General features: G+C 60.8%; 57 protein-coding genes (2 of these 57 only partly in view). 33 read left to right on the top strand and 24 right to left on the bottom strand.

Annotation, left to right across the window (positions count from 1 at the left end):
* From rseP to lpxB, 8 genes are all read left to right on the top strand, one after another.
* A protein-coding gene (rseP, locus tag EE36_RS14270; protein WP_039911979.1) for an RIP metalloprotease RseP crosses the window boundary here: on the top strand, positions 1-412 show its final stretch. 941 nt of this gene lie to the left of the window's left edge; 412 of the gene's 1,353 nt are visible here — the last part of the coding sequence; its start codon lies off the left edge, out of view; its stop codon occupies positions 410-412.
* Positions 413-533: 121 nt separating this feature from the next.
* Positions 534-656 (top strand): hypothetical protein, encoded by a 123-nt coding sequence (locus EE36_RS17765; protein WP_005853414.1) that lies wholly within the window; start codon positions 534-536, stop codon positions 654-656.
* A gap of 250 nt (positions 657-906) precedes the next feature.
* Entirely contained in the window at positions 907-3,177 is a 2,271-nt protein-coding gene (bamA, locus tag EE36_RS14275) for an outer membrane protein assembly factor BamA (protein ID WP_039912291.1), read from the top strand.
* Positions 3,178-3,184: 7 nt separating this feature from the next.
* Positions 3,185-3,736 (top strand): OmpH family outer membrane protein, encoded by a 552-nt coding sequence (locus EE36_RS14280; protein ID WP_005853418.1) that lies wholly within the window; start codon positions 3,185-3,187, stop codon positions 3,734-3,736.
* 68 nt (positions 3,737-3,804) lie between these two features.
* On the top strand, positions 3,805-4,263 hold the full coding sequence (fabZ, locus tag EE36_RS14285) for a 3-hydroxyacyl-ACP dehydratase FabZ (RefSeq protein WP_005853421.1): 459 nt from the start codon (positions 3,805-3,807) through the stop codon (positions 4,261-4,263).
* Complete coding sequence (gene lpxA / locus EE36_RS14290) at positions 4,263-5,045, top strand: acyl-ACP--UDP-N-acetylglucosamine O-acyltransferase (protein WP_005853423.1); 783 nt, start codon at positions 4,263-4,265, stop codon at positions 5,043-5,045. The genes fabZ and lpxA overlap by 1 nt, the downstream gene beginning before the upstream one ends.
* Positions 5,045-5,836, top strand: coding sequence for an LpxI family protein (locus EE36_RS14295; protein WP_005853425.1), 792 nt, complete (start codon positions 5,045-5,047; stop codon positions 5,834-5,836). The genes lpxA and EE36_RS14295 overlap by 1 nt, the downstream gene beginning before the upstream one ends.
* Positions 5,833-6,990 carry a lipid-A-disaccharide synthase gene (lpxB, locus tag EE36_RS14300; protein WP_039911983.1) on the top strand — a complete coding sequence of 386 codons (1,158 nt, stop codon included), beginning with the start codon at positions 5,833-5,835 and terminating at the stop codon, positions 6,988-6,990. The genes EE36_RS14295 and lpxB overlap by 4 nt, the downstream gene beginning before the upstream one ends.
* Before the next feature lie 106 nt (positions 6,991-7,096).
* On the opposite strand, the gene mnmA is transcribed toward lpxB, so the two are convergent.
* Positions 7,097-8,239, bottom strand: coding sequence for a tRNA 2-thiouridine(34) synthase MnmA (gene mnmA, locus EE36_RS14305; protein WP_005853429.1), 1,143 nt, complete (start codon positions 8,237-8,239; stop codon positions 7,097-7,099).
* 166 nt (positions 8,240-8,405) lie between these two features.
* Here mnmA and EE36_RS14310 point away from each other — a divergent pair, with 166 nt between their 5' ends.
* The 5 genes from EE36_RS14310 (at position 8,406) to EE36_RS17770 (ending at position 14,021) form a co-directional block, all read left to right on the top strand.
* Positions 8,406-8,684: a DUF1153 domain-containing protein gene (locus tag EE36_RS14310; protein WP_005853430.1), complete on the top strand. Its 279-nt coding sequence runs from the start codon at positions 8,406-8,408 to the stop codon at positions 8,682-8,684.
* 97 nt (positions 8,685-8,781) lie between these two features.
* Positions 8,782-9,501: a response regulator transcription factor CtrA gene (ctrA, locus tag EE36_RS14315; RefSeq protein ID WP_005853432.1), complete on the top strand. Its 720-nt coding sequence runs from the start codon at positions 8,782-8,784 to the stop codon at positions 9,499-9,501.
* An 85-nt stretch (positions 9,502-9,586) separates the two neighbouring features.
* Entirely contained in the window at positions 9,587-11,707 is a 2,121-nt protein-coding gene (ligA, locus tag EE36_RS14320) for an NAD-dependent DNA ligase LigA (protein WP_005853435.1), read from the top strand.
* The gene (recG, locus tag EE36_RS14325; protein WP_005853437.1) at positions 11,704-13,794 is read left to right on the top strand and encodes an ATP-dependent DNA helicase RecG; all 2,091 of its coding nucleotides are present in this window, start codon (positions 11,704-11,706) and stop codon (positions 13,792-13,794) included. The genes ligA and recG overlap by 4 nt, the downstream gene beginning before the upstream one ends.
* Before the next feature lie 98 nt (positions 13,795-13,892).
* Positions 13,893-14,021, top strand: coding sequence for a hypothetical protein (locus EE36_RS17770; protein ID WP_005853439.1), 129 nt, complete (start codon positions 13,893-13,895; stop codon positions 14,019-14,021).
* 270 nt (positions 14,022-14,291) lie between these two features.
* Here EE36_RS17770 and EE36_RS14330 read toward each other — a convergent pair whose 3' ends face one another.
* Positions 14,292-14,747, bottom strand: a complete 456-nt coding sequence (locus tag EE36_RS14330; protein WP_005853441.1) for an iron-sulfur cluster scaffold-like protein — start codon at positions 14,745-14,747, stop codon at positions 14,292-14,294.
* Between the two features lie 75 nt (positions 14,748-14,822).
* On the opposite strand from EE36_RS14330, the gene hisI reads away from it, so the two are divergent.
* Positions 14,823-15,188, top strand: coding sequence for a phosphoribosyl-AMP cyclohydrolase (hisI, locus tag EE36_RS14335; RefSeq protein WP_180827671.1), 366 nt, complete (start codon positions 14,823-14,825; stop codon positions 15,186-15,188).
* 3 nt (positions 15,189-15,191) lie between these two features.
* Here the strand turns inward: hisI and gluQRS are convergent, their stop codons facing one another.
* From gluQRS to EE36_RS14350, 3 genes are all read right to left on the bottom strand, one after another.
* On the bottom strand, positions 15,192-16,028 hold the full coding sequence (gluQRS, locus tag EE36_RS14340) for a tRNA glutamyl-Q(34) synthetase GluQRS (RefSeq protein WP_005853445.1): 837 nt from the start codon (positions 16,026-16,028) through the stop codon (positions 15,192-15,194).
* Positions 16,025-17,377: a methylenetetrahydrofolate--tRNA-(uracil(54)-C(5))-methyltransferase (FADH(2)-oxidizing) TrmFO gene (gene trmFO / locus EE36_RS14345; RefSeq protein WP_005853447.1), complete on the bottom strand. Its 1,353-nt coding sequence runs from the start codon at positions 17,375-17,377 to the stop codon at positions 16,025-16,027. The genes gluQRS and trmFO overlap by 4 nt, the downstream gene beginning before the upstream one ends.
* Positions 17,378-17,675: 298 nt before the next feature.
* Positions 17,676-18,461, bottom strand: coding sequence for an enoyl-CoA hydratase (locus EE36_RS14350; RefSeq protein WP_039911987.1), 786 nt, complete (start codon positions 18,459-18,461; stop codon positions 17,676-17,678).
* A 57-nt stretch (positions 18,462-18,518) separates the two neighbouring features.
* Here EE36_RS14350 and EE36_RS14355 point away from each other — a divergent pair, with 57 nt between their 5' ends.
* Positions 18,519-18,938 carry a PaaI family thioesterase gene (locus EE36_RS14355; RefSeq protein WP_005853451.1) on the top strand — a complete coding sequence of 140 codons (420 nt, stop codon included), beginning with the start codon at positions 18,519-18,521 and terminating at the stop codon, positions 18,936-18,938.
* Between the two features lie 87 nt (positions 18,939-19,025).
* On the opposite strand, the gene EE36_RS14360 is transcribed toward EE36_RS14355, so the two are convergent.
* Positions 19,026-19,256, bottom strand: coding sequence for a DUF1127 domain-containing protein (locus tag EE36_RS14360; protein WP_005853453.1), 231 nt, complete (start codon positions 19,254-19,256; stop codon positions 19,026-19,028).
* Between the two features lie 98 nt (positions 19,257-19,354).
* Between EE36_RS14360 and EE36_RS14365 the strand changes: the two genes are divergently transcribed.
* The 4 genes from EE36_RS14365 to EE36_RS14380 all read left to right on the top strand — a co-directional run bounded on the left by EE36_RS14365 (position 19,355) and on the right by EE36_RS14380 (position 23,079).
* Positions 19,355-20,785, top strand: coding sequence for a PLP-dependent aminotransferase family protein (locus EE36_RS14365; RefSeq protein WP_005853455.1), 1,431 nt, complete (start codon positions 19,355-19,357; stop codon positions 20,783-20,785).
* Positions 20,786-20,947: 162 nt separating this feature from the next.
* Complete coding sequence (gene rplM, locus EE36_RS14370) at positions 20,948-21,409, top strand: 50S ribosomal protein L13 (RefSeq protein ID WP_005853457.1); 462 nt, start codon at positions 20,948-20,950, stop codon at positions 21,407-21,409.
* A gap of 2 nt (positions 21,410-21,411) precedes the next feature.
* Positions 21,412-21,912, top strand: a complete 501-nt coding sequence (gene rpsI, locus EE36_RS14375) for a 30S ribosomal protein S9 (RefSeq protein ID WP_005853459.1) — start codon at positions 21,412-21,414, stop codon at positions 21,910-21,912.
* Positions 21,913-22,089: 177 nt separating this feature from the next.
* Entirely contained in the window at positions 22,090-23,079 is a 990-nt protein-coding gene (locus tag EE36_RS14380) for an LLM class flavin-dependent oxidoreductase (RefSeq protein WP_005853461.1), read from the top strand.
* Here the strand turns inward: EE36_RS14380 and EE36_RS14385 are convergent.
* From EE36_RS14385 to guaA, 8 genes are all read right to left on the bottom strand, one after another.
* Positions 23,076-23,693: a TetR/AcrR family transcriptional regulator gene (locus EE36_RS14385; protein ID WP_005853462.1), complete on the bottom strand. Its 618-nt coding sequence runs from the start codon at positions 23,691-23,693 to the stop codon at positions 23,076-23,078. The two genes, EE36_RS14380 and EE36_RS14385, sit on opposite strands and share 4 nt — an antisense overlap.
* Complete coding sequence (ppk2, locus tag EE36_RS14390) at positions 23,686-24,555, bottom strand: polyphosphate kinase 2 (protein WP_005853464.1); 870 nt, start codon at positions 24,553-24,555, stop codon at positions 23,686-23,688. The genes EE36_RS14385 and ppk2 overlap by 8 nt, the downstream gene beginning before the upstream one ends.
* 52 nt (positions 24,556-24,607) lie before the next feature.
* Positions 24,608-25,570 carry an alpha/beta fold hydrolase gene (locus EE36_RS14395; RefSeq protein ID WP_005853466.1) on the bottom strand — a complete coding sequence of 321 codons (963 nt, stop codon included), beginning with the start codon at positions 25,568-25,570 and terminating at the stop codon, positions 24,608-24,610.
* Between the two features lies 1 nt (position 25,571).
* A complete protein-coding gene (gene metA, locus EE36_RS14400) occupies positions 25,572-26,504 on the bottom strand; it encodes a homoserine O-succinyltransferase (protein WP_005853468.1) in 933 nt (310 codons plus the stop codon).
* 83 nt (positions 26,505-26,587) lie between these two features.
* A complete protein-coding gene (locus EE36_RS14405) occupies positions 26,588-27,442 on the bottom strand; it encodes a hypothetical protein (protein WP_005853469.1) in 855 nt (284 codons plus the stop codon).
* A gap of 161 nt (positions 27,443-27,603) precedes the next feature.
* Positions 27,604-28,722 carry an OmpP1/FadL family transporter gene (locus tag EE36_RS14410; protein WP_039911993.1) on the bottom strand — a complete coding sequence of 373 codons (1,119 nt, stop codon included), beginning with the start codon at positions 28,720-28,722 and terminating at the stop codon, positions 27,604-27,606.
* A 143-nt stretch (positions 28,723-28,865) separates the two neighbouring features.
* A complete protein-coding gene (locus EE36_RS14415; RefSeq protein ID WP_039911995.1) occupies positions 28,866-29,729 on the bottom strand; it encodes a DMT family transporter in 864 nt (287 codons plus the stop codon).
* A gap of 73 nt (positions 29,730-29,802) precedes the next feature.
* On the bottom strand, positions 29,803-31,365 hold the full coding sequence (gene guaA / locus EE36_RS14420) for a glutamine-hydrolyzing GMP synthase (protein ID WP_005853474.1): 1,563 nt from the start codon (positions 31,363-31,365) through the stop codon (positions 29,803-29,805).
* 200 nt (positions 31,366-31,565) lie between these two features.
* Here guaA and EE36_RS14425 point away from each other — a divergent pair, with 200 nt between their 5' ends.
* On the top strand, positions 31,566-33,104 hold the full coding sequence (locus tag EE36_RS14425; protein ID WP_005853475.1) for a trimethylamine methyltransferase family protein: 1,539 nt from the start codon (positions 31,566-31,568) through the stop codon (positions 33,102-33,104).
* Here EE36_RS14425 and EE36_RS14430 read toward each other — a convergent pair.
* The gene (locus tag EE36_RS14430) at positions 33,097-33,396 is read right to left on the bottom strand and encodes a DUF6477 family protein (RefSeq protein ID WP_005853476.1); all 300 of its coding nucleotides are present in this window, start codon (positions 33,394-33,396) and stop codon (positions 33,097-33,099) included. The genes EE36_RS14425 and EE36_RS14430 overlap by 8 nt on opposite strands.
* Before the next feature lie 243 nt (positions 33,397-33,639).
* Between EE36_RS14430 and EE36_RS14435 the strand changes: the two genes are divergently transcribed.
* Positions 33,640-34,734: a DUF6456 domain-containing protein gene (locus EE36_RS14435; RefSeq protein ID WP_005853477.1), complete on the top strand. Its 1,095-nt coding sequence runs from the start codon at positions 33,640-33,642 to the stop codon at positions 34,732-34,734.
* A 114-nt stretch (positions 34,735-34,848) separates the two neighbouring features.
* A complete protein-coding gene (lipA, locus tag EE36_RS14440) occupies positions 34,849-35,796 on the top strand; it encodes a lipoyl synthase (protein WP_005853478.1) in 948 nt (315 codons plus the stop codon).
* Positions 35,797-35,899: 103 nt separating this feature from the next.
* On the opposite strand, the gene EE36_RS17645 is transcribed toward lipA, so the two are convergent.
* Both EE36_RS17645 and hpt read right to left on the bottom strand, forming a co-directional pair.
* Positions 35,900-36,073 (bottom strand): hypothetical protein, encoded by a 174-nt coding sequence (locus EE36_RS17645; RefSeq protein WP_005853479.1) that lies wholly within the window; start codon positions 36,071-36,073, stop codon positions 35,900-35,902.
* The gene (gene hpt, locus EE36_RS14450) at positions 36,070-36,606 is read right to left on the bottom strand and encodes a hypoxanthine phosphoribosyltransferase (RefSeq protein ID WP_005853480.1); all 537 of its coding nucleotides are present in this window, start codon (positions 36,604-36,606) and stop codon (positions 36,070-36,072) included. The genes EE36_RS17645 and hpt overlap by 4 nt, the downstream gene beginning before the upstream one ends.
* A gap of 67 nt (positions 36,607-36,673) precedes the next feature.
* Here hpt and EE36_RS14455 point away from each other — a divergent pair, with 67 nt between their 5' ends.
* Positions 36,674-37,129, top strand: a complete 456-nt coding sequence (locus EE36_RS14455; protein WP_005853481.1) for a type II toxin-antitoxin system RatA family toxin — start codon at positions 36,674-36,676, stop codon at positions 37,127-37,129.
* A 51-nt stretch (positions 37,130-37,180) separates the two neighbouring features.
* Here EE36_RS14455 and EE36_RS14460 read toward each other — a convergent pair whose 3' ends face one another.
* The 4 genes from EE36_RS14460 to EE36_RS14475 all read right to left on the bottom strand — a co-directional run bounded on the left by EE36_RS14460 (position 37,181) and on the right by EE36_RS14475 (position 40,619).
* On the bottom strand, positions 37,181-38,362 hold the full coding sequence (locus EE36_RS14460; protein WP_037944254.1) for an ammonium transporter: 1,182 nt from the start codon (positions 38,360-38,362) through the stop codon (positions 37,181-37,183).
* Between the two features lie 160 nt (positions 38,363-38,522).
* Complete coding sequence (locus tag EE36_RS14465) at positions 38,523-38,996, bottom strand: CinA family protein (RefSeq protein WP_039912000.1); 474 nt, start codon at positions 38,994-38,996, stop codon at positions 38,523-38,525.
* The gene (locus tag EE36_RS14470) at positions 38,983-39,480 is read right to left on the bottom strand and encodes a phosphatidylglycerophosphatase A (protein WP_005853484.1); all 498 of its coding nucleotides are present in this window, start codon (positions 39,478-39,480) and stop codon (positions 38,983-38,985) included. Before EE36_RS14470 ends, EE36_RS14465 begins: the two co-directional genes overlap by 14 nt.
* Positions 39,477-40,619: a bifunctional 2-C-methyl-D-erythritol 4-phosphate cytidylyltransferase/2-C-methyl-D-erythritol 2,4-cyclodiphosphate synthase gene (locus tag EE36_RS14475; RefSeq protein WP_005853485.1), complete on the bottom strand. Its 1,143-nt coding sequence runs from the start codon at positions 40,617-40,619 to the stop codon at positions 39,477-39,479. The genes EE36_RS14470 and EE36_RS14475 overlap by 4 nt, the downstream gene beginning before the upstream one ends.
* 182 nt (positions 40,620-40,801) lie before the next feature.
* On the opposite strand from EE36_RS14475, the gene dusB reads away from it, so the two are divergent.
* From dusB to EE36_RS14500, 5 genes are all read left to right on the top strand, one after another.
* Positions 40,802-41,788 carry a tRNA dihydrouridine synthase DusB gene (gene dusB, locus EE36_RS14480; RefSeq protein ID WP_005853486.1) on the top strand — a complete coding sequence of 329 codons (987 nt, stop codon included), beginning with the start codon at positions 40,802-40,804 and terminating at the stop codon, positions 41,786-41,788.
* Complete coding sequence (locus tag EE36_RS14485; RefSeq protein ID WP_005853487.1) at positions 41,788-42,879, top strand: nitrogen regulation protein NR(II); 1,092 nt, start codon at positions 41,788-41,790, stop codon at positions 42,877-42,879. Before dusB ends, EE36_RS14485 begins: the two co-directional genes overlap by 1 nt.
* Before the next feature lie 2 nt (positions 42,880-42,881).
* A complete protein-coding gene (locus tag EE36_RS14490) occupies positions 42,882-44,255 on the top strand; it encodes a response regulator (protein WP_005853488.1) in 1,374 nt (457 codons plus the stop codon).
* Between the two features lie 132 nt (positions 44,256-44,387).
* Positions 44,388-46,610: a PAS domain-containing sensor histidine kinase gene (locus tag EE36_RS14495; protein ID WP_005853489.1), complete on the top strand. Its 2,223-nt coding sequence runs from the start codon at positions 44,388-44,390 to the stop codon at positions 46,608-46,610.
* Positions 46,603-48,015, top strand: coding sequence for a sigma-54 dependent transcriptional regulator (locus tag EE36_RS14500; RefSeq protein WP_005853491.1), 1,413 nt, complete (start codon positions 46,603-46,605; stop codon positions 48,013-48,015). The genes EE36_RS14495 and EE36_RS14500 overlap by 8 nt, the downstream gene beginning before the upstream one ends.
* A gap of 9 nt (positions 48,016-48,024) precedes the next feature.
* On the opposite strand, the gene EE36_RS14505 is transcribed toward EE36_RS14500, so the two are convergent.
* Positions 48,025-48,495 carry a hypothetical protein gene (locus EE36_RS14505; protein ID WP_005853493.1) on the bottom strand — a complete coding sequence of 157 codons (471 nt, stop codon included), beginning with the start codon at positions 48,493-48,495 and terminating at the stop codon, positions 48,025-48,027.
* 153 nt (positions 48,496-48,648) lie between these two features.
* Between EE36_RS14505 and trkA the strand changes: the two genes are divergently transcribed.
* The 5 genes from trkA (at position 48,649) to EE36_RS14530 (ending at position 53,785) form a co-directional block, all read left to right on the top strand.
* Positions 48,649-50,025: a Trk system potassium transporter TrkA gene (trkA, locus tag EE36_RS14510; protein ID WP_005853494.1), complete on the top strand. Its 1,377-nt coding sequence runs from the start codon at positions 48,649-48,651 to the stop codon at positions 50,023-50,025.
* A gap of 34 nt (positions 50,026-50,059) precedes the next feature.
* Positions 50,060-51,595 (top strand): TrkH family potassium uptake protein, encoded by a 1,536-nt coding sequence (locus tag EE36_RS14515; RefSeq protein ID WP_005853496.1) that lies wholly within the window; start codon positions 50,060-50,062, stop codon positions 51,593-51,595.
* 141 nt (positions 51,596-51,736) lie between these two features.
* Positions 51,737-51,976 carry an RNA chaperone Hfq gene (gene hfq, locus EE36_RS14520; RefSeq protein ID WP_005853497.1) on the top strand — a complete coding sequence of 80 codons (240 nt, stop codon included), beginning with the start codon at positions 51,737-51,739 and terminating at the stop codon, positions 51,974-51,976.
* Between the two features lie 56 nt (positions 51,977-52,032).
* Entirely contained in the window at positions 52,033-53,271 is a 1,239-nt protein-coding gene (hflX, locus tag EE36_RS14525; protein ID WP_005853499.1) for a GTPase HflX, read from the top strand.
* Positions 53,272-53,383: 112 nt separating this feature from the next.
* Positions 53,384-53,785, top strand: a complete 402-nt coding sequence (locus EE36_RS14530; RefSeq protein ID WP_005853501.1) for a DUF2177 family protein — start codon at positions 53,384-53,386, stop codon at positions 53,783-53,785.
* A gap of 76 nt (positions 53,786-53,861) precedes the next feature.
* Here the strand turns inward: EE36_RS14530 and EE36_RS14535 are convergent, their stop codons facing one another.
* Together EE36_RS14535 and EE36_RS14540 are read right to left on the bottom strand one after the other, a co-directional pair.
* Positions 53,862-54,425: a pseudouridine synthase gene (locus EE36_RS14535; protein ID WP_005853503.1), complete on the bottom strand. Its 564-nt coding sequence runs from the start codon at positions 54,423-54,425 to the stop codon at positions 53,862-53,864.
* Positions 54,422-56,166, bottom strand: the 3' portion of a protein-coding gene (locus EE36_RS14540; RefSeq protein ID WP_005853505.1) for a penicillin acylase family protein. The gene runs 724 nt beyond the window's last position; 1,745 of the gene's 2,469 nt are visible here — the last part of the coding sequence; its start codon lies off the right edge, out of view — the gene reads right to left on this strand; its stop codon occupies positions 54,422-54,424. Before EE36_RS14540 ends, EE36_RS14535 begins: the two co-directional genes overlap by 4 nt.

A 56,166-nucleotide genomic window follows, 5' to 3' on the forward strand; every position in this document is an offset into this window, starting at 1 on the left:
TGACACCGCCACGACGAACCCTGGCGTGCTTACAGCGCTCTGGGGTGGGGTAGAGAACACAGGCCGGATCATCAGCGGGTCGCTGTCGGGTCTCAAGCATATGATCGTCGGCAATATCAGCACCTGTAACCTGAGCGGTCCGGTGGGGATCGCGCAAACCTCTGGCGCGATGGCGTCGCAGGGCGCGCAAAGCTTCATCTACTTTATCGCGGTGCTGTCGACGGCGGTCGGTCTGCTGAACCTCTTCCCGATTCCGGCGTTGGATGGCGGGCATCTGGTGTTCTACGCCTATGAAGCCGTGACCGGCAAACCACCCAGCGATGGCGCGTTGCGCATCCTGATGACCATTGGTCTGACCTTGGTACTGGGGTTAATGGTCTTTGCCTTGGGTAACGATTTATTCTGCCCTTAGGCGATATTTTGCCGCCTAAAAGGGGGGTAAAAAGTTACAAAAGTCTTATTGCTGCCTTAATTGGTCAAACGAGCGCCGCAATCGCCTGCGATATTCGATCCAAGTTACAAAGGATACGAGTATGCAGACGTTCAAGACAAGTTACCGCGGTTTGAGCCTTTTGGTTGATCTGAACTGGGACCGCGCTTTGTACTTCGGCTTCCTGATCATCGCGCTGACCGCCGGCGCGTGGATCGGCGCGTAACGCCGTTCTCTCTCCCTCTCCAGGTGCCCTCCCGCACTCTATCGTGATCCAACTGGCCGTCATACACACTATATAGGTGTATGGCGGTCTCTTCGTTTTGACAAAGGCCGCTAACCTGTCTAGTCAGGACGAAAGAGTTTTTTGACAGCGGGTAGGGCAAATGATGCACAACGACAGGTGGAATAAGCCCACCGAAACAGCGGTTTTCACTCCTTTTGCGAAATCCTTGCGCAGCGCTTCTTTTTGCGTAATGTTATCAGTCGCTTGGCTGGTTCCAGCGCCACATGCTGACGCGCAAAGCTATCAGTTCAACACAGTTCAGATCGACGGCAACGAACGGATCGGCGACAGCGCCATCCTAAGCCGCGCAGGAATCGCACGCGGTCGGGCGATCAGCGCGGGCGAATTGAATGATGCTTACCAGAACCTTCAGGCGTCCGGCCTGTTTGAAAGCGTCGCGCTTGAACCGCGCGGCGGGACATTGGTGATTACGGTCGTAGAATTCCCCACGATCAACCGCATCAGCTTTGAAGGCAACGCGCGCATCGACGACGAAGCGCTGGCGTCGGTCGTTGATTCAGACGAACGCCGCGTCTTTAACCCGACCCAAGCCGAAAAAGACGCCAATGCCATCGCGCAGGCCTATAGCAACGACGGCCGTATCGCCGCCCGCGTCCAGCCCAAGGTCATCCGCCGCGACCAGAACCGCGTTGATCTGGTGTTTGAAGTTTTCGAAGGCGACAACGTCGAGATTGAACGCCTGAGCTTTGTCGGCAACCGCCAATATTCGGACCGTCGTCTGCGCCGCGTGCTGGGAACCAAGCAAGCGGGCCTGTTCCGCCGTCTGATCAAACGCGACACTTTTGTGCCCGAACGCATCGAGGCCGACCAGCAGATGCTGCGCGATTTCTACCTGTCGCGCGGCTATGTCGACATGCGCATTTCGGCGGCGAACGCTCAGCTCACCGAAGAACGCGACGGCTATTTTGTGCAGTTCAACGTGCAAGAGGGGCAACAGTTCAAGTTCGGCGAACTGACCGTGACCTCGACCATCAACGGGGTGAACGCCGACGATTATCGTGGCGTAATCAAGACCAAATCCGGTGCCGTCTATTCGCCGTCGCTGGTCGAGACGGATATCGCCCGGATGGAACGCAAAGCCATCCGTGACGGCGTTGATTTTCTGCGGGTAGAACCGGTTGTCACGCGCAATGATCGCGACCTGACGCTGAACGTCGAATATCGCATCTCTCGTGGTCCACGTGTCTTTGTCGAACGGATCGACATCGAAGGGAACACCACCACGCTTGACCGCGTTGTACGCCGTCAGTTCGATAGCGTAGAGGGTGACCCGTTCAACCCGCGCGAGATCCGTGAAAGCGCCGAGCGTATCCGCGCTCTTGGTTATTTTGAAAGCGCCGAAGTCAACGCCCGCGAGGGGTCTTCCCCCGAGCAGGTCGTCGTTGACGTGAATGTTGTGGAACAGCCGACAGGCTCGCTCAACTTCGGTGGGTCGTTCTCGTCCAGTGACGGGATCGGCGTCGCGGTCAGCTTCGCCGAGGATAACTTCCTGGGGCGCGGCCAGAAGCTCAAGCTGACGGTCAGCACGGCTGAAGATGCACAGCGCTATGGCTTCAACTTTATCGAGCCGAGCCTCTTGGGGCGTGATGTGGCGTTCGGCCTGAACCTCGATTACGCCGAAACAAGCTCGTCCTATAACTCGTTCGACACCGAACGTATCGTCTTCCAGCCGACCCTGTCGTTCCCTGTCAGCGAAAACGGGCGGTTGAGCCTCAACTATACCTATGACGATCTTGAGATGTCAGAGCGGGACGATACCACAACCGGTTTCGTCGTTGCTAATGACATCGCCGCGGGCCGTCAGGTGACCTCTTCGATCGGGTATAACTACAGCTACGACACCCGCCGCGCCGGTCTGGACCCGACATCGGGTGTGCTGCTGCAATTCGGGCAGGATTTCGCAGGTCTAGGGGGGGACACGAAGTTCGTGAAAACCACCGCCAAAGCCATCGGCGAAAAGCGTATCTTCAACGAGGAAGTCACCCTGCGTGCCACCTTGCAAGGTGGGGCATTGGCATGGAGCGAAGGCAACAACCGCGTTTCCGACCGCTTCTTGATCGGCCCATCGATCATGCGCGGCTTTGAAACCGGCGGCATCGGCCCGCGCGATCAAAGCAACGGCTCTGACGACTCCCTTGGGGGTAACCTCTTTGTGGTTGGTAGTCTTGAGGCGGAATTCCCGCTGGGCCTGCCCGAAGAATACGGCATCAGCGGCGGCGTCTTCTATGATGTCGGAAACGTCTGGAACCTCGACGATGTAGAGATCCCCACGGGCTCGTCTATCGTTGGTGAATCCGGTTCGTTCCGCCACGTGATCGGTGTCTCGCTCTTCTGGGATACGCCTGTTGGTCCCTTGCAGTTCAACGTCTCTAAAGCCTTGAAAAAAGAGGACTATGACGAAGAACAGAAGTTCGAAGTGACCCTGCGGACCGATTTCTGAGGCCGTTATGAAACTGCGGGCACTCTTGATTTGCCTTCTGCCGGTACTGCCCCTCGCGGCGGTGCCGGTTTTTGCACAACAGCAGTCTGAACGGCGCGTGGTGCAAAGCCCGATCCTGACCATCGATTCAGATCGTGTGTTCAATGAAAGCGCCTTTGGTCTGCGGGTGGCGGATGACTTGGAAACCCAAAGCGCTGAAATCTCTGCCGAAAACCGTCTGATTGAAGCGGATTTGAAGGCCGAAGAGCGCAAGCTCACCGATCAGCGCAGCAAGCTCAGCCCCGATGCCTTCAGCGGGCTGGCGGATGCCTTTGACGAAAAGGTGCAGAAAACCCGCGCGGCGCAAGCGGCAAAGGGGCGGGCGTTGAACGAATTGGTCGAGAAAGAGCGCCAAGTGTTTCTGGCCGCTGCGGGCCCTGTGTTGGAACAGATGATGCGTGAAGCCGGGGCGGCCGTGATCCTTGAACGCCGGTCGGTCTTCGTCAGCGCCAACGCCATCGACATCACCGACGAAGCCATAGAGCGGCTTGACGCGTCGGTCGGCAGCGGCAAGAACTGATCCCCCCGCTTGCCCATGGCCGCCAGAATTGGTAGCCAGCATACAGCTTTTAACAGACAGGACATGCAATGACTGACACCCTGCCAAGTGCCGATATCCAGATGATCCAGCGGATCATTCCGCACCGCTATCCCTTTTTGCTGGTCGATAAAGTGGTCGATATCCAGGGCACGCAAAGCGCTGTCGGGATCAAGAATGTCACGATGAACGAACCGCATTTTCAGGGGCATTTCCCCGGCATGCCGATTATGCCCGGCGTCACCATCGTAGAGGCGATGGCGCAGACCGCTGCGGTGATGGTTGGTGTCACGCTGGAAATGGCGGATAAGGACATGAAGGTCTATTTCATGGCCATCGATAAATGCAAATTCCGCCGCAAGGTCGTTCCCGGTGACGTCGTCCGGATGGAGCTGAACACCCTGCGCGGCAAACCCGGCGGTAAAGTCTGGAAATTCGGCGGCGTCGCGTCGGTCGAGGGCGAAATGGCGGCCGAGGTTGAATTCACTGCGATGATGGACCTGTCCTGATGGGCAACATCCACCCAAGCGCCGTGATCGAGGAAGGGGCGCAGATAGCGGCCTCTGCCAAGGTCGGCCCGTTCTGCGTCATCGGCCCTCGGGTCGTTCTGCATGACAACGTTGAGGTGAAGTCCCACGCCATCGTCACCGGCGACACCGAAGTCGGCGAAGGTACGGTGATCTTTTCCTTCGCGGTGATCGGTGAAATCCCCCAAGACCTTAAGTTCAAAGGGGAATCCAGCCGCCTCGAGATCGGCAAACGCAACCGTATCCGCGAACATGTCACCATGAACGGCGGCACCGAAGGCGGTGGCGGCGTGACCAGGATCGGCGATGACGGGCTGTTTATGGCGGGCTGTCACATCGCCCATGATGCGATCCTTGGCGATCGGGTGATTGTTGTGAACAACGCCGCTGTCGCGGGCCACTGCATCATCGAAGACGATGTCCTGATCGGCGGGCTGGCCGGTATCCACCAATTCGTGCGCATCGGTCGCGGGGCCATCATCGGCGCTGTGACGATGGTAACGAATGACGTGATCCCCTACGGTCTGGTGCAAGCGCCGCGTGGGGTCTTGGACGGGCTTAACCTTGTCGGGCTCAAGCGTCGCGGTGTCACCCGCGCCGACATCACGGCCCTTCGCGCGGCGTTCCAGATGCTGGCGCAGGGCGAGGGGACATTCCACGACCGCGCCCGTCGTTTGGGCGAGGAAACCGGCAGCGATTACGTCCGCGAGATCGTCGATTTCGTGCTGGCCGACACGGGCCGTCACTTTCTGACACCGGGTTGATGTTGGCGCTGATCGCAGGGGGCGGCGGACTGCCTCAACGGGTGGCCGGCGCGCTGGCCGATGCGCCTTTGATCTGCGCCTACGAGGGGACGACACCCGTCGGGCTGGAGCCTGATCTGGTGTTCCGGCTTGAGACGCTTGGCACTTTGCTGGCCGAGCTGACCGCGCGCAACGTGACGCAGGCGTGTTTCTGCGGCGCCGTGGCACGGCCGTCCTTCGATCCGTCCAAACTGGATGCGGCAACGCTGCCCTTGGTGCCGGTCTTCCAGAAAGCCCTTGCCGCGGGGGACGACGGTGCCCTGCGCGCCTTGGTCGATATTTTCCAGACAGCGGGGCTGACCGTCGTTGCCGCGCATGACCTCGCGCCCGACTTGATGGCGCGCGAACGCGTGCTTAGCCAGCGTCAGCCGGATGCGCAGATGCGCGATGACGCCGCGCGCGGTGCTGCCTTGGTGCGCTGCCTTGCGCCGATGGATGTGGGGCAATGCTGCGTTGTCGGGCAGGGGCAGGTCATGGGGATCGAGGCGATTGGCGGCACAGATCACTTGCTGTCAACCCTGCCTGATCGTGCGCGCTTGGCCAGCGCGGTGCTGTTTAAGGGTCCGAAACCGGGCCAAAGCCATCTTGTCGATATGCCCACCATCGGGCCCGACACCCTGCGCCGCGCCCATGAGGCAGGGCTGGCGGGTGTCGTGATCGAGGCGGGGTCCGTCATTCTTCTGGAGCCAGACGCCTGCGTCGCCTTGGCGGATGAATTAGACCTCGTGCTATGGGCAAGGGCTGCGACATGAAGGTGTTCATCATCGCGGGCGAACCTTCGGGTGACCGATTGGGGGGCGCGCTGATGGCAGGGCTGAAATCCCTGCGCTCCGACATCACCTTTGACGGGATCGGCGGGACAGATATGGCCGCCGAAGGGCTGAGCAGCCGTTTTGATATGTCCGAACTGTCTGTCATGGGCATCGCCGAGATCCTGCCGAAATACAAATCCCTGATGGCGCGGATCAACGAGACGGCGCAGGCCGTCATTGACGCCAAGACCGATGTGATGATCACCATCGACAGCCCCGATTTCTCGCTCCGCGTGGCCAAGCGGGTCAAGGCGGCGTCGGATATTCGCACGGTGCATTATGTCGCGCCCACAGTCTGGGCCTGGCGTCCCGGGCGCGCGAAAAAGATGGCGCGGTATATCGATCACGTGCTTGCGCTTTTCCCCTTCGAGCCGCCCCTGATGGAGGCCGAGGGCATGGCCTGCGATTTCGTTGGGCATCCCGTGGTCGGAGAGAAAATCGCCACACACCGCGAAGCCGCTGCCTTTCGTCAAGCGCATGAGATCGGCGATGCCCCCCTGATGCTCGTCCTGCCCGGATCTCGTCGGTCAGAGGTGGCGCGTCTGTCGGATGTGTTCGGCGATGCGGTGGCCCGTTTTGCCCGGACACATCCTGATCTGCGCGTGGTCATTCCCGCCGCTGGTCCTGTGGCAGACGCGGTGATTGCGCAGACCCAAGGCTGGACGGTGCGCCCCATCGTGCTGGACCCGCGTGCAGGCAGCAGGGAGGAAGGTGCCGCGATGAAACAAGCGGCTTTTGCCGCCGCGGACGTGGCACTTGCGGCCTCTGGCACCGTGTCGCTGGAACTCGCCGCCGCATCGCTGCCGATGGTGATCGCCTACCGGATGAACTGGCTCAGCTTCCGTCTGATCAAGGCGATGGCGCTGATTGATACGGTGACTTTGGTGAACCTTGTGTCCGACACGCGCGTCGTGCCGGAGTTTCTGGGCCCCGATTGCACCGCCGATAAGATCGCTGGCGGTTTGGCGCATGTCTTTGCGCATCCCGAAGATCAAAAGGATGCGATGGCGCTGACGATGGAGCGGCTCGGCAAGGGGGGCGAGAGCCCGGGCCTGCGCGCGGCGCGGGCGGTATTAGCAAAGCTAAAGGTCTAGAGACTGGCTATAGAGTAAAATGAGGGCGGTGCCGCTCAAACTCACAACCCTATATGAGGGGCGCTGCCCCTCAAACTCCCCGGGATTTTAAACCATTTGGAAGGGGTTAGCCTTTGTGGATCCAGCCGCCGCCGAAGATGCGGGTGCTTTCGGGGTCGTAGAAGACGCAGGCCTGACCCGGCGAGATCCCTTCCTCGGGGGTGAGCAGCTCTACCGTGGCTTCGGTATCCGAGATCGGACGCAGGATCGCGTCTGTCGGAGGGCGGGTAGAGCGTACGCGCACAGCAATGGGCCATTCGCTTTGCGACATGAGCGGGGTGTCACCGAGCCAGTTAATCTCTTTCACGGGCACGGTACGGGTGGCCAGCATCGATTTCGGCCCCACGACGACCTGCGCGTTATCCGCATCAAGTTTCACCACATAGAGCGGGTCGGCCAAGCCGCCGATACCAAGGCCACGGCGCTGCCCGATGGTGTAGTTGATCACCCCGTCATGCTGGGCCAGTACATTGCCGTCGGTGTCGACGATATTGCCGGGGTTGGCGGCTTCGGGGCGCAGTTTGCGGATCACCGAGGCGTAGTCGCCATTCGGAACAAAGCAGATATCCTGGCTGTCGGGCTTGTCCGCCACGCTCAGCCCGTATTTCGCCGCCAGCGCCCGCGTGTCGTTTTTTGACGGCAGGTGGCCAAGGGGGAAACGCAGATAGTCCAACTGTTCGGGCGTGGTCGAGAACAGAAAGTAACTTTGATCACGATTGGCATCGGCGGCGCAATGCAGTTCGGCCCCGTCGGGGCCCATCTTGCGCTGGATATAGTGACCGGTCGCCATGCAATCGGCATCCAGATCCTTGGCCGTTTCCAGCAGATCCTTGAACTTCACCCGTTCGTTACAGCGGATGCAGGGCACGGGCGTGGCCCCGCCCAGATAGCTATCGGCGAATTCGTCAATCACGGCGTCCTTGAACACGTTTTCATAATCCAAAACGTAATGCGGGAACCCCATGGATTCCGCGACGCGCCGCGCATCATGGATATCGATGCCCGCACAGCAAGCCCCTTTGCGCGCCAGTGCCGCACCGTGGTCATATAGCTGCAGGGTGACGCCGACGACGTCATAGCCTTCCTCGGCCAGCATGGCGGCGACCACGGAACTGTCGACACCGCCCGACATCGCCACAACGACGCGGGTGTCGGCAGGTGCTTTGGCAAAGCCCAACGAATTGAGCGGCGGGGTGCGATCAAGCGGCATGAGAATACTCCGGGAGGTTTGAGGCTTAATATAGGAAAATTAGCGGTACTCTCAAGGGGCGACTTCACGGGTCGTTAACATGCGGCGACCTAGCCTGCACCGGATCAAGAACGGGCCGTGAACAGTGGGCGCGTCTTATGTGTAAGGGGTGAAAAGGGGAAAACGAGTGTATTTGAAAAAGGTCGAACGACCCAGGGCGGTGACCTTGCCCGACGGGTCCAGCTTTAGCCTTGCGGATCTGCCGGATCGCAATACCCGCCGGTGGGTCGCATCGCGCAAGGCTGCGGTGGTGCGTGGCGTGCTATACGGGCTGATCACTGAGGCGGAAGCGGAAGAACGCTATGGTGTGGGGCGGGCTGAATTTGTCGAATGGGTGCGCGCAGTCTCTGAACATGGGGAAGCGGCTTTGCGGGCCACAGCGCTACAAAAGTATAGACAACTTTAAGTTGCTCGCCTAACAAGTTGAGCACCATTAACGAGTGGTTAAACTATTTTTTTCACGGTGCCTTTTATACCAAATCCATTTGAGCGGAGTGAGACACATGCGAATTTTGTTGGTCGAAGATGACCCAACCACCTCCAAAAGCATCGAACTGATGCTGACCCATGCCAACCTGAACACCTATACCACCGATCTGGGGGAAGAGGGCATCGATCTGGCAAAGCTCTATGACTACGATCTGATCCTGCTGGATCTCGATCTGCCGGATATGAATGGGCATGACGTCTTGCGCCAGTTACGGCTGAGCAAGATCCAGACGCCGATCCTGATCCTCTCAGGCTCTGACGACACAGAGAACAAGATCAAGGGGTTCGGGTTTGGTGCTGATGACTATCTGACCAAACCTTTCCACCGCGAAGAACTGGTGGCGCGGATCCATGCGATCATCCGGCGGTCCAAGGGCCATTCGCAATCGGTGATCAACGTCGGGCGCGTGTCGGTCAATCTGGACGCCAAATCGGTGACCGTGGGGGATAAGCCCGTGCATCTGACCGGCAAGGAATACCAGATGTTCGAACTGCTGAGCCTGCGCAAAGGGTCGACCCTGACGAAAGAGATGTTCCTCAACCATCTTTACGGCGGCATGGATGAACCCGAGCTCAAGATTATCGATGTTTTCATCTGCAAATTGCGTAAAAAGCTTAGCAATGCCACGGGCGGCGAGAATTACATCGAAACGGTCTGGGGCAGGGGCTATGTGCTGCGCGATCCGGCCACCATGGGCTACCCCGAACAGGAAAGATTGGCCGTCGGCGGCTAGCCAAAAAGGCAAGGGAAATATTCTAGACGCGGGGGAGTTCCCTGCGTATCTAGACCCCAGTTGAAACAGCAGGCTGGGGCTTACCGTGACTGATAAAACCGCACTTCAGGAGCTTTCCGAAGAGGAGGCCAAAGCCGAATTGGCGCGGTTGGCTGACCTGTTGGGGCGGGCGAATACGGCCTATCACACGCAGGACGCGCCCGACCTGTCAGACGCGGAATATGATCGCCTGAAACGTCGCAATCAAGCGATTGAGGAGCGGTTCCCCGGCCTCAAACGCGCTGACAGCCCCAGTGACAAGGTCGGTGCCACCCCGGCGGAAGGGTTCGGCAAGGTTCGGCATGACGTGGCGATGCTGTCCTTGGGCAATGCCTTTGAGGATGAGGATGTTGTCGATTTCGATGCGCGCATCCGCAAGTATCTGGGGCTGCCGAGCGGGACGCCGCTGGCCTTCACCGCAGAGCCCAAGATTGACGGGCTGTCGCTGTCGCTGCGCTATGAAAACGGGGAGCTGGTGCAGGCCGCGACCCGTGGGGATGGTGCCGTCGGGGAAAACGTCACCGCCAATGCGCGCACGATCGATACCATTCCGACACGGATCAAGGGCGCACCGGCGCTGCTTGAGGTGCGCGGCGAAGTCTATATGCGCCACGACGATTTTGATGCGCTGAACGCCCGACAGACGGCCAATGGCGGCAAGACCTTTGCTAATCCGCGCAACGCCGCCGCCGGATCCTTGCGCCAGCTGGATCCCGAGATTACCCGCGCACGGCCGCTGGCGTTTTTCGCCTATGCCTGGGGGGCCTTGTCCGCGCCGCTGGCCGAATCGCAGTTTCAGGCGATAGAGCGGCTTAAGGCATTCGGGTTTGACACTAACCCGCTGACGACGCTCTGCGACGGCCCACAAGAGATGATCGCGCATTACCGCAAGATCGAAGAGCAACGCGCGACGCTTGGCTATGACATCGACGGCGTCGTCTACAAGGTGAACGATCTGGGGTTGCAAGACCGGCTTGGCTTTCGCTCAACCACCCCCCGTTGGGCAATTGCGCATAAATTCCCTGCGGAACTCGCCTGGACCCGGCTGGAGGATATCACCATTCAGGTCGGCCGCACCGGTGCCCTGTCGCCTGTAGCGCGGTTGCATCCGGTGACCGTGGGGGGCGTCGTTGTCTCGAATGCGACGCTCCATAACGAGGATTATATCAAAGGGCTCGACAGTAAGGGGGCCCGTATCCGCGAGGGCAAGGATATCCGCGTCGGCGACTGGGTGCAGGTCTACCGTGCAGGGGACGTGATCCCCAAGATCGCGGATGTGGACCTTGGCAAGCGACCCGAGGACGCTAGAGCCTATGTCTATCCAACGACCTGCCCGGAATGTGGCAGCGATGCCATCCGCGAGGAAGGCGATGCGGTGCGTCGCTGTACGGGTGGTTTGATCTGCCCTGCCCAAGCCGTTGAAAAGCTGAAACATTTCGTATCGCGCGCGGCTTTTGATATTGACGGTCTGGGCGCGAAACAGGTTGAACAATTCTATGGCGATGGCTGGATCGCGGAACCGGCGGATATCTTCACGCTCAAGACCCGCTATGGCAGCGGCATGCAGCAGCTCAAGAACCGCGAAGGCTGGGGCGAGAAATCTGCCGATAAACTGTTTCAGGCGATTGAGGATAAACGCAAAATTTCCCTGTCGCGGCTGATCTTTGCGCTTGGCATCCGCCATGTGGGCGAAGCGGCGTCAAACCTGATCGCGCAGCATTACGGCAGCTGGACCGCGTTCGAGGCTGCGATGGGGCATGCAAAATCCGGGGATGGTCCCGCCTGGGACGATCTGATCGGTGTGGACGGCGTCGGTCAGGTCATGGCGCAAAGCCTGGTAAGCACCTTTGCCCAAGAGGCCGAGCGTGCCTCGATCGACCGGCTGGTAACGGAACTGTCGGTGCAGGATGTGGCGCTCCCCGATACCGAAGGGTCCCCCGTGGCGGGAAAAACCGTGGTCTTCACCGGCACGCTTGAAAAAATGACCCGCGCCGAAGCGAAGGCGCGCGCCGAACGTTTGGGGGCCAAGGTCTCTGGCTCGGTCAGTGCGAAAACCGATATTCTGGTCGCGGGGCCGGGGGCTGGCTCCAAGGCCAAGAAAGCGGCGGATCTGGGCATTCAGACATTGGACGAGGACGGCTGGCTTGCGCTGATCGACGGCGCATGACGGGCCGGCCCGAGGCGCTTTTCCCCCTCTTTGCCAAGCTCGAAACGCTGGAAGGGGTCGGGCCGAAGACCGCGCAGAACTTTGCCCAGCTTGGGGTGATGGCCCCGCGGGACCTGTTGTTTACGCTGCCGTATTCCGGCATCGACCGACGGCTGCAGCCCAGTGTGAAGGATGCGATCCTGCCTGCCACTGTCACCGTGGCGGTCACCGTTGGCGCGCATCGGGCACCTGCAAACAAGGGCGGGGCCTACCGTATTCATGTCGAAGACAGCGCCACCGCCTTTCAGCTGGTCTTCTTTCACGCGCGCGGGGATTACTGGAAGCGACAGATGCCCGAAGGGTCACGGCGCGTGGTGTCGGGGCGGGTAGAGCTTTTTGACGGCATTCCCCAGATGGTGCACCCGGATTTCGTCGTGCCCGAGGCCGAGGCGGGCGATATCCCGACGTTTGAACCGGTCTACCCGCTGACCAGCGGGATCACGCAAAAGCTGATGTATAAGGCCACGCGGGCCGCATTGTCGCGGGTGCCAGAGGTTGGCGAATGGATTGATCCTAATCAGAAAAACCAAGAGAACTGGCCTGATTTTCCCGATGCGCTGCAACAGGCGCATGCCCCGAACGACATGGCTGACCTTTCTGCCGCGGCACCAGCGCGGGCGCGGCTGGCCTATGATGAATTGCTCGCCCATCAACTGACGCTTGCCCTTGCGCGCGCCAAGGACCGGCGGAAGGCGGGGCGCAAGACGGTTGGGGATGGCCACCTGCAGCAGCGCGTGCTTGGCGCATTGCCCTATGCGCCCACCGGTGCACAGACCCGCGCCATCGCCGAGATTGCAAAGGACATGGCCAGCGGGGCGCGCATGAACCGCTTGCTGCAGGGGGATGTGGGCGCGGGCAAAACGCTGGTCGCCTTCATGGCATTGTTGCGGGCGGTCGAGGCAGGCGGGCAGGGCGTGCTGATGGCCCCGACAGAAATCCTTGCGCGTCAACACCTTGAGGGCTTGCGCCCCCTGGCCGAACAGGCGGGTGTGGTGCTTGAGCTCTTGACCGGACGCGATAAAGGGCCCGAACGGCGCGCCAAGCTGAGCGCGCTGGAAAGCGGCGCGATCCAGATCCTTGTGGGCACCCATGCGGTGTTTCAGGCCGATGTCGCCTTTGGCGATCTGCGCCTTGCGGTGGTGGATGAACAGCACCGTTTTGGGGTGCGCCAGCGGCTTGAGCTTGGCAAAAAAGGGCAGGCCGTCGATGTTTTGGTCATGACCGCGACGCCGATCCCGCGGTCGCTGGCCCTCGCGCAATATGGCGATATGGACGTTTCTGTGCTGGATGAAAAGCCGCCCGGGCGCAAACCCATCCGCACCGCCCTGATTGCCACCGACCGGATGGAGGAGGTCGTGACCCGCTTGCGCGCCGCCATCAGCGAAGGGCGGCAATGCTATTGGGTGTGCCCGCTGGTCGAAGAAAGCGAGGTCAGCGATCTGATCGCCGCAGAAGCGCGGTTCAAACACCTGCGTGCGGCATTGGGCGAAGGCGTGGTCGGGCTGGTCCATGGGCAGATGCCGCCCGCCGATAAGGACGCGGCCATGCGTGCCTTTCAGCAAGGGCAGACCAAGCTGCTGGTCGCCACCACGGTGATCGAGGTGGGCGTCGACGTGCCGAACGCCAGCATCATCGTGATCGAGCGCGCCGAAAGTTTCGGGCTGGCACAGCTGCACCAGCTGCGCGGGCGCGTGGGACGGGGGCAGGCGGCCTCTACCTGCTTGCTGATGTATCAAGCCCCGCTCAGCGAAAGCGGCCGCCAACGGCTGGAGGTTTTGCGCGAAAGCGAGGATGGGTTTGTGATCGCCGAGACGGACCTGAAGATGCGCGGGACCGGTGATCTGATCGGCACGGCGCAATCCGGCGTACCGCGGTTTCGGGTGGCGGATCTGGAGAAACAGGCGGCTTTGATGCAGGTCGCCCAATCGGATGCGCGCGCCTTGCTGGCTGTGGACCCTGATCTGACCACCCCGCGCGGCAAAGCCGCCCGGTTGTTGTTGTGGCTGATGCGCCAGGATGAGGCGATCCGTTTGATATCAGTGGGTTAGCAATTTAATCCCATTTTGTTCTCTTTTGTTCTCATAAAGTTCTTTACACAGGGGTTTGAAAATGAGAACAAATAGGCAACGGAAACGGGAGAACGCAAATGACCACGATCCTTACAGTCAAAGCCATTGCCAAACGGTCGAAAGACACGCTGTTGCAAGATGCCGCAGGGGCGGCTGCCTTGGTTGTCATCCTCGTGGTCGGTCTGCACCTTCCCGCCTTCGTTTGACTTCTGCCTGCGTAAACCGTGTTGTTTTGATCTAGCCCGCGCATCTGTCCCAAACTCTATGCGTTGGCGAAGTCCGCAATACCTTCGTCCCTGTGCCCGAGTTGTCCCCTCTGTCACGGATCAAAACGAGCCTTCACGGTCACCGCACCCTTACGCCGCCATCCTGCCCGGATGTGCGGCGTTTTTTTTGTAGGCGTTCGCGGGGGGCGTTCGCTGATAGGGCGGCATCGCTGCAGCGGCGCTACTTGGGCAGATCGCCGCGGAACGGGCCTAGCCGTTTTGCGCAACCTCTTGGGTCTGTTCCATCGCTTCGGCCAACGCCTCTATCGTCAGCAGGATGGACGCATGACGGTTTTTATAGGCCACCGCGGGGGTCAGCACCTCGAACCCGTCAAAGGGGGCGTCGGGCACAGGGCCTTGGCCTTTCAACATCGCTTTCAACTGGTCCCGTGCCGTCTGGATCTGATCCAACGTCGCACCAACTGCCGCCGCACCGGCCACAGCGGCAGAGGCCTGACCCAAGGCGCACGCCTTCACATCCTGACCCATCTGCGCCAGTTTGCCATCTTCGACCACGACATCGACCGTGACGGTGGACCCACATAGGGGCGAGCGCCGCGTGACGCTGGCATCGGGATTTTCCAAGCGCCCCAGATGTGGGATGTCAGCCGCAAGCCCCAAAATCCGCGCCGAGTATAGCTTGATCAGGTCTGTCTCGTCACTCATGGCTGTTCCTCTGTGTCGTTAACCCTTACATAAGCCTTCACGCGGATGATGCAAAAACAAACTGAAGGCACGGCGATGGACTTTGACACCAGCACATTGAAATTCAACGAAGCAGGGCTGATCCCCGCGATTGCGCAGGATGCGACCACGGGCGAGGTGTTAATGATGGCGTGGATGAACGCGCAGGCCGTCACCCAAACGCTGGAAACCGGCCGCGTCACCTATTGGAGCCGCTCGCGCCAGTCATTCTGGATCAAGGGCGACACCAGCGGCCATGTGCAAGAGCTGGTCGAGCTGCGCATCGACTGTGACCGCGATTGTCTGCTGGTGAAGGTGCACCAGACGGGGGCGGCCTGTCACACAGGACGGCGAAGCTGTTTTTATACGCTGGTCGAGGATGGTGCCGAACGCATCACGCTTGACGTAATGGATGATGAATAGGTGCTAAAGCCCTATCATTGCACGAATATCTTGTGATGACGCGCCTTCACTCCGGTACAGGGAAATTGCGCGCGCGTCATCGCGTTTTGCCAGCCTCTTGCCATTTTCATCACGGATCAGATCGTGGTGGAAATAGCGCGGGGGTTTGTGGCCCAGCAGATCCAGCAGCAACACTTGCACCTGAGTGAAGTCAAACAGATCCACGCCGCGCACCACATGGGTGATCCCCTCACGGATATCGTCGATTGCAGAGGCAAGGAAGTAGGCGGCGGTCTGGATGTCTTTACGCCCCACCACGATATCACCGATCTTCGTCAAAAGGGCTGCGTGATCAAGGGGATGGGGGCCGGTGTGTAGCGGCCCGTCCTCTATGAACCCCAGCCCGTCTGAGGCTTGCTCAACCGCGCGGTCCATATGCAGGCGGATTGCGTCATTCCGTCCGCGGTCGTCCATGCTGCGCGTTTTGCAGGTCTGCGGATAGACGCTATGCGGTGCCCCTTCCTGCGGCGCGGCGAGTGCGGCGGCAATATCTTTGCGGCTACAGCGGCAGGGATAGGTCAATCCACGTGAAGAAAGCGCCTCAACACTTTGATTATACACATCAAGGTTTTCGGATTGCATCAGAGGTGGTGCATCCCATGTGATGCCCAGCCACGCCAGATCGTCCAACGCTTGGCGCATGTACTCGGGCTTTGATCGCTCCAGATCCGTGTCCTCGAACCGCAGCAAAAAGCTGCCACCTTGGGCGCGCGCCATATCATGGGCCACCAGCGCCGAATAGGCGTGCCCCAGATGCAGCGGCCCGGTGGGCGACGGCGCGAACCGGGTGCGAAAGCTCATGCTGCGGGCGTGGTGCCGTCCAACCAGTCCTGCCAGTCTGTCTTGGCGCGGTCGGTGTAGGCTTTGTAGCGATCCTTGCGACCACGACGGCCGGATTTCAGCCCCTCGACCGGTGGGAACAGGCCAAAGTTGACGTTCATCGGCTGGAAGGTTTTCGCATCCGCGCCGCCGGTGATATGGGTGATCAAGGCGCCGGTCGCAGTGGTCGGCGGGGGTGGTGCGGCTGCTTCGCCCTTGATCTCGGCCACGGCCAGACGGCCGGCAAGCAGTCCCATCGCAGCGCTTTCCACATAGCCTTCGACACCGGTGATCTGCCCGGCAAACCGCACGTTCGACTGGCTGCGCAGACGCATCTGATCGTCCAACAGCGTGGGCGAGTTCAGGAAGGTATTGCGGTGGATACCGCCGAGCCGCGCGAAGGAGGCATTTTCAAGCCCCGGGATCATCCGCAGCACCTCTGTCTGGGCCCCGTATTTCATCTTGGTCTGGAAGCCGACGATATTATACAGTGTGCCCAGCTTGTTATCGCGGCGCAGCTGCACCACGGCATAGGGTTTATTGTCGGGATCATGGGGGTTGGTCAGGCCGACGGGCTTCATCGGGCCAAAGCGCAGCGTTTCGCGTCCGCGTTCGGCCATCACCTCGATCGGGAGGCAGCCGTCGAAATAGCCCGCCGTCTCGCCTTCCTTGAATTCGGTTTTATCCGCGGCCAGCAGCGCGTCGATGAACGCCTCGTATTGGTCCTTGGTCATCGGGCAGTTGAGGTAGGCTGTACGCTCTTCCTCGGTCTCGCCCTTGTCATAGCGCGATTGCATCCACGCTTTGCTCATATCGATGCTGTCGTGGTAGATGATCGGCGCGATCGCGTCGAAAAAGGCCAGTGCCTCGGCACCGGTTTCGGCAGCAATGGACTGCGCTAGATCGCCCGAGGTCAGCGGGCCGGTCGCGATGATCCAGTGACCCTCGCGCGGCAGATCGGTGATCTCGCCATATTCGACAGAGATATTTGGATGCGCCATCAGCGCATCTGTCACCGATTGCGCGAAGGGATCACGGTCCACCGCCAAGGCACCGCCGGCGGGCAGGCGGTGTTTCTCGGCTGTTGCCATGATCAGCCCGTTGGCGGCACGCATCTCCCAATGCAGCAGGCCCACGGCGTTCTGTTCATTATCATCCGAGCGGAAGGAGTTGGAGCAGACCATTTCCCCCAGCAGCCCCGTCTGATGCGCGAAGGTGCCGACCTTGGGCCGCATTTCATGGAGCACAACCTGAATGCCCGCGTTCGCCGCCTGCCAGGCGGCCTCTGATCCGGCCATGCCGCCGCCGATGATATGGAGTGTATGTGTCATGCCAGCGATGTAGGGCAGGGGCTGTCGCGGTGCAATAGCCAGCGGTGCCTGTCGCGAAACGCGTGCCCGCCGCCCTTTGGGCCATCAAACATATCGACTGAATGTGAAGGGGGATTTTTGGGGTCGCCGCTGCGGGAACGGTCGGTCAGTGAGAGGCTGACCTGGAGGGACCTTCCGCCGGCGGCGACCCAAAATCATCAAGGCATCTGCCTTGTCTTATTTGTGCCACAAAAGCGCCCGAATTGAAAGCACGAATTCGTGATCTGTGCGGCACCATCGGAAACAGTCTGTTTCCGGCTTACTGATCCCACTCAGGAGGGCGTTTTTCCAGGAAGGCCGCGATGCCCTCGGCCGTGTCGGGGTTGAGCATGTTTTCCACCATCACGTCACCCGTGTAGACATAGGCCTGCGCGACCGGCATGGCGAGCTGCGCATAGAAGGCCTGTTTGCCGATCTTGACCGCTGTGCCCAGCTTGTCCGCGATCTGCTGGGCCAGCGCTGTCGTCTGCGTCGCAAGCTCGTCTGGTGGGGCGATACGGTTGATCAACCCTAGCTCGCGGGCGCGGGCTGCATCGATAAACTCGCCCGTGGTCAGCATCTCGAACGCCTGTTTGCGCGGGATATTGCGGCTTAGCGCGACCATCGGGGTAGAGCAGAACAGGCCGATATTCACCCCGTTCACGCCAAAGCGCGTATCCTCGGCCGCGACCGCAAGATCGCAGGTCGCGACCAACTGACATCCCGCGGCAGTGGCGATGCCGTGGACTTGCGCGATCACGGGCTGGGGCAGGGACTGGATGCGCGCCATCAGACGGGCGCAGCGTTCGAACAGGTCTTGGAAGCCGGCGACACCCCCATCCTTGGCGTCGCGCAACGCCGTCATCTGCTTCAGGTCATGCCCGGCGCAGAACGCCTTGCCCGCCCCGGCAAGGATGACGACCCGTAGATCGGGCCGATGCGCGATCTCGTCCAGACGCGCCTGCAACGCGGCCAGCATCTCGTCCGACAGCGCGTTCAACCGGTCCGGCGCGTTCATCGTTAACCGGACTACCGCACCGTCACATGCCATTTCGACCATTGTCATCTTGAACCCCTCCCGCTTTTCCCTGAGCCTAGCCGCGACATATGAGGGAGGACAAGTATGCCAATTATGATGGATGCCGATGCGCTCGCGGTTTTTATGAAAGACGTGTTCAAACAGGTCGCCGATGATTTCGCCATCGACCATGTCGGAGAGACGGATCTGACCACACGTTTGCTTACCGCGGACCGGCACCTGCGCCCCGGCGGCACCGTGTCCGGCCCGTCGATCTTCGCGCTGGCCGATGTCAGCGCCTATCTGATGACCTTGGCGCGAATCGGGCCCAAGGCGCTGGCGGTGACCACAAACTGTTCGATCGATTTCATGCGCAAGCCAGCGGCCAATACCGATCTGATCGCCAAGACGCGGTTGCTCAAGCTCGGCAAGCTGCTGTCGATTTGTGATGTGCTGGTCTATTCCGAAGGGCTGGACGACCCTGTCGCGCGGGCATCGCTGACCTATGCCATTCCGCCACGCTGATTGTACCCCACACTGACGGGTACAATCGAAAAAAGGGCCGGTATTTACCGGCCCGAGTGAAGAGGTCTGGAGTGCGCCACAGGGACGTTACGCCTTCCAGAACACCCGAATAGACTCATCATGAGCCTGTCGCGGTGTGAGTCCCACGTCTGCCAACTGCCAAGGCTCAAGCTGTGCGAGCGCTTTGCGTGTCCGGCGACGCGATGCCATCTTCGTGACGCAGACCGCAAATTTGACCGCAAGAACAGCGGCAAACGGTGTGCTGCGCTGGTTCAGGATTGCCACAGTTTCGTGGTTGAGGGTCAGGGTCTGTGTCATGAGAATCTCCTATTTCTGAATTGTATTGACACAATGTTACGTTTTGCCGTAACAAAGGGGTACAAAATGCGATACATTTTGAAAAGGAAAACATTGTAATGGGTACAATTTGGCAACCTGATCAAATTGACGGGCCTGGCCCTAAATACAAAGCCGTTGTTACAATGATACGAAACGGTATCTCGAACGGTGCTTTATCGGCGGGGGAAAAACTGCCGCCGGTGCGGGAGTTGGCATGGAAGCTTGGCGTTACGCCGGGGACTGTGGCACGGGCCTATACAATGCTGACCGAAAGCGGGACGTTGCAGGCCGAGGTCGGGCGCGGCACCTTTGTCGCGCTGCCACCCACGACCCCCGATCGCAACAGCCCGATCGAGATGGACGTGATCGCCCACCACGTGCATCAAGGGACCAAGAACTACCCCGCGGATACCTATGCCGTGAACATGTTCTCGCCGCACCTTCCATCGGCGGGGCAGGCGACGCTGATCCGCAATCTGATGGCCGAGGTCGCTCAGGATCCGGCGTCAGGTGTGATGCATTATCCCAGCCGCACCGGGGCGCGCCCCGCCCGCGAAGCTGTCGTCAAATGGCTGGCCGGCACGCCACTGGGATCCTTTACCGAAGCCGATGTGATCCTGTCTCACGGCGGGCAAAACGGTCTGTCTCTCGTGTTCCAGTCCATCCTGCAAGGCCGACGCCCCGCCATCGCGATTGAAGAGCTGTCGTACCCCGGTTTCCGCCGCGCGGGCGAGCTGCTGCGCGCCGATGTCATTCCGGTGGCTATGGATAAAGACGGCGTGATCCCCGAAGCGCTGGACGAGGTGGCGCGGAACCATGATCTTCAGATTTTCTGCACCTCGCCCGAAGTCCATAACCCGACCGCAGGCTTCACACCTGTGGCGCGCCGCGAGGCGCTGGTCGAGGTGGCGCGCAAACATGACTTTCAAATTGTCGAGGACGATTGTTATCGCATGCGCGTAGAGCGTGCGCCGACCTACCGGATGCTTGCCCCCGAACGCGGCTGGTATGTCTCGTCGCTGGCCAAGACCCTGACCCCTGCGCTGCGCATCGGTTTCGCCATCGGCCCGCGCCAGCGCACACCCGATCTGCGTCGCGTGGCCGAGTACAATTGCTTCGGCCTTGCGACCCCGTTGATCGACCTTTGTGCCAAGCTGCTGGTGCATCCCGATATCGACGCCATCGCCGAAGGCACGCGTCAGGGCTTTAACGCCTATGTCCAAAGCGCGGTGAATATACTGGGCGGATATGATGTGGCGTGGCGCACCAACGTGCCGTTTTTGTGGCTGAGCCTGCCGGTTGGCTGGCGGGCGGGTGCGTTCTGTCAGGCTGCTGAAGGGCAGGGTGTGCAAATCCGCTCGGCCGAGGAATTCGTCTGCCGCGATGCCCGCGCGCCCCATGCGGTGCGGCTCGCGATCAACGCAGGCGTGGCGCTGCACAGTTTTGAGGATGCAATCATGCGCCTGCGACATCTGCTGGACTCTCCACCCGAGCAGTTGAGTGTGTGATTTTTGTGGGGTATAATAATACCTAATTTGCAAGGCGTTGTTTTTGTGAGAAAAAATAGGGAATGTGGCGCTTGACGTGGCGAAGGGCGTGTTTATAACCCAGCCATCAGATAGCGGGGTTCGGTTTCGGACCCTTTCACCAAAGTAACGGGAATTCCCTCCATGAAAACCTTTTCTGCAACACCGGCAGATATCGACAAGAAATGGATCATCGTCGACGCTGAAGGCGTCGTCCTTGGCCGTCTTGCGTCGATCATTGCCATGCGTCTGCGCGGCAAGCACAAGCCTTCCTACACACCTCACATGGATTGCGGCGACAACGTCATCGTGATCAATGCCGAGAAAATCCAGATGACCGGCAAGAAGCGTGAAGAAAACTTCTACTGGCACACTGGCCACCCCGGCGGGATCAAAGAGCGTACCAAAGCTCAGATCCTTGAAGGTGCGCACCCCGAGCGTGTTGTGACCCAAGCGGTCAAGCGCATGCTGCCCGGCAACCGCCTGAGCCGCCAGATCATGACCAACCTGCGCGTTTACGCCGGTTCCGAACACCCCCACGAGGCGCAAAGCCCCGAGGTTCTGGACGTGAAATCCATGAACTCTAAAAACACGCGGAGTGCATAAGCATGGCTGATGAAATCAAAACACTCGAAGGCCTCGAAGCGGCCGTAACCGAGAACATCGGTGGCGTTCAGGGGACAGAAGTTGAAATGACCCCACGCGAGCCCGTGCGTGACGCGCAAGGCCGCGCCTATGCAACCGGTAAGCGTAAAGATGCGGTTGCCCGCGTCTGGATCAAACCAGGTTCCGGTAAAGTCATCGTAAACGGCAAAGCGCAAAACGAATATTTTGCACGCCCCGTTCTGCAGATGATCCTGGCACAGCCATTCACCATCACAGGCACCGACGGTCAGTTCGACGTTGTTGCAACTGTGAAAGGTGGCGGTCTGTCCGGTCAGGCGGGCGCGGTGAAGCACGGTGTTTCCAAGGCACTGCAGCTCTACGATCCCTCCCTGCGCGGCGCGCTGAAAGCGGCAGGCTTCCTGACACGCGACAGCCGTGTTGTTGAGCGTAAGAAGTACGGTCGTGCGAAAGCGCGTAAGAGCTTCCAGTTCTCCAAGCGTTAAGCTTTACTTTACAGTTTTTGGAAAAGGCCGCTCCTGCCGGGGCGGCCTTTTTCGTATGCGCCTGAGGCCAGCCGACCCTTCGGCGAGAGTTTATTTCGCAAAATGAAGCCGGCGGGGTGGTTTTGTTTTCAATGTCGCGTGCTTAGGTAATGGATGCGTTAAAAACGGAGCCGCCCCATGCGATATTCAGTCCTTGATCTTTCCCCCGTACCCGAAGGGTCAGATGCCCGCCAAGCCATTGCGAATACGATTGATCTGGCAAAGCGGACCGAAGCGGCGGGATATCATCGCTACTGGATGGCAGAGCATCACAACATGCCGGGGATCGCCTCTGCCGCGACATCGGTGTTGATCGGGCATGTGGCGGATCACACCTCCCGCATCCGTGTGGGCGCGGGGGGCATCATGTTGCCGAACCACGCGCCGCTGGCGATTGCAGAGCAGTTTGGCACGCTTGCCACGATTCATGGAGACCGGATTGATCTGGGCCTTGGGCGCGCGCCCGGTGGGGATCAGGCCGTGTACCATGCCTTGCGGCGCGGGATCCAAGGGGGCGACCGTTTCCCCGAAGATGTGGCCGAGCTGATCGGCTATCTTGGCGAGGCCCCTGCGGGGGCGCGTGTGATGGCGCATCCGGGGCAGGGCACGCATGTGCCGGTGTGGATATTGGGCTCTTCGCTTTATGGCGCGCAGCTGGCGGCGCATTTCGGGCTGCCCTATGCCTTTGCCTCGCATTTCGCCCCCGATGCGTTGGAAGACGCCGTGGCGATTTACCGTCGCGATTTCAAACCCTCGGCGCAGTGGGAGAAACCGCATTTCATGTTGGCGGCGAATGTTTTCGCGGCGGATACCGATGAAGAGGGGGCCTACCTTCGGACCTCCATGCAGCAGGCTTTTGTGCGGTTGCGCACCGGCAAACCGGGCAAGCTGCCGCGTCCCGTGCGCGATATTGATGCCGAGGTTGGCGTTCAGATGCGTCAGGCCGTTGATCAGGCCCTGCGGGTGACTGCCGTGGGCAGCCCCGAGCGTGTCGCGCGGCAACTGTCGCAGATGATTGAGATATATCAACCGGATGAATTGATCCTGACAGGGCAGATCCACGACCACGCCGCGCGGGTCAAATCCTTCGAGATCGCGGCGCAGGCCTTGGCGGAGATCGCCGCCTAGTCGTCCGGTCCTACCAGACCAAGGCCGCGCAGGTAGATGCCAATGCCGCTTTCCAGCAGATCATCTGCGGGAAAGGGCGAGGCCCTGCCGGGGGAATTCCGCGCGAAGAGTTCAACCACCCCGTGGCTCAGCGCCCAGATATGGGCCGAGAACATCGAGGCGGGCGGGCGCTTTTCTAACGGGATATGCTGGCTGAGATCGCTTGCGGCCTGTTCCAGCACCCCATTGGCCCGCGCCGCAGCGGCGGCCAGATCGGGGGTGCGGTTGACGGAAATACCGCTTTCGAACATCGCGATGTAATGGCCCGGATAATCGCGGGCGAAGGCAAGATAGGCACGGCCCGTCGCCTCGAACGCCTTGAGCGCGGAAGGCTGGCCGGATTGATACGCGGCTTCCATCAATTCCGCAAAGATATCATAGCCTTGCAATGCGCCTTCGGCGATCAGGTCTTCGCGGCCCTCGAAATGGCGATAGACGGCTGCGGGGGTGACACCCGCCTGTTTCGCCGCCTCTGATAGGGTGAACCCCGTGGGGCCGCGGTCCTCGATCAGTTTGAGCGCGCCGTCGATCAGCGCCTGTCGCAGGTTTCCGTGGTGATAGCCGCGTTTAGGCATCCCAGATATCCGGCCCGCCGCAAATCTGGTCATCAATCGCGCCGATCGCTTTGCTATCTTTGCCCGTATATTCAAACGCGTGGAGCACGGTCCGGATCGCTGCCAGCCGCGCGCGGCGTTTATCGTCAGAGCGGATCACCGTCCACGGGGTCTGCGGCGTGTGGGACCGCTGCAGGGTGTCCTTGATCGCGGCGCTATAGGCGTCCCATTTCGCCAGCCCTTTGACATCGATGATGCTGAGTTTCCATTGTTTCAGCGGGTCGCCTTCGCGCGCGAGCATCCGCCGCAGCTGTTCGCCGCGGCCTACGTTGAGCCAGAATTTGAACAGGTGCAGCCCATCGTCCACCAGCATCTTTTCCAGCGGGACCACCTGATCGAAGAAGGCTTCACGCTGGGCCTCGGTGCAAAAGCCGAAAACCGGTTCGACGACGCCGCGATTGTACCAGCTGCGATCAAAGAACACCATGTCGCCGGCGGTCGGCAAATGCTTGATATAGCGTTGAAAATACCACTGACCTGCTTCGGTTTCGGTGGGTTTGGGCAGGGCCACCACATGGGCGGAACGCTGGTTCAAATTCTGACGGAAGCGCGAGATGGTGCCGCCTTTGCCCGCAGCGTCGCGGCCTTCAAAGATCATCGCGATACGCGTGCCGGTGTCGCGCGCCCATGCTTGCAGCTTGACCAGTTCGATCTGGAGCCGATCCATCTCGCGGTCATATTGCTTGCGCCCCAGACGTTCGGAATGGGGGTAACTGTCGCTCAGGATATCGTCCTTATCGGCGCGTTTGATCGCCTTGTTGATGGGCGCGGGCGCGTCGTTTTCGAAATAGGCGCTGATCGCACCGTCAAAGGGCAGGTCCATGGGGGCCTCCTCAAATATCCTGTTCACCCTAACTTATGGAGCGTTCTGCCCCCTAGCGCAAACCCGCACGTGTCGCTGCGCGGTCAATGGCGGCGATGACGTCGGGTTGGGTCACATGTTGTGGCATATGACCAATGCCGGGCAGGGTGGTTAGCACCGCGTCGGGCAGTTGCGGCGTTGCGATTGCCGCGTGGACATCCAGCGGGACGATGGTGTCTGCGGTGCCGTGGATCAGCTCGACCGGCATGGTCAGCGTATCATATTTCGGGACCATCTTCTTGATCTCGGGCAGCAGCGTGTTCACCTGTTGAGCATTGGCGCGCATTGACATCCGGCGCAGGGACAGGCCGGTGCCGATGTGGTCACTATAGCCGTCAGGCGCGGCTTGCGGGGCAAAGATCGCGCCGACGCTGGCGCGCACAAATCCCTGCGGCACAAAGGCGGTGACCAGCGGGATCACAATACCCGACCCGAAGGCAGAACCAGTGATCTTGTACTGCCATCCAAGGTCACCTTCCCACGGCTCGGACACGGCGGATACGAGCACCAGCGCCGCCGTGTCATCGGGCCGCGACAGCCCCCACGCCAGCGCCACCGCGCCGCCATAGCTGTGCCCCAGGACGATCGGATTACTCACCCCAAGCCTGTCCGCTGCCTTTTGCAACAGCGCGGCCTGTTCGTGGGGTGTGGCCGCAGTGGCATTCCATGCGCCCGCGTGTTGGGGCAGGTTGTCAGTCCAGCCGAGCCCCGGTCGGTCGAACAGGATAACGCGGTAGCGGTCGGAAAGCTGGTCCACCATGTCAAAGGTGAAATCCCGCATATTCCCTGACGCCCCGTGGATCAGCACCAGATCCGGCCCGCTGCCCTGCACCTTGGCATGGACCTTGACGCCGTCGATATCGATAAGCTCGCCAATCGGCGGGTAGGCGGCGTTGGCCGCAGCCTCGCGGGTGCTGGCCCGCCAGTGCACCACGATCACCAAGCCCACGGCGACCAGCGTCAGGATCAACAGCATGCTACGTCCCAAAATTGCTGCGACCGATGTCGTTCAGATCGTAGTGGGTGGTCTGGTAGATCTCGTTGATCCAGTTGCCGTAGAGCAGATGCGCATGGCTGCGCCAGCGGTTCAGCGGGACCTGGGCAGGGTCATCATCGGGGTAATAGTTGCAGGGCACGTTGATCGGCGTGCCTTGGGCGACATCGCGGTCATATTCGTCCTTCAATGTGTCGCGGTCATATTCAAGGTGATTGAATATATAGAGCGCCCGATGCCCTGCATCCTCGACCAGACAGGGGCCGACCTCCTTACTGCCAAGCAGGGTGGTCAGGCTGGGCACGGCGTCGACCTCTGCCGCGCGCATTTCGGTCCAACGGCTGACCGGCACCACCAGATCATCCGAGAACCCGCGCAAATAGGGTGACGACGGTTCAAGGTTGCTGTGGCGGAAGCAGCCGAAGGCCTTTTCCTCCAACAGATGCTTTTTGATACCGTGGAAGTAATTGATCATCGCCATGCCACCCCAGCACACGCCGAAGGTCGAATGGACATTGGTCTGGGTCCAGTCAAAGACGCGGGTAAGCTCTTCCCAATAGGTGACGTCATCAAAGTCCAGATGCTCTATCGGGGCACCGGTGATGATCAGCCCATCGAATTTCTCGTGGGTGACTTCCTCGAACGGGCGGTAAAAGCTTTCAAGGTGATCTGCGGCCGTATTGCGCGACTGGTGGTCGGACATACGGATCAGGCTGAATTCGATCTGCAAGGGCGTGGCCCCGATCAACCGCGCGAACTGGTTTTCTGTCTGGATCTTTTTCGGCATCAGGTTCAGCAAGGCAATGCGCAAAGGCCGGATGTCCTGACGCGCCGCCATTTCCTCGTCCAGCACCATGACACCTTCGCGCGTCAGCACGTCATAGGCAGGCAGGTCGGAAGGCAGTTTAATCGGCATGTCAGTATTCCACGTCTAGGGGCTCAGGTCTTGCATCATCTGCGCCGGATTTAGATAAGCGCCCGCGCAGAGGGCGCCAAGGGTCACGCGCTTAACGTCCCCGCGATCAGGTCGTTGAAGTCATCCTCGGATTTGAGCCCGGCCACCTGATCGGCAGTTACGGTCACCCCCCATCGCGACATCGCCTCGTAGCGCGGCTGTCGGTGGGCAAGCGCTTGGGCGTAGGTCCAGCGGATAAAGGCATCCGGATCGACATCATCCTCTTGGCAGTTGTTTTCGCGCAGATATTCTTGCCACACCCGCAGCAGGAACTCGGGCTGATAGGCCATCGGCTTGGGGGCTTTGTCAAAGCGGCGGATCAGCTCTTGGGTGTGAGCATGGTCGCCCTTGATCCAGACCGGCAGACATTCCGCCGACAGGGTTTGCATCAGCGGATCATTGTCGTCATCGGGGTCCACCCATTCACAGATCGAGCCGCCGGTGTCACAGATGAAATGCGGATACCCATAAAGCGTCTGCGCACGGCGCGCGAAATGGCCGGTGTCGCGCAGGGCCGCGATCTCTGCCTGTTTGAACGCTTCCTGTCGGGACGCATATTCCGCCATCGGCAATCCCCCCTTGGCCGCATCGCCGGGCTTGCCCAGCCAGGCCGCCACGGGCGAGAGATTATCAAAGGTGATGTTTGACCCGATGTAGATGCTATCGCTCAGCAGAAGATCCCGCAGGAAGGGCACCTTCATCGCTTCGGCTTTGGCGTTGTCGGCGATGGTTTCACCCAAGTATCGCGTGCCGATCCGGTAGTCGATGGAGTAGTGGAACCACCCCCCCGATTGCCGCAGCAGATGCGCCATATGCGTCTTGCCCAGACCCGACATGCCAAAGACCAGCACATGTTTATGCGGCGCGGCACGCCACGCATCGGCAGAGGGGTAGAGCATGGGTCGTCATCCTTGGAACGTCTTGTTTCGCAATGAGTAGCCTAGCCTGTGCCCAGACACCAGACGCGAGACATCGGCCACAAGACATCAGACATCGCGCGCCCATGAAAAAGCCCGCCACATTGCTGGGGCGGGCTGATAGAGGGTTGCTGTGGTTGGGCTTAGAAGTTGTAGCCGACTTTCACACCGATCGCAACAGCGTCGTTGTCTTCGAATACGCCGGCTGTGTTGGTTCCATCGAGCGTCGTATCAGCGTCACCGATGTTGATGTAGCGGATGCCCGTTGTGACCTCCATGTTGTCGCGGGTATAGGTCGCGGCCAGCCCGAGGCTCTTGTTGCCATCTGTCGGGCCCAAGTTGCTAGAGAATCCACCATTGGACTTTTCGTAACCGACAACAGCAGCAACCGACCATGTGTCGCTCAGACGGCGACCGATACCAAGGGAGTAGGTGTAGACGTCGTTTTCGTAGCTGAGCAGTTTCGGGTTTCCGGGCGCTGACCCAAACGCGGCAGGTGCGATTTCAAAAGACGACCAGTCCACCCAGCGTACGCCACCAAAGAGCAGTGTGTCTGCCGCGATACCTGTTTGGAATTCAAGGTTGACTGACTGTGGTGTCTCTACATGTGTGGGCTCAGTTGAAACCACTCTGCCGCTGACACGTTCCACCGTATCTACATCATATTTTATTTTGGAATTGTATGTCAACGACACACGCATCGCGATTTCGGGCTTTTCATATGCGATACCGGCTACATAACCCACGCCTGTATCCCGATCCCCCTCGACATTATAGACTAGGCCAACGGCGGGCCGGTTGGGGATAGTCGCACTGGCTTCAATGGTTTGCACCCGAATACCGCCATGCACACTGAAGTTGTTCGGCATCTTGTAGCGCAACAGGCCTGTCAGCGCGTGGCTGTTGAACTCGGCCGTGGACCCTTGCGCAAAATAATTCGTTCCATTTGGGTAATCAACGTCGGCACCAAAAGGCTGGTCATAGATAATCGCGTAGGACAGCTGATCGTTGATGTCAGCTTTGTAAGCCGCGCCGAACGTAAAGAAGCTATCTGTCATATTACCCGAATCTTGCCCGGCACGGCCAGAAAACACGGTACTTGTGCCCGATGTATTCGGCGACACCGACCCAAGGCTGAACTCAGCATAACGGCCGCTTTCGAACAGGGCCGTGATCGACTGACCCGACCGGTCGATCCCCCCCGCGTGCAACGTGGATGCGCTGCCCAACAGGGCCGCCATTGCGATTACTCGATACGTCATCTCTAAATACTCCTCCCCAGAAGCGATGCAGCCACAACACGCAGCCACAATTTATACAGCAACTGAAGAGCAGGGTGCGTCAATCTGTCAATTCTTGACCAAGGGGAAGTCTGCGCCCCTATGCCAGAACTGTTGCAGTTTCGTTACGAAACGCGGCGGGATTCGATCCAGAGGTTCATGTAGTTGCCGGCAAAGATAATCGCGCCGCCGATGAAAACCCAGATATCCAGGGCCTCGGCATAGACCAGCATTCCGATGACGGCGATCAGGGGCAGGCGGACAAAGTCGATCGGAACGACCACTGTCGCAGGCGCAATGGACAAGGCGTTGGTCAGACAGAAATGTGCCATAAGCCCTGCGACACCGATCAGCAACAACAGCGGCATTTGTGCCATCTCGGGCACCGCGATATCCCCGTCGTAACCGGCCATGATCACGCCAAAAACCATTTGCGTCACGGTCAGGTAGAACAGGATACAGGTGATCGTCTGGCTGCGGGTCAGCCGCTTGGTCAGCATGATCGTCAGCGCAAAGAAGATCGCCGAGGACGCCGCCGTGATCACGCCGGCATTCAGCCCGGCAATCGTCGGACGGGCAACACAAAGGATGCCGATAAATCCAAGAACCGCCGCCAATGCCCGCACCTTGGTAAGCCGCTCGCCCAAAATCAGCGGCGACAAGACAATCACCCAAAGCGGAGAAGTGAATTCAAGCGCAAAGACCTGCGCGAGCGGGATCACGGTAACCGCGTAGAACCACAGATTCTGTCCGGTGAAATGCGCCAGATTGCGCCCGATCTGCGTGCCGAAATCGCGCCGGTTGATCTGCCCCCAGGTCCCGTAAACTGTCGCGAGCGTAAAAACAGCGATTACGCCTACCAGCGACCGGTACATCATGATCTCGAAAGTATCGAGGCTGCCGCCAAGTTCGCGCCCGGCGACGGCCATCGCAGAGAAAGACGTGATCGACCCCATCATCCACAAAGCCGCCCTTAGCGTCGGGGTCATGGTCTCTCTTCCAAATGGAAAAAAATCCCCGCCGGAGGCATCTTTGTCATGCGGCCGATCACAGCCATTCAGATCATTCCCATTCAATCGTGCCGGGAGGTTTCGACGTGATGTCGTAGGTCACCCGGTTGATGCCCGGAATCTCGTTGATGATCCGCGTTGCGGTCTCACCCAGAAATTCATGGGTGAACGGATAGTAATCCGCCGTCATCCCATCGACCGAGGTGACGGCCCGCAGGGCACAGGCGAAATCATAGGTCCGCCCGTCGCCCATCACACCCACGGTGCGGACAGGCAGGATCGCCACAAAGGCTTGCCAGATTTCATCATAAAGCCCGTGCTTGCGGATCTGGTCGATATAGACCGCGTCCGCCTCGCGCAGGATGTCGAGCTTTTCGCGGGTGATCTCACCGGGGCAGCGGATGGCGAGGCCGGGGCCGGGGAAGGGGTGGCGGCCGATAAACGACGGCGGCAGACCCAGCTCGCGGCCAAGCTCGCGCACCTCGTCCTTGAAAAGTTCGCGCAGCGGCTCGACCAGCTTGAGCCCCATCTTTTCGGGCAAGCCGCCCACGTTGTGATGCGATTTGATTGTCACCGACGGCCCGCCGGAAAAGGACACCGATTCAATGACATCGGGGTACAGTGTGCCCTGTGCGAGGAAGGTGGCATCGCCGACTTCCTTGGCGTGCTTCTGGAACACGTCGATGAACAGTTTGCCGATGATCTTGCGCTTGGTTTCGGGGTCGGACACGCCATCCAGCTCGCCCAGGAACAGTTCCTGTTCGTCGGCGTGGATCAGCGGCATGTTGTAGTTGTCACGGAACATGGTGACGACCTCTTCGGCCTCGCCCTTGCGCAGCAGACCGTGGTCGACAAAGACGCAAGTGAGCTGGTCACCAATCGCTTCGTGGATCAGCACGGCCGCGACCGAGGAATCGACCCCGCCGGACAGACCGCAGATGACCTTTTGATCACCGACCTGTTCACGGATCGCGGCGATGGCCTCGTCGCGGTAGGCGCTCATTGTCCAGTCGCCCTTGAAACCCGCGAGACGCACAAAGTTTTCATACAGGCGCGCGCCATTGGGGGTGTGGTGCACTTCGGGGTGGAACTGCACGGCATAGAAATTGCGCGACACATCGCCGGTGACCGCGAAAGGCGCGTGGGGCGAGGTGCCGTAGACTTCGAAACCGGGCGCGATGGCGCTGACGTGATCGCCGTGGCTCATCCAGACTTGCTCTTTCTCGGTGAGGAACCATCCTTCCAACAGCTCAAGACGGGCCTCGGAGGGGGTCACATAGGCGCGCCCGAATTCAGCCGTGCCGTGACCGCGTTCAACCTTGCCGCCCAGGCAATGCATCATGACCTGTTGGCCGTAGCAGATGCCAAGGATCGGCACCCCAAGCTCGAACACCGATTGCGGTGGCATGGGCGCACCTTCGGCGAAGACCGAGGACGGCCCCCCCGACAGGATCACCGCCTTGGGCGCAAAATCCTTGAGAAAGGCATCATCCACCGTGTTGAACGGGTGGATTTCGCAGAACACATTAAGTTCACGCAAACGGCGGGCGATCAGCTGGGTGACCTGGCTGCCGAAGTCGATGATGAGAAGGCGGTCATGGGAGATATCTGTCATGCTGACTGATTATGGGCGGATGGCCTGCGTGGCAAGAGTGGAGTGGGGGCCAGCCCCCAGACCCCCGGAGTTTATTTTGGCAAAATGAAGGGGTCGGCGGATCATGATGTCGGTTTTTGACCTCTAAGGCCGTAAACCGCGTAAAGCCTGCTGCGTGAATGGGGTAGCTAGGCGTCAGTTTTGGCGGAAAGGAAGACCTCATGGCGGAATCAGCAAGACGCGGGCGCGGTGGTGGCGGTGCGGCACGTCGGGCGGCACGCTCGGCTGTGTCCTTCGAGACAGCGAAGTACATCGAACGCAACATTCCCAACTACGAGGTGCTGACCGAAGAGGCGCTGCAGATCATCGAGTATAACGCCGATACGGTGTTGGAAGAGATCGGCGTGAACTTTCCCGACAACCCCGAGGCGCTGGCGCTTTGGCGCGCGGCCGGGGCGGATGTGACCGGCGACCGCGTGCGTATCCCCCGCGGGCTGGCACGCGAGCTGTGCAAGACCGCGCCGTCGCAGTTCACCCAGCACGCGCGCAACCCCGCGCGCAACGTCGAGATCGGCGGGCGCAATCTGGTGTTGGCCCCGGTCTATGGCCCGCCCTTCGTGCGCGACACTGCCGGGGGCCGTCGCTATGCCACGATGGACGATTTCAACAAATTCGTGAAGCTTGGCTATATGTCCAAGTGGTTGCACCATTCCGGTGGCACGGTCTGTGAGCCCACCGATGTGCCCGTCAACAAGCGCCATCTGGACATGCTCCATGCGCATATGACGCTAAGCGATAAACCCTTCATGGGATCGGTCACGGAACCGAGCCGCGCGCAGGATTCCGTGGACATGTGCAAGATTCTGTTCGGTGCGGATTTCGTCGACCAGAACACGGTGATGACGTCGCTGGTGAACATCAACTCGCCCATGACGTTTGATGATGTGATGATGGGGGCGCTGAAGGTCTTCGCCGAGAACAATCAGGCGTCGATCATTTCGCCGTTTATCGTTGGCGGCGCGATGGCACCGGTATCCGTGGCAGGGACATTGACGCAGGTCCTGGCAGAGGTCATGGCGGGCATCGCCTATAGCCAGCTGATCCGTAAGGGCGCGCCGGTGATTTTCGGGGCCTTTGTGACCTCGATCGACATGAACTCGGGTGCGCCGACCTTTGGCACGCCGGAGGCCGCGCATATCACCTATGGGGCGGGGCAGTTGGCGCGGCGGATGAACCTGCCATTCCGGTCCTCGGGCTCGTTCTGCGGGTCAAAACTGCCCGACGCGCAAGCAGCCTATGAGACGGCGAACAGTCTGAACATGGGGCTTTTGTCGGGGGTGAACTTTATGCTCCACGCGTGTGGCTGGCTGGAAGGGGGTCTGGTCGCCTCGTTCGAGAAATTCGTGATGGATGCCGATCAGCTGGGCGCGTTGCACCATTTGGCGCGCGGTGTAGAGATTGACGAAAACGCGCAAGCGCTGGATGCGATCCGCGAGGTTGGTCCGGGCGGGCATTATCTGGGATGCGCGCACACACAGGCCAACTTTAAGGAAGCCTTCTGGAAATCCGATCTGCTGGACTACAAGCCATTTGAAACATGGTCAGATGAGGGCGCGCGCGATACCCAGTCGCTGGCGGCGGCGCGGGTCGAAAAGCTGTTGGGCGACTATGTGCAACCGCCTATGGACCCCGAGACGCGTGCGGCGCTGGATGCCTTTGTCGCGGAACGCAAAGCGGCGGAGCCTGACAGCTTTATGTAGCTGCATCTCGCAAGGTTTCGCGCAAGATCGCGGCCTCGGCAATGAGGGCGATCATCACCTCTATATGACGGACCAGGTTATAGCCTGCGTCCGTCTTTTTACGTCTGGCGTTCAGGTCTGCCTCTATATCGATCAGCTGCACCAGCACTATTGTGCTGCGCGGCGGGGGCGCTTTCCCCAGTATCCGGCGCAGGGCGGGGCCGCGGCGATAGCTGCGGGCCCCGATGGTGCCTGCCTGCACCAATATGGCGGGACGGTGGATACCGCGAAGACGCGTGAGAATATCTTGCATAAAATCAAATCCTTGCTGGCTGCGGCTGCATGCCATTGCATGGCCGCTCACGGGCAGGATTTCACGCAGGATACTGGTGTTGCTCGCGTGGCTGGGTCAGCGTGCGTCGCGGTTACGACTGTTTACCTTTTGGAAACAATTATGGGTTGTATCGGTAAATATTAACAAATCCATAACCAATTAACCTTTTGGTATTGTGGATAAGGCTGTGGATAACCGCGCCGCCTGAAGAAAGGAGACCGCATGACCCAAGTTTTGAATACGCCGCCGGACCGACGTGGATTGCCCGGATGGGTGCCGGATGCCGCGCGGCATTATGTGTCGCATGTGGAGATGGGCCAGCCGATCCGGGCGCTGGCGCGATCGGCTAAGTGTCACGCCTCTACCATCCTGCGCCAGATCCGGCGGCTGGAAACGCGTCGTGATGATCCGCTGGTGGACGATGCCCTTGATCTGCTGGGGCAGGTCAGCCGTTTTGAAACCCACCCCATGCAGGAGCCCGCCGCGATGAATGACACCTCACCCCCCATGATGCCCGATGATGAAACCCTGAAAAGCGAGGCGCAGCGCATCTTGCGGCGCTTGTGTGAAACCGGTGCGCTGCTGGCAGTCGCAGCCGAGATGGATAAGGCCGTTGTCGTGCGCGGTGGTCCGGATGGCGCGCAGACGCGGACTGCCGTGGTGGACCGCTGTGTCGCGCAGGCGATGGCGCTTAACGGCTGGATCGCAACCGATGGCGAGGGGCGCATCCTGCGCTATCACATCACCGCGGCCGGACGGCATGCGCTGGAAGAGATGCTGGGTCAGGGCGCACAGGACGGTTTTGCCGAAGCCCAAACCGCTTTTGCCCCTGCGCCGCCGCTGCCAGAGGGGGCGCGGCAGAAGACAGCGCGGCGCTTGCGCTACACGCTGGCAGAAAGCCCGTTGGCCGCGCTCGCCCGCAGACGCGACGCAAAGGGCGCGCCGTTCCTGTCCGACAGTCTCGTCCAAGCCGGAGAGCGCCTGCGCGAGGATTTTGAACTGGCGCAAATGGGCGAGGCGGTGACGCAGAACTGGGACCGGTTTTTGGCACCGGGCGGGCAGGGCGACAGCGTCAGCTTTGAAGGCAGCGCACCTTCTGCGGCCCGGGCACGGGTGGGATCGGCGCTGGCGGATCTGGGACCAGGTCTGTCGGATATTGTGCTGCGGTGCTGCTGCTATCTGGAAGGGCTTGAAACCACGGAAAAGCGCCTAGGCTGGTCCGCGCGGTCGGGAAAGATCGTGCTGCGTATCGCCCTGATGCGCTTGCGCAAACACTATGCGGAAACGCTTGGCCCCGGGAGCGCTATGATCGGCTAGGCGGCGGATCCGGATCGGCGCGCACCGCATGGCTGCCCCGCAGATGACAACTGCCTCTTTCATGCGCCGCGCGAACCGACTACATAAGGGGCATATTCCAAACGGAGCCTGATCATGCGAGACCTGAAAATCCCCGAGCAGCGCCACCCTGAAAAGGCCCGACGCCCCGACAATCCACAGCCGAAAAAGCCGTCGTGGATCCGGGTGAAGGCGCCGGGTGGCAAAGGCTATGCGGATACCGCAAAGATCATGCGCGAGAACAAACTGGTGACTGTCTGCGAAGAAGCGGGCTGCCCGAATGTGGGCGAATGCTGGTCGCAGGGCCATGCCACCATGATGATCATGGGCGAGGTCTGCACCCGCGCCTGTACCTTCTGCAACATCGCGACAGGGCGCCCACCGGAAGCGCTGGACATCTTTGAACCCGGGCGTGTGGCCGATGCGGTGTCCAAACTGGGGCTGAACCACGTGGTAATCACCAGCGTGGACCGCGACGACATCGAAGACGGCGGGGCAGAGCATTTTGCCCAGACCATCCGTGCCGTGCGCAAACGGTCCCCGGGCACCACGATCGAAATCCTGACCCCCGATTTCATCCGCTGTGATCCCAAAGTGCTGGAAACCGTGGTCGAGGCGCGCCCGGATGTGTTTAACCACAATCTGGAAACAGTGCCCGGCCTCTACCCCGAGGTCCGCCCCGGGGCGCGGTATTTTCATTCGCTGCGTCTGTTGCAGCGGGTCAAAGAGCTTGATCCGACGATGTTTACCAAATCCGGCATCATGGTCGGTCTGGGCGAGGATCGTCAGTCGGTTATGCAAGTCATGGAAGACATGCGCGCGGCGGACATCGATTTTCTGACCATCGGGCAATACCTGCAGCCGACACCAAAGCACCACGCGGTGGACCGCTTTGTGCATCCCGATGAATTCGCCGCTTATGAAAAATCGGCCTATGGCAAAGGGTTCTTGATGGTCTCTGCGACGCCTCTCACGCGGTCGAGCTACCACGCAGGGGATGACTTTGCGCGGCTGCAGGCGGCGCGGTTGGCCAAGCTGGGGTAACTGTGTTGCGTCGGATTTGAGGGGCGCTGCCCCTCAAACTCACGCGGTACAATGAGGGGCGCTGCCCCTCAAACTCCCCGGGATTTACATCCATTTGGAAAGGTTAGAACGGGTTTTTGATCCGTTGGGTCGTGGCCCATTCGGGCCAGTAGCCAAAGTATTCTGCGGCAAAGATCAGCGCGCCGGCCAGGACCACAGCAAAGACGAATTTGACGCGGCCCGCCGAGGGCGGGTGCTGCACCCACCGTTTCATCCGCATCAGCCAAGCGACGTTCATGTAAAACGGACCTTTCCGATAAAGGGCTGGTTGCGGTCGCGCTGTGCGAAATCGATGCCGTAGCCCACAACAAATTCATCCGGAATTTCAAACCCGATCCAATCGGCCTTCATGTCCACCTCGCGGCGGCTGGGTTTGTCGAGCAGCGCAATGGTTTTCAGCCGTGCAGGTTCGCGCGACATCAGCAGGTTGCGTACGTGATGCAGGGTGTGGCCCGTATCGACGATATCTTCGACGACCAGCACATCGCGCCCTTCGATTGCGCCGCGCAAGTCTTTGAGGATACGCACTTCTCTGCTGCTTTCCATGCCATCGCCATAACTAGAGGCCTCGAGGAAATCGACCTCGATCGGGAGGTCAAGCTCGCGCACCAGATCGGCGATAAACACGAAAGATCCGCGCAGCAGCCCCACCACTGTCAGCTTTTCGGTGCCTGCGAATTCGCTTTGGATTTCGCGGCAAAGGGTTTCGATCCGCGCGGCGATTGCCTTGGCCGAGATCATTTCATCGATGACATAAGGTCGCGTCGTCATGGGTTTTACCTTGAAAAAGGGGGAGATAGGATTTCATAAGGGCTAACTTCATGACAGATGGAAATCAATGCCTACCCATTCAGAGACCCGCGAACTGCCCTACACCGCCCAACAGATGTATGATCTGGTGGCCGATGTGGCGTCATACCCAGATTTTCTGCCCTGGACCGCCGCCGCGCGGATCAAAAGCCGTGAGGATAAGGGTGATCACGAGGTGATGGACGCCGATCTTGTCATCAGTTTCAAGGTGTTTCGCGAACGTTTCACCAGCCGCGTGGTGTTGTGGCCAGAGGCCAAAAAGATCGACACCGAATATCTGGATGGCCCGTTCAAATACATGAAATCGAACTGGGCGTTCGAGGATAATGGCGACGGCAGCTGCAAGGTGCATTTCTTCGTCGATTTCGAATTCAAGAACGCGATTTTGCAAAAGATCATCGGCGTCGTCTTTAACGAGGCGATGCAGCGGGTGGTGCGGGCCTTTGAAAAACGCGCGGCCGCGCTCTATGGGGCCGGGGCCTAGAAACAACAAAGGCCCCGATGCGGGGCCTTTGTGTGGGTCTGTGTTTTCCAATCAGCTGCTTAGATCATAGGCCCGTTCACCGTGGACGGATAGATCAAGCCCGTTGACCTCGACCTCTTTGCTGACACGCAGCGGGGTAATCGCCTTGCAGACCAGCACCAGCACGACGGTCACCACCGTGGTATAGACGCCGACAATCGCCAGCGACCCCAGCTGTGCGGCCCAGGACCCCGCCCCGAGGGCCGCGATCATAATGGTGCCGAAGATACCACCCACGCCGTGAACCGCGAATACATCAAGCGTGTCGTCGATCTTGGCCTTGTTGCGGATCAAGACGACCGCTTCCTGGCACAGGATCCCGGCAACCGCGCCGATCAGCAGCGCCGCCCAAGGGCCGACGAAGCCCGACGCAGGCGTGATGGAGGCCAGCCCCGCGATGGTGCCTGTGACGATGCCGACCAACGATGCCTTGCCGAATTTGATCCGCTCCCACAGCGCCCAGGTGAGCGAGGCAGTGGCGGCAGAGATATGGGTCACCGTGATCGCCATCGCCGCACCTCCGTCTGCGGCCAGTTGCGAGCCGCCGTTAAAGCCGAACCAGCCGACCCAGAGCATCGCCGCCCCGATCATCACGAAGCCCGGGTTATGTGGCGGGGTATTGTGGTTGAGGCGTGGACCAAGGAAGACGGCGAGGATCAGCGCCGCGAGGCCGGCTGTTTCATGCACCACGATGCCGCCCGCGAAATCGCGCACGCCGACCTCGCCAAAGATGCCGCCATCGGCCAGGAAACCGCCGCCCCAGACCCAATGCACCACAGGCGCGTAGCACAGAAGCATCCAGAGACCCGAGAAGAGCATTACGAATCCAAAGCCGATACGCTCCACATAGGCACCGACGATCAGCGCAGGCGTGATCACTGCGAATGTCATCTGGAAGGCGAAGAACAGGATCTCGGGCAGGGTGCCTGACAGGCTGTCAGCAGTGACGCCCGACAGGCCGATCTTGCCCAAGCCGCCCCAGAGGCCCGATGTGTCGGGACCAAAGGCGATGGAGTATCCGGCGAAGAACCACAGCACGCTCATCAGACAGGCGACGCCGTAGGTATGCATGAAAACGCTCAGCACGTTGCGGCTGCGCACCAGCCCGCCATAGAAGAGCGCGAGCCCCGGTAATGTCATGAACAGGACCAAGGCCGTGGCGGTCATGATCCAGGCCGTATCAGCTGCGTTCATCTTGGTTTCCTCCCGAAAGGTTTTTGATTGCAGACGGGTGAAACGGATGTGCGCGCGCGACAAAAGTTAAAATGTGGGCAAAGCCGGTGATTAAACGGGCATTTCTACATTCGCCACATATTTAGGCAGCAATTTAGCCATGCCGCCTGTTTTGCGGGCGTTATGTAATCGCCTCAAAAATCAGCCCCAAGGCGAAATCGCGGGCAGCGCGGCGGACTTTATCGCGGCCCAATGCGCCGAACTCTTGCGTTTGGGTGGTGATACCGGACGCCGTGGCGAGGCCGAAGCAGACGCGGCCTTCGGGCTTATGCTCTGACCCGCCGGGGCCTGCGATGCCGGTGATCGACACGGCGATTTGCGCGCCGGATCGTGCCAAGGCACCACGCGCCATTTCAAGGGCGACCTGCTCGGACACCGCGCCGTGGGCGGTGAGTGTGTCTGGGCTGACGCCCAGAAGATCGATCTTGGCGGCATTGGTATAGGTGACAAACCCACGGTCAAAGATCGCAGAGGACCCGGGGAGGTCCGTCAGGGCGGCGGCCACCATGCCGCCGGTGCAGCTTTCAGCGCAAGCGATCATGACGCCACGGTCGCGGGCGCGGTCCAGAAGGGCGTGCAAATCAGGCAAAGAGATACACGTGGTACAGCACGGCCAGTGCGATCACCCCCAGCAGTGCGAAAATGCCTGCAAAGATATCATCCAGCATCACGCCAAGCGCATCGCCGCGCCGGTCGGCCCAGCCGATGATCAGCGGTTTCCAGATGTCGAACAGACGGAAAAGCGCAAAAGCCGCGATCCAGCCGGGCCACATCACAAGGATGTTCATGTCCATCGTCCAGCTGGCATAGCTGAGCGGCAGCAGCGCGACCCATTGGCCCGCAACCTCGTCGATCACGATTTCCGACGGATCATGATCCGCGCTTCCCGCGGTCATGCGTGCGGTGGCCCACCAACCTGCGGCAAAGGTAAGCACGATGCCTGCGATCAACAGCGGCAGCCCACCGATGACATGGAGCAGCCAGGCCCAAGGCAGCGCGACCAGCGACCCCCAGGTGCCCGAGGCAGGGCGGATGTAACCCACCCCCAGAACGGTCGCGATCAGCTTTGCCAAAGTCATAGTTTCACCAATGTTGCTGTGGCCATGCAGGCGATGCCTTCGCCGCGGCCGGTAAACCCCAAACGTTCCGAGGTCGTCGCCTTGACCGACACACGGCTTTCCTCAAGGGACAGGATATCCGCCATCACGCGGCGCATCTCTGCGGCATGAGGCCCCACTTTGGGGTATTCGCAGATCAGCGTGCAATCGACATGGGTCAGGGTGAACCCTTCGCTGCGCGCCAGATCGGCGGCATGGCGCAGAAAGATATGGCTTTGCGCCCCTTTCCACTGCGGGTCGGACGGGGGGAAATGCTGGCCGATGTCGCCCATAGCCAACGCGCCATAGATCGCATCGGTGACCGTATGCATACCGACATCGGCGTCGGAATGGCCGACCAGCCCCTGATCATGCGGGATATCGACTCCGCAAAGTGTGACGTGATCCCCCGGACCGAAAGCATGTACATCAAACCCGTTGCCGGTGCGAATATCCATCGAAGACTCCAATATGCGAGCGGCGCGGGTCAAATCGCCCGGCACCGTGATTTTCAGGTTATCGACGCTGCCGGGGGTGATGGCAACCGCAACACCGGCGGCGCGGGCGACCTCTACATCATCGGCGGCGATGCCTTCAAAGGCGGCATGAGCGGCGCGGATCGTGGCGGCATCGAAGCCTTGCGGGGTTTGTGCGGCATAAAGCGCGGTACGGTCCTGCGTGCCTGCGACGGCACCGTCTTCGGCCACCCAAAGCGCGTCGGTAACAGGCAGGCCGGGGGCGGCTGCGGCATCTGTGACCAGCGCGTCGATCACACCGTCGATGATCTGCGGCGTGACACAGGGGCGGGCGGCATCATGGATCAGCACCAGATCCGCATCCCCCAGCAGCGCCAGACCGTTGCGCACCGATGCTGCGCGATCCGCGCCCCCTTCGGCGACAAGACAGCCTTGCGCGGTGAAACCTTCGGCCTGCGCCATGTCACTGGCGCTTAATACGATGATGATCCGGTCGATCTGCGGATGCCGCTGGAAAGCCGCAAGCGTGTGGTCGATCACGCGTTTCCCGCACAGCGGCTGCCATTGTTTGGGCACGGCGCCCCCCGCACGGGTCCCACGTCCGGCGGCCACGATGAGCGCTGCGATTTTCGGTGTCGACGCCATCGCGCGCCCCCTTTGATAAACTCGCCCCGTTCTAAGCCTGCAAAGCGGCCTGTGCAATCACCCGCACCCCATGCCTAAATTTTAGGCAATAGGTCAGTTTCTCACCAGCAAAAGCTTTTGGTTTGATTGAGTTTCGGCCCACCCCTCGGTAAACCAAAAGCAATTGCACAAGGATTAAGCGTTTGGATCTCTCGGATCTGCCCTTCAAACTCGACCCGCCTGTTTTGCTGGCTCCGATGGCGGGGATCACTGATCTGCCGTTCCGCACACTGGTGGCGTCGTTTGGCGCAGGGTTGGTGGTGTCAGAGATGGTTGCCAGCGTCGACATGATCAACGCCCGCCCCGGGACGCTGGAAAAGGCCGAACTGGGGCTTGGCGTCGAAGGCACTGCTGTACAGCTGGCAGGACGCGAGGCCGCCCCCATGGCCGAGGCCGCGCGGATGGTCGAAGGTCAGGGCGCGCGGGTGATCGACATCAATATGGGTTGCCCTGCCAAGAAGGTGACCCAAGGCTATTCCGGCTCTGCGCTGATGAAAACGCCCGACCACGCGCTGCGCCTGATCGAGGCGGTGGTGAACGCGGTGAACGTCCCCGTCACGCTCAAGACGCGGCTGGGGTGGGACGACAATATGCTGAACGCGCCACAGATCGCCGCGCGGGCCGAAGCGGCGGGCATCACCATGATCACCATCCACGGGCGCACGCGCTGCCAGTTCTATAAAGGCTCCGCCGATTGGGCCGCGATTGCGGGTGTCAAACAGGCGGTCTCAGTTCCCGTCATTGCCAATGGCGATATCATCAGCACCGATGCCGCGCGGCAGGCGTTGGCGCAGTCAGGGGCGGATGGTGTGATGATCGGGCGCGGTGCGCAAGGCAAACCCTGGCTGCTGGCTCAGGTGGCCTATGATCTGTTCGGCGCACCCGCACCGGTTATCCCGCAGGGCACCGATTTCGCGCGCATGGTGTCCGACCACTACGAGGCGATCATCCGGTTCTATGGCGAGGTGATCGGCCTACGCGTCGCGCGCAAACATCTAGGGTGGTACATGGACACCAGCAACACCCCCGCTGATCTGCGCCGCGCGGTACTGACCGCGGCCAGCCCCGCCGAGGTGCACCGTCTTATCCCGTCCGCCTGTCTGCCGGACCACCAGTTGGAGGCCGCTTGATGTCGCTGGATACTGTTTTCGCATCGCTGCCCGTGCCCGCCATTCTGATCGATACCGACGACACGATTGCCGAGCTGAACTCGGAAGCCGAAGGGTTTCTGAACGCCTCCGCAAAGTCAGTGCGCGGTGTGCCGGTGTGGGACATGATCGCCGTCGATGCCCCGCTGGAAGAGGCGTTCACCCGCGCCCGCGACAATGGCACGCCCTTGTTCGTCAACGATGTGGATGTCGGCAGCGGGCAGCGCCCGCCGGTGCAATGCGCGTTGCACTTCGCGCCGCTGATCGATGCGGCGGGGCAGATGATCCTGATGATCACCCCCCGCGAGATGGCCGGTCGGATGACGCAGAATAATTCGGTCAAATCCGCCGCCAAATCCGCCATCGGCATGGCCGAGATGCTGGCCCATGAGATCAAGAACCCGCTGGCAGGGATCACCGGTGCCGCGCAACTGCTCAGCATGAACCTCAGCACCGAGGATCTGGAGCTGACAGACCTGATCGTCGCGGAATCGCGCCGGATCGTGAAGCTGCTGGAACAGGTCGAACAATTCGGCAACCTGATGCCGCCGGAACGCAAGGCGGTGAACCTGCATGACGCGCTGGACCGCGCGCGCCGGTCTGCGCTGCTGGGGTTCGGCGCGCGCATGAAGATCATCGAGGATTACGACCCCTCGCTGCCGCCGGCCTTGGGCGACAAGGATCAGTTGTTGCAGGTGGTGCTGAACCTGATCAAGAACGCGTCAGAGGCGGCGGGCCCCTCGGGCGGCACGATCCGGTTGCACAGCTATTATGAACATTCATTCCGCATGCGCCGATCCGACGGCACGGCGCAATCGTTGCCCTTGCAGATCGAAGTCATCGACGACGGCCCCGGTCTACCAGAGGCGATCCGCGCTGACGTGTTCGAACCCTTCGTATCCGGGCGCGAGAACGGCACCGGGCTGGGGCTGGCGCTGGTGAGCAAGATCATTTCCGACCACGGCGGCTGGATCACGGTGGAGTCTGTGCCCGGCAAAACCGTGTTCCGCATCTCACTGCCGCGGGCCGATAAGACCCAAATTGAAAATACCGCTTCCGATCAGGAGAATTAACGATGGATGGCACCGTTCTGGTCGCTGATGACGACCGCACAATCCGCACCGTTCTGACACAGGCACTGACCCGCGCGGGCTGCAAGGTGCACGCGACATCCAGCCTGACCACCCTGATGCGTTGGGTGGGCGAGGGCAAAGGTGACGTTGTGATCTCGGATGTGGTGATGCCCGACGGCAATGGGCTCGAGATGCTGCCCAAGATCGCGCAGGACCGACCCGGCTTGCCCGTGATCGTGATCTCGGCGCAGAACACGATCATGACCGCGATCAAGGCGGCTGAGGCTGAAGCCTATGACTACCTGCCCAAGCCTTTCGACCTGCCTGACCTGATGAAACGCACCGCCCGCGCGCTAGAGCGCAGCGGGCCCGCCCGCCGTCCGGCGCAGACCAGCTCTGACAGCGATGGGGACCGCGATGATCTGCCGCTGGTGGGGCGCACGCCGGTGATGCAGGCGCTCTACCGCGTGGTGGCGCGGGTGATGAACACGGATCTGCCGGTGTTGATCTGGGGCGAATCCGGCACAGGAAAGTCGCTGATTGGCAAGGCGATCCACGATTTTTCGGACCGGCGGAACCTGCCCTTTGTCACCGTCACCTCGGCCGAATTGCAAGACCTTGAAGGCCCGACACGTGTCTTGGCGCGGGTCCGCGGCGGTACGCTGCTGATTGACGAGATCGGCGATTTCTCGGAAGAGATTCAGGCCCGTATCGCACGCATGATGGACACGCCCGGCGAACATGCGCCGCGGTTCCTTGCCACCAGCCAATCGGATCTGGCCGCCGCGATGAAGGCGGGCACCCTGCGGCGCGATCTGTATTATCGTCTCTCGGGGGCGACGCTGCATGTCCCCGCGCTGCGCGACCGCGTGGATGATATTGCCTTGCTTGCCGCGCATTTCCTTGAACGGTCCGAAACCGGCAATACCGCGCCGCGCGCCCTGTCCGAAGGGGCGGCGAAGGTCTTTGCCAACTATCAATGGCCCGGCAACGTGCGACAGTTGGAACACGCGATGCGGCAGTTGGCGCTGACCAGCCGCGCGCCCGAAATCACCCAATCCGAGGCAGAGCATGTGTTGGGGGCGCAACCCGACCCCGAACCGCTGCGCGCGCAGGCCAATACAGAAAAGCTTGGTGCGTCGGTCGAACGCCACCTACAGCGATACTTTGACCAGCACGGATCCATGCTGCCGCCCCCCGGGCTCTACGCCCGTATCCTGCGCGAGATCGAAGCCCCGTTGATCGAGATCGCCCTTGCCGCAACCGCTGGTAATCAGGCGAAATGTGCAGACCTTCTGGGAATCAACCGCAATACGCTGAGAAAAAAGATCACGGACCTCGATATTGAGGTGACACGTGGTCGAAAAATGATGTAAAAGCGCCACATAACCGTGGCCATCTAGCCTCAAAGCCGGATCAGGACCACAAAAATGGGCGGTTGATGCATAGGTGCATCACATCATCGGTGAGGATAGCGGGTGCTTACCCGGTCACGCAGCTATTATCTTATGCGGCTTGAGCGCCTGCGCCGGATCAGGCGCGTGCGCAATCTGGCGACCTTGGGGCTTGTGGTTCTGGGGCCGGTGCTGGCGCTTGTTACCTATCTGGTGCTCGGACCGCTTGAACAGGGCGGAAACACCCCCAGCCTGCGCATCATTCTGCTGATCGATCTGGTCTACATCCTGCTCGTCGCCGCCCTTGTGCTGAGCGAGGTCGCGCGGCTTGTGGCGGCACGGCGGGCGAAGTCTGCGGGCTCTCGGTTGCACCTGCGTCTGACGGGGGTGTTCGCGCTGATGGCGCTGATCCCGACGGTGAGTGTTGCGATCTTCGCGGGGCTGACGATCAACGTCGGGCTTGAGGGCTGGTTCTCGGATCGGGTACGGTCCGTGGTGGGCAATTCGCTGGCCGCCGCCGAAGCCTATGAGAACGAGCAAAGCGATGATCTGCGCGAAGATGCCATCGCCTTGGCCCGCGCGATTGATCAAGCGCGTACGCAGGGCGTTGATGTGCCGGACACTCAGCTTTTGGCGGACGGGCAACGCCTGATCCAGCGCGGCTTGCGCGAGGCCTATATGATCGATGGCACCGGCCAGATCCGCGCGCGCGGCGACCGGTCCTATCTGTTCGATTTCGAAGAACCGACACCCGAACAGATCCGCGAGGCACAAGAGCTCGACGGCGCGCCGCTGGTGATCGAGGATTGGGATAACAACGAATTCCGCGCGCTGGTGCTGATGGAAGCCTTTGTCGATCGCTATCTTTACGTCAGCCGCGATGTGGACGGAAAAATCCTGTCGCTGCTGGACGATACCAAGGAAACGGTGCGGCTGTACCAACAGCTTGAAAACGAGCGCGGCAAGCTGCTGTTCGAATTCGGGCTGCTTTATGTGGGCTTTGCGGTGATCCTGATTCTCGCAGCGGTCTGGCTGGGGCTGTGGTTTGCCGAACGTCTGTCAGGGCCGGTGGGCCGGTTGACGGGCGCGGCGCAGCAGGTCGGTGCCGGTGATCTTGAGGTTCAGGTCCGCGAGGAAGAAGGCGATGACGAGATCGCCATGCTTGGCCGCTACTTCAACCAGATGACCAAACAGTTGAAAGGCCAGCGCGAGACGTTGCTGGATAACACCCGCCAGATCGAACGCCGTCGCCGCCTGTTCGATTCGGTGCTTAGCTCTGTCACCTCGGGCGTCGTGGGGCTGGACCCCGAAGGGCGGGTGACCTTCGTCAACCGCTCTGCCGCGCGGCTGCTGGACTGGAGCGAGGACCAGCAATCGCTGGCGCTCTCTGTCGCGGTGCCGGAGTTCGGCCCGCTGTTCAATACGGTCGTCAAAGGGCAGAACGAGGTCGCGCAGGGCGAGATCAAGGTCTCGCGTCAGGGGCAGATGGAAAATCTGCTGGTGCGCGTCGCTACACGGCGCAGCGAAGACGGGCGGCTAGAGGGCTATGTTGTGGCCTTTGACGATGTGACCGATCTGGTAAGCGCGCAACGCATGGCCGCATGGGGCGACGTGGCGCGGCGCATTGCCCATGAGATCAAGAACCCGCTCACCCCGATCCAGCTGAGCGCCGAGCGAATCAAACGCAAGTTCGGCCCCAAGCTGCCCGACGACGCCGCCAGCCTTGACCAGATGACCGGCGTGATCATCCGCCAGACCGGCGACCTGCGCCGTATCGTCGACGAATTCTCCAAATTCGCGCGCATGCCAGAGCCTGAAACCTCTGTGCAGAATGTCGTTCAGGTGCTGCAGGATGCGGTCGTGTTACAGCAGTCGGGCCAGCCCGACGTGACCATCAGCGCCAATCTGCCGACACAAGAGATACTGGCGCGGGTAGACCAGACAATGCTGTCGCAAGCCTTAACAAATTTGATTAAGAACGCGGGCGAAGCCATTGAAAGCCGTAAGCAAAAAGACCCAGATGCCGATATAGACCCGCGCATCGAGGTGCAGTTGACCACAACCCAAACGGCGCTACAAATCACCATAGCGGATAATGGCATCGGATTGCCGGAAGACCGCGCGCGACTGTTCGAGCCATATGTCACCACCCGATCCGAAGGGACTGGCCTTGGCCTGCCCATCGTGAAAAAGATCATCGAAGAACACGGCGGGACGTTGTCGTTGGAAAACGCGCCGGTCTTCGCGGGCGAAACACATTTCGGCGCAATGGCGGTGATCACGCTACCCCTTGCTGCCCCCACCGGAACCCCAGAACTGGAGACCCATAATGAGTGACATCCTGATCGTTGACGACGAACGCGACATCCGCGAGTTGATTTCGGACATTCTGGAAGACGAGGGCTTTGTCACGCGGTTGGCCGGCAATTCGGACGAGGCGATCTCGGCCATCAACGCGGAACCGCCGGCGCTGATGATCCTTGATATCTGGTTGAAGGACAGCCGGATGGACGGGATCGACATTCTGAAAACGGTAAAGCGGGACAATCCGGATGTGCCTGTTGTCATCATCTCGGGGCATGGGAACATCGAAATCGCGGTCGCGGCGATCAAGCAGGGTGCCTATGACTTCATCGAAAAACCCTTTAATATCGACCAGTTGATGGTGGTGATCCGCCGCGCGATGGAAACCTCGCGCCTGCGTCGCGAGAACCACAGCCTCAAACGGCGCGAGGTCGCCAGCACCGATATGATCGGCAGTTCGACCGCCTTCAAAACGCTGATGGGGCAGCTTGACAAGGTCACGAAATCGAACAGTCGGGTGATGCTGCGCGGCCCTGCGGGGGCGGGCAAAGAGATCGCCGCGCGCTATATCCATGCCAATTCCAACCGTTCATCGGCGCCCTTCGTAACGGTCAACTGCGCCAGTGTCGCGCCGGACCGAATGGAAGAAGTGTTGTTCGGCCGTGAAACCCCTGACCGTGGCGTAGAGCCGGGCCTGCTGGAACAGGCGCATGGCGGGGTGATCTTCTTTGACGAGGTGGCCGATCTGCCGCTGGGGACACAATCGAAAATCCTGCGTGTACTGGTGGACCAGCAATTCACCCGCGTCGGGGGCAACGACAAGGTGCGTGTGGATCTGCGCGTTATATCCAGCACAAACAAGGATTTGGATGCCGCGATTAAAGCAGACACCTTCCGGCAGGAACTATTTCACCGGCTCAACGTCGTGCCGATCTCTGTTCCGTCGCTAGAGGACCGCCGCGAGGATATCCCCGTCTTGGCGCGCCACTTTATCGCGGACTTCAACGCCTCGCAGGGGTTGCCGCTGCGCGAATTCTCGGGCGATGCAGAGGCGTTGTTGCAGACGATGGTCTGGCCGGGCAACGTGCGTCAGCTCAAGAACCTGGTGGAACGTGTGCTGATCCTTGGCGACGGCACCGGCCCGATCGAAGCGCGCGAGCTGCCGGGCGAGGAAGAAACGACCGACGAAGAGGGCCGCGTGGTGCTGTCCGGTGCCTTGGCGACCTTGCCCCTGCGCGAGGCCCGCGAAGCGTTTGAACGCGAATACCTGCTGACACAGATCAACCGGTTCGGCGGCAACATCAGCCGCACCGCGAATTTCGTCGGCATGGAACGGTCGGCGCTGCACCGGAAGCTCAAAAGTCTCGGGGTGGTGACCTCGGCTAAGTCGGGCACGCGGGTGGCGCAAGTGGATGATGACGGGGCAGCCGATAGCTGACCCCGCTCGCTACCCCCGCGTCACGATCTGGAAACTGCCATCGTCATTGCGGATCACGCAGGCGTTTTCAGTCAGCGCGGGCAGGGCGGTCGTGCGCCCCTGCGGCGCGGCCTTGGCGATGCCAGCGGGGCATTGCGGGATCGACACCGGCGCAAAGCCGGCATCCGCCATACATTGCGTTTCAACCCTTTTGCGCAGATCGGCACTGGGATCGACCGTATAGGTCTGCCCGGGCTCGAAATACCCCGCGCGGGAAGTGCAACGGCCATCGGACCGGCAGACGCGGCGCGGCGGGATGAAACGGGGCGGGGTGCGCACGGTTTGAAGCGCCACGGGCACCTGCGCCAAGGCATCGACCTGACATTGCGTGGTCTGCCGTTCGACCATCGCGACAGTGGCACCGGGTTTGTAGTAGGTGTTCAACGGTGCGCAGGCCGCCAGTGCCACGCCACCCCAGATGATCAATGCCGTTTTCCGCATATGCGCCCCCGTCTTGCTATGGAAGCAAGTCTGACATTTGAATTGACCCTTGCATAGCCATCTGTCATTCAAATCACTGGCATATCACGGGTCACGCGGGCACGCCCCAGCTGGTGACGCAAGGCAAGGCTTCACGCCAAAGGAACCCCATTTATGAAAGTGATCATTTGCGGCGCAGGGCAGGTCGGGTGGCAGATTGCCCGCCATCTTTCGGGCGAACGCAACGACGTCACAATCGTTGACAGCAACGCCGATCTGGTGCGCCGCGCCACCGATACGCTGGATGTGCAAGGGATCGCCGGCTTTGCAAGCTACCCTGACGTGCTGGACCGCGCCGGTGCCCGCGATGCCGAGATGATCATTGCCGCCACCCATTCGGACGAGGTGAACATGGTCACCTGTCAGGTGGCCCATTCGGTCTTTGGCATCAACCGCAAGATCGCGCGACTGCGCAGCCAATCCTATCTGACCGCGATCTATTCCGATCTTTATCGTCGCGATCACATGCCGATCGACGTTGTAATCTCGCCCGAGAAAGAGGTGGCGAATGCGGCGTTGCAGCGGCTTTCGGCCCCCGCGGCCTTCGATACAGAGACGTTCATGGACGGGATGGCCCATCTGATCGGCATCCAGATCGACGAAGACTGCCCGGTTGTGAACACGCCGCTGCGACAGTTGACCGATCTGTTCTCGACGCTGCGCGCCGTTGTCGTCGGGGTGCGCCGTGATGGCACGCTGTTTGCGCCGGAATCCAAGGACCAGCTGTTTGTCGGTGACGCGTGCTATGTCTTTTGCCACCGCGATGACATCCCCCGCACGCTCGAGATTTTTGGCAAGACCACCAGCAAGCTTGAACGTGTCGTGCTTGTGGGCGGGGGGAATGTCGGGCTGGCCGTGGCCCAGAACCTCGAGGCGCGCGGCAAGCGGGTGCGCACCAAGATGATCGAGAAGAACCGCCGCATCGCGGAACGCGCCGCCGAGGCGTTGGAGCGGACGATCGTGCTCAACGGTGACGGGCTGGACGCGTCCCTGCTGGCCGAAGCGGGCATTGGCCGCGCCGATGCGATGATGGCGATCACCGATGACGACAAGACCAACATGCTGGCCTGCGTGCGCGCCAAATCCGAAGGCTGCCCCTATGTCATCGCGCTGATCAATGACCCCACGCTGGTCCCGCTGATGGAGCCTTTGGGCATCGACGCCTATATCAACCCGCGTTCCACCACCGTCAGCTCTATCCTGCGGCACATCCGTCACGGGCGGGTGCGGTCGGTCTATTCCATTGGCGATGCCGAGGCAGAGGTGATCGAGGCCGAGGTGCTATCGACCTCTCCGATTGCGGGCAAACGTGTGTCCGACATTGATTTCCCCGAAGGGGCATTGATGGGCATGGTCCGCAAGGGCGACGAGGTCATGCGCCCCCTTGGCACAACACGCATCGAAGAAGGTGACGTCATCGCTGTGTTCTGTCTGGCCAAAGACGTGCCGCAGGTCGAACAGCTGATGCAGGTCTCCATCGACTTTTTCTGATGGTGCCTGCGTCCAAATTACCGGAGCGCCGCACGTGAGACGCAAATCCTATATCCGCCGCGAGATCCTTGAACTGCCGCTGTTCTTGCTGATTTTCGGTGTGTTCAGCGCCTCGACGATCTTTCCGGCGATCTTTGCGCTGACCACCCAAGACCATCTGGCATCGCGGGCGTTTTTCTATTCGGGGCTGCTGGGGGTGATTATCTTTACCCTGATTGCGGTCGCCCATGCCGGACGGCGCGCGCGGCACGGGGCCTTGGGGCCGTTGATGTCGCTGTTTTCCAGCTTTGTCTTTTTGCCCGCGCTGCTGGCGATCCCGTTTCTCGAGGCTCTGCCGACCACGCGGTTCCTGCACGCCTATTTCGATATGGTCAGCGCGATCACCACGACCGGCGCGACGCTGTTCGATGATCCCGGACGGATCAGTGACACGCTTCATCTGTGGCGCGCGCAGGTCGCCTGGATGGGCGGCCTGCTGATGTGGATCGCGGCGTCGGCCATTCTCGCACCCTTACACCTTGGCGGATTCGAGGTGACCTCGCAGGCCGAACCCGGCAACCCGGACGAACGCCGCAGCAATATGGGCCAGATCGACCCGCGCCAACGGTTGCTCAGGTCCGCGGCGGCGCTGACGCCGACCTATCTGGCGCTGACGCTGATGCTGTGGCTGCTGCTGCTGGCCAACGGAGATCGATCGCTGGTCGCGCTGTGCCATGCGATGTCGGTGCTGGCGACCTCGGGCATCTCGCCACTTGGGGGAACGCATGACACCGGTGTCGGCTTTGGGGCCGAGGCGATGATGATGCTGTTCATGCTGTTCGCGCTGTCGCGGCTGACCTTTTCCAAAGACACGGTGACGGCGACGCAAGGGGGGCTCTTTACCGATCCGGAATTCCGGATGGGGCTGGCGCTGATCCTCGGCGTGCCTGTGGTGCTATTCGTGCGCCATTTCCTTGGCGCTTTCGATGTGGATGCCAGCGCCGAAGCGCTTGAGACCGGCAGCGCCTTCTGGGGGGCCATGTTCACGGTCACCTCCTTTCTGACCACCACCGGATTTGTCAGCGCGTCCTGGGCCGAAGCGCAAAGCTGGTCGGGGCTCGAGACGCCGGGGCTGATCCTCATGGGGCTGGCGCTGATCGGCGGCGGGGTGGCGACCACGGCGGGCGGGGTCAAGCTGTTGCGAGTCTTTGCGCTGTATCGCAACGGCGTCCGCGAGATGGAACGGCTGGTCCATCCGCACTCTGTCTCGGGCGCCGGTCAAGCGGGGCGGCGGCTGCAAAGCAACGGAGCGTTCATCGCCTGGATCTTCTTTATGCTGTTCGCGCTGTCGCTGGCGGGGGTGACCCTGCTGCTGACCTTCGTCGGCGCGCCCTTTGCCGATGCGCTGGTGATGTCGGTGGCCACACTGGCGACAACCGGCCCGTTGATGGAGTTTGCCGCCGATGCCCCCATCGCGTTGATCCAGCTGGGCGACGGGGCCAAGATGATCCTATGTGCGGCAATGGTGCTGGGGCGGCTGGAAACTTTGGCGATTATTGCGCTGCTCACCCCTGATCTGTGGCGCGCGTGACACGGGATGCGGCTTTGCGCGCAACAGTTCTGACATTTTGGGGTGGAAACTCTGTGCGCGGGTCTTCATAGTCTTCCGAAGGGGTGAACCGATCCGCGGTTGCCAGCAAGAACAACAGCAAGAATAAGAGCGAGACCAACAATGGCGGCTGACCGACAAAACCTGCAAGACGCATTCCTGAACCATGTGCGCAAGACAAAGGTGCCGGTAACGATTTTCCTGATCAACGGTGTGAAGCTGCAAGGCGTCATCACATGGTTTGACAATTTCTGTGTTCTTCTGCGCCGTGATGGCCAATCGCAGCTTGTTTACAAACATGCGATTTCCACGATCATGCCAAGCACGCCGATCTCGCTATACGAGGGTGAAGACGCTAATTGAGCCGTCCTCCGTTTCAAATTGATGACACTGCAGGCCCGAAGCGTACCCGGGCTTGGGTGATTCACCCTGACATCAAGTCAGACAATGACCGCCGCATCGCGGAGCCCGCCTTGGCGGAAGCCGTCGCCTTGGCCCGTGCCCTCCCGCATCTGGACGTGGAAGGGGCCAATATTGTGCCCCTGCGCACCGTCAGCGCGGGCATGCTGTTCGGCTCTGGCAAGATCGAGGAGCTTCGGCTTGTCTTTGAAGAGGCCGAGGTTGAACTGGTGCTGGTCGATGGACCAGTGACGCCGGTCCAGCAGCGCAACCTTGAAAAAGCATGGGGCGTCAAACTGCTTGACCGTACTGGTCTGATCCTCGAAATTTTCAGCGACCGCGCCGCCACCCGCGAAGGGGTGCTGCAGGTCGAAATGGCCGCGCTGAACTATCAGCGCACGCGTCTGGTCCGCGCCTGGACCCACCTTGAACGTCAAAGGGGTGGATTGGGCTTTGTCGGGGGCCCCGGCGAAACCCAGATTGAATCGGACCGCCGCGCCATTGACGAACAACTGGTGCGCTTGCGCCGGCAGTTGGACAAGGTCGTCAAGACTCGGGCCTTGCACCGCGCCGCGCGTGCCAAGGTACCGTTCCCCATCGTGGCGCTGGTGGGCTATACCAACGCAGGCAAATCGACGTTGTTCAACAGGATGACCGGTGCCGATGTGATGGCGAAAGACATGTTGTTTGCGACGCTGGACCCGACCATGCGCAGCCTTGTGCTGCCCGACGGGCCAGAGATTATTCTAAGCGACACCGTGGGCTTCATCTCTGACCTGCCGACTGAACTGGTCGCCGCCTTCCGCGCGACACTAGAAGAGGTTCTGGCCGCCGATATCATCTGCCACGTGCGCGATATATCTCATGCCGAAACGGAAAGTCAGGCACGCAATGTGCGCGATATCCTGACGTCCTTGGGCGTGCCCAAGGATACGCGCAGCTTCGAGGTCTGGAACAAACTCGACCAGTTGGATGACGACCGTGCCGCCGCCGTACGCGCCCGTGCGCAGCGCGACGACAGTGTTCTTGCCATCTCTGCCATCACGGGAGAGGGGTTGGACGAGTTGCAAGCGGTCATCGCCGAAGCGCTGCAAGGTGCGGTGCGTGAAGCCGAGCTGACGCTGGCCTTTGCCGATGGCAAGAAACGCGCCTGGCTGTTCGAACAGGACGTCGTGATCGAGGAAACCCAAACCGAAGACGGGTTCAATCTGGTCGTGCGCTGGTCGGCACAGCAAGAAGCGCAATACCAGCGGTTGTAAGGCCGGCAGGTCTCGGGACCATTTAAAATAGGATAAAAAACGCCCGGAAAAGTCGCATTTTCCGGGCGCTGCTGCATATGATTGGGGAGCGTTGATTTTTCAGGAGCCCCCGATGACTTTGATTATTCTTTATGTGCTGACATTCGCGATCTTTCTGGGGCTCGACTTTCTGGGCCTGAGCTATCTGATCAAACCGGTTTTCAGCCGCGATATCGGCCCCTTGCTGCTGGACCAGTTCCGGCTTTTGCCTGCCTTTGTCTTCTATGCCTTCTATATCGCTGTGCTGCTGTATTTCGTCAGCTGGCCCGCAATTGCACAGGATAAATCCTTGTTGTGGGTCTTTGGCAATGCGGCGCTGATCGGGGCCTTGGGGTATGGCACCTATGAGTTCACCAACCTCGCGACGTTGAAAGACTGGACACCGCAAATGGTGGCGACCGATTTCTCTTGGGGGGTGGTGCTGACCGGGACCTCTGCCACGTTGGGGGTCTGGGGCACGCGGGTGTTTTCCTGACGGTTCAGGCGTCGGGGATAAGGGGGGCCAGCCCCCCGGCCTTTGGCCGCCCCCCGGGATTGTGGGCCATTTGGAATTAGCGGCCAAGCTCGGATGAGAAGCGCCATGCGCCGGGTTGGAGCTTGTGCAGTTCCCAGTCTCCGACGCGCGCGCGGATCAGGCGGAGTGTCGGCAGGCCGACATGGGCCGTCATGCGCCGCACCTGACGGTTGCGACCTTCGGTGATCGTGATCTCGAGCCAGGCATCAGGGACGGATTTGCGAAACCGCACCGGCGGGTCGCGGTCCCACAGAGGCTCGGGCGGGTCCATCAGCCGCGCCTTGGCGGGGGCGGTCTTGCCGTCTTTGAGCGTGACACCGCTGCGCAAAGCGGCGAGGGCTTGTTCATCCGGCGTGCCCTCGACCTGCACCCAATAGGTTTTGGCCAGTTTATATTTCGGATGCGAGATACGGGCCTGCAGCGGGCCGCTGTCAGTCAGCACCATCAGCCCTTCGCTGTCGCGGTCCAGCCGTCCGGCGGGGTAGAAGCCCTTTTCATCGATATAGGCCGACAGGGTCGGACGCGGCGAGCCTTCGGTGCCCTTGTCGGTGAATTGGGACAAGACGCCAAAGGGTTTGTTGAAAAGGATCACGCGGTTCATTCTGCCTCCGGTACCAGCTTGGTGATGCCGACGGGGGCGGCGCGGGCGAGCTCTTCGTCAAGCGACATGGGGATGTATTCGCCGCGCCGCCAAAGCTGTGCCAGATCGTCGTAGTGATGCGACAGGAAGTGGCCCGATTGGCCGGTTGAGGTGATGAACACCGATGAATCCGGATCGGCGAAGTCATAAACCCCGCGGAAGCCTGCGCCGTGGACATTGGCGAAAGGGTCCGGCCCCGTGCCACGGGTGCGGCCGCGCAGCAGCGTGTTGTCACCGCCCGAGGTCGATTGGCGGATGTTCATGAAGTAGCGCAGCACGGGGACTTCGCCCAAGGTCTGGTGGTCGTGGGTGGCTTGGTGTGCGTCGCCCCACCGCAGGGATTCCAGCTGGGTGCCCCATGTCTCGTTGATCCAGATCAGCGCATCGTCCAGCGCCATGCGGGCCATGTCGGGGCAGGTCTCTTTCGGGGCGGATTGCAGCACGTCGCACCATGCCGCCGCACCGTCCACATCGCGGAAAACACGTTCGATGAACAGCGGATCGACATGATCGAATTCCTCCGCCAGGGCCCCAAGCTCGTCTTGGATCAGCCGTTGCTGCAAGGCGCGCAGCCAGGCGGCATAGATCAGCGGTTCGGGCAGATGTTCGTTCATCTCGCCCGACCAGCCGGCAAGCAGGGTCAGCGCCCGTTGGCGTTGGCGCTCAGACGTGCCTTCGGGCGCGGTTTCGCCGGTGAACCACAGCTCGGCCCCGATCAGCGGTAGCAGGGAGCGCGCGGTGAAGCTGACCGTATCCAGCTGCGCCTCGATAAAGCTGTCGCGCGTGTGCACCTGACGGCGCTGCATCAGGTTGCGCCACCGTTGGATGCGTTGCGTATCGCCCCAAAGGAAGGACACGTGGTTGGGGAAGGGGCGGTCCACCGTCTTGTTGTTGGTATTGCCGATAATCCCGCCACGGGGCGACAGGAATTCGGGGTTTGCGCTATAGGGCAGGCGGCCCTGCCAGCGGTTCGCGGCGATCCAGCCCGGTGTGGGCATGCGCCCCTGGCTTTGATGCGCGGCGTCGCGGGCGGGCAGCGCGCCGATGGTTTTCATCGCGATGGTATTCACGTCCACCAGCGTCAGGTTTTGCGACGGCGCGATATAGGCCTCGCCCGCGGTGATCCCTTCCTCGACGGTCTTGGCCTCCATCAACTGCATGGCCGCGGCGATCGAAGTATCGGCGGGGTCAAGCGCGGTCCAGTTCAGCGCGGCGACATGACCGGGCGGGGTGATCGCAGCGAGGTTATAGTGGCTGCCGGGAAGCACCGGCCCATTGTCGGTCCAGCGCAGGGTCAGCGTGATCGGATCGGCATCCTTGACCGTGATGATCGACGCGCGTTTGGCGAATTTCTTGAACCCGTCGGGGGTGCGGTATTCCTCGCTGTTGTCGGGGTTCAGCTCTTCGATATAGACATCCTGATCGTCGGCATAGGATGAGGTGATCCCCCAGCCAAGCGCGCTGCTGCGCCCTGTCAGCACCACGGGGATACCGGGGATCGTGCCGCCGATGACGCCGCCCGATTGCAACTCGAGCCGCGCGAGGTACCAGATGGTCGGCGCGGTGAAGCCCAGATGCGGGTCATTGGCGATCAGCGTCCCGCCCGAGGCAGAGCGATCCCGTGCGGCAGCCCAAGCGTTAGAGGCACCCGCCAGATCAAAGTATTTGAACGGCGACAGCGGCGAGGGATCGAGGGGGATAT

The organism is Sulfitobacter sp. EE-36, assembly GCF_000152605.1.
GTDB classification, from domain to species: domain Bacteria; phylum Pseudomonadota; class Alphaproteobacteria; order Rhodobacterales; family Rhodobacteraceae; genus Sulfitobacter; species Sulfitobacter pontiacus.

Excerpts from the sequence above, each read along its gene's own strand:
- EE36_RS14410 (WP_039911993.1), bottom strand. The coding sequence starts at position 28,722 with ATGACGTATCGAGTAATCGCAATGGCGGCCCTGTTGGGCAGCGCATCC.
- ctrA (WP_005853432.1), top strand. The coding sequence starts at position 8,782 with ATGCGAATTTTGTTGGTCGAAGATGACCCAACCACCTCCAAAAGCATC.
- lpxA (WP_005853423.1), top strand. The coding sequence starts at position 4,263 with ATGGGCAACATCCACCCAAGCGCCGTGATCGAGGAAGGGGCGCAGATA.
- EE36_RS14295 (WP_005853425.1), top strand. The coding sequence starts at position 5,045 with ATGTTGGCGCTGATCGCAGGGGGCGGCGGACTGCCTCAACGGGTGGCC.
- EE36_RS14435 (WP_005853477.1), top strand. The coding sequence starts at position 33,640 with ATGACCCAAGTTTTGAATACGCCGCCGGACCGACGTGGATTGCCCGGA.
- EE36_RS14425 (WP_005853475.1), top strand. The coding sequence starts at position 31,566 with ATGGCGGAATCAGCAAGACGCGGGCGCGGTGGTGGCGGTGCGGCACGT.
- EE36_RS14500 (WP_005853491.1), top strand. The coding sequence starts at position 46,603 with ATGAGTGACATCCTGATCGTTGACGACGAACGCGACATCCGCGAGTTG.
- lpxB (WP_039911983.1), top strand. The coding sequence starts at position 5,833 with ATGAAGGTGTTCATCATCGCGGGCGAACCTTCGGGTGACCGATTGGGG.
- EE36_RS14530 (WP_005853501.1), top strand. The coding sequence starts at position 53,384 with ATGACTTTGATTATTCTTTATGTGCTGACATTCGCGATCTTTCTGGGG.
- EE36_RS14330 (WP_005853441.1), bottom strand. The coding sequence starts at position 14,747 with ATGAGTGACGAGACAGACCTGATCAAGCTATACTCGGCGCGGATTTTG.
- EE36_RS14455 (WP_005853481.1), top strand. The coding sequence starts at position 36,674 with ATGCCTACCCATTCAGAGACCCGCGAACTGCCCTACACCGCCCAACAG.
- EE36_RS14365 (WP_005853455.1), top strand. The coding sequence starts at position 19,355 with ATGGGTACAATTTGGCAACCTGATCAAATTGACGGGCCTGGCCCTAAA.
- EE36_RS14535 (WP_005853503.1), bottom strand. The coding sequence starts at position 54,425 with ATGAACCGCGTGATCCTTTTCAACAAACCCTTTGGCGTCTTGTCCCAA.
- EE36_RS14280 (WP_005853418.1), top strand. The coding sequence starts at position 3,185 with ATGAAACTGCGGGCACTCTTGATTTGCCTTCTGCCGGTACTGCCCCTC.
- mnmA (WP_005853429.1), bottom strand. The coding sequence starts at position 8,239 with ATGCCGCTTGATCGCACCCCGCCGCTCAATTCGTTGGGCTTTGCCAAA.
- EE36_RS14360 (WP_005853453.1), bottom strand. The coding sequence starts at position 19,256 with ATGACACAGACCCTGACCCTCAACCACGAAACTGTGGCAATCCTGAAC.
- trkA (WP_005853494.1), top strand. The coding sequence starts at position 48,649 with ATGAAAGTGATCATTTGCGGCGCAGGGCAGGTCGGGTGGCAGATTGCC.
- EE36_RS14505 (WP_005853493.1), bottom strand. The coding sequence starts at position 48,495 with ATGCGGAAAACGGCATTGATCATCTGGGGTGGCGTGGCACTGGCGGCC.
- EE36_RS14430 (WP_005853476.1), bottom strand. The coding sequence starts at position 33,396 with ATGCAAGATATTCTCACGCGTCTTCGCGGTATCCACCGTCCCGCCATA.
- trmFO (WP_005853447.1), bottom strand. The coding sequence starts at position 17,377 with ATGACACATACACTCCATATCATCGGCGGCGGCATGGCCGGATCAGAG.
- hfq (WP_005853497.1), top strand. The coding sequence starts at position 51,737 with ATGGCGGCTGACCGACAAAACCTGCAAGACGCATTCCTGAACCATGTG.
- EE36_RS14350 (WP_039911987.1), bottom strand. The coding sequence starts at position 18,461 with ATGACAATGGTCGAAATGGCATGTGACGGTGCGGTAGTCCGGTTAACG.
- EE36_RS14460 (WP_037944254.1), bottom strand. The coding sequence starts at position 38,362 with ATGAACGCAGCTGATACGGCCTGGATCATGACCGCCACGGCCTTGGTC.
- guaA (WP_005853474.1), bottom strand. The coding sequence starts at position 31,365 with ATGACAGATATCTCCCATGACCGCCTTCTCATCATCGACTTCGGCAGC.
- rpsI (WP_005853459.1), top strand. The coding sequence starts at position 21,412 with ATGGCTGATGAAATCAAAACACTCGAAGGCCTCGAAGCGGCCGTAACC.
- EE36_RS17765 (WP_005853414.1), top strand. The coding sequence starts at position 534 with ATGCAGACGTTCAAGACAAGTTACCGCGGTTTGAGCCTTTTGGTTGAT.
- EE36_RS14405 (WP_005853469.1), bottom strand. The coding sequence starts at position 27,442 with ATGCTCTACCCCTCTGCCGATGCGTGGCGTGCCGCGCCGCATAAACAT.
- EE36_RS14485 (WP_005853487.1), top strand. The coding sequence starts at position 41,788 with ATGTCGCTGGATACTGTTTTCGCATCGCTGCCCGTGCCCGCCATTCTG.
- metA (WP_005853468.1), bottom strand. The coding sequence starts at position 26,504 with ATGCCGATTAAACTGCCTTCCGACCTGCCTGCCTATGACGTGCTGACG.
- EE36_RS17770 (WP_005853439.1), top strand. The coding sequence starts at position 13,893 with ATGACCACGATCCTTACAGTCAAAGCCATTGCCAAACGGTCGAAAGAC.
- hisI (WP_180827671.1), top strand. The coding sequence starts at position 14,823 with ATGGACTTTGACACCAGCACATTGAAATTCAACGAAGCAGGGCTGATC.
- EE36_RS14385 (WP_005853462.1), bottom strand. The coding sequence starts at position 23,693 with ATGCCTAAACGCGGCTATCACCACGGAAACCTGCGACAGGCGCTGATC.
- rplM (WP_005853457.1), top strand. The coding sequence starts at position 20,948 with ATGAAAACCTTTTCTGCAACACCGGCAGATATCGACAAGAAATGGATC.
- bamA (WP_039912291.1), top strand. The coding sequence starts at position 907 with ATGTTATCAGTCGCTTGGCTGGTTCCAGCGCCACATGCTGACGCGCAA.
- EE36_RS14395 (WP_005853466.1), bottom strand. The coding sequence starts at position 25,570 with ATGCTGTTGATCCTGACGCTGGTCGCCGTGGGCTTGGTGATCGTGGTG.
- EE36_RS14475 (WP_005853485.1), bottom strand. The coding sequence starts at position 40,619 with ATGGCGTCGACACCGAAAATCGCAGCGCTCATCGTGGCCGCCGGACGT.
- EE36_RS17645 (WP_005853479.1), bottom strand. The coding sequence starts at position 36,073 with ATGAACGTCGCTTGGCTGATGCGGATGAAACGGTGGGTGCAGCACCCG.
- recG (WP_005853437.1), top strand. The coding sequence starts at position 11,704 with ATGACGGGCCGGCCCGAGGCGCTTTTCCCCCTCTTTGCCAAGCTCGAA.
- ppk2 (WP_005853464.1), bottom strand. The coding sequence starts at position 24,555 with ATGGACCTGCCCTTTGACGGTGCGATCAGCGCCTATTTCGAAAACGAC.
- EE36_RS14415 (WP_039911995.1), bottom strand. The coding sequence starts at position 29,729 with ATGACCCCGACGCTAAGGGCGGCTTTGTGGATGATGGGGTCGATCACG.
- EE36_RS14355 (WP_005853451.1), top strand. The coding sequence starts at position 18,519 with ATGCCAATTATGATGGATGCCGATGCGCTCGCGGTTTTTATGAAAGAC.
- hpt (WP_005853480.1), bottom strand. The coding sequence starts at position 36,606 with ATGACGACGCGACCTTATGTCATCGATGAAATGATCTCGGCCAAGGCA.
- EE36_RS14490 (WP_005853488.1), top strand. The coding sequence starts at position 42,882 with ATGGATGGCACCGTTCTGGTCGCTGATGACGACCGCACAATCCGCACC.
- EE36_RS14495 (WP_005853489.1), top strand. The coding sequence starts at position 44,388 with ATGCGGCTTGAGCGCCTGCGCCGGATCAGGCGCGTGCGCAATCTGGCG.
- EE36_RS14380 (WP_005853461.1), top strand. The coding sequence starts at position 22,090 with ATGCGATATTCAGTCCTTGATCTTTCCCCCGTACCCGAAGGGTCAGAT.
- gluQRS (WP_005853445.1), bottom strand. The coding sequence starts at position 16,028 with ATGAGCTTTCGCACCCGGTTCGCGCCGTCGCCCACCGGGCCGCTGCAT.
- lipA (WP_005853478.1), top strand. The coding sequence starts at position 34,849 with ATGCGAGACCTGAAAATCCCCGAGCAGCGCCACCCTGAAAAGGCCCGA.
- fabZ (WP_005853421.1), top strand. The coding sequence starts at position 3,805 with ATGACTGACACCCTGCCAAGTGCCGATATCCAGATGATCCAGCGGATC.
- EE36_RS14470 (WP_005853484.1), bottom strand. The coding sequence starts at position 39,480 with ATGACTTTGGCAAAGCTGATCGCGACCGTTCTGGGGGTGGGTTACATC.